The organism is Micromonospora sp. CPCC 206171 (genome assembly GCF_036906755.1).
GTDB classification, from domain to species: domain Bacteria; phylum Actinomycetota; class Actinomycetes; order Mycobacteriales; family Micromonosporaceae; genus Micromonospora; species Micromonospora purpureochromogenes.
In genome coordinates this window covers 1-57,079 of the sequence record NZ_JBAKHT010000014.1, presented here as the reverse complement: position 1 = coordinate 57,079, position 57,079 = coordinate 1, and the positions used below count along the sequence as shown (strand labels likewise).

Below are 57,079 nucleotides of genomic sequence, written 5' to 3'. Positions count from 1 at the left end.
TTCGCCCTGCACGACGCGCGGACCGGCCGTCCGCACCTGGTCGGCACCGTCCGCTGAACGACGGGGGGCGTGCGCGGCGGCGGTCGGCGGTGGCCTGATCCGCAGACTCCGCCCGGGGGCGGTGGTCGAGCCCGGAGCATGAGGGCATGGAGTCCGTGCTCGACCTGCTCCACCACACGGTCACCTCGCCGTGGGTGTACCTGGTGATCCTCGTGGTCACCGCGGTCGACGCGTTCTTCCCGGCGGTGCCCGGCGAGACCGTGGTGATCACCGCCGGGGTCTTCGCCGCCGGCGGTGAGCCGAACATCGTCGCGGTGATCGTGACCGCCGCGCTCGGGGCGCTCGTCGGCGACCACATCTCCTACGGCATCGGTCGGGGTGGCGGCGCCCACCGGCTGGCCCGGCTCCCGGCGGAGAGCCGCCGCCGGACCAGTTCCGAGTGGGCCCGCCGGGCCGTGGACCGGCGCGGCGGGATGATCCTGATGACCTCCCGGTACGTGCCCGGCGGCCGCACCGCGGTCACCCTGACCATGGGCGCGGTCCGCTACCCGCTGCGTTGCTTCCTGCTCTTCGACGCCTTCGCGGCCGGCACCTGGGGGACCTACTGCGCCCTGCTGGGCTACTTCGGCGGCCTGGCCTTCGAGCGCGACCCGATCAAGGCTCTGCTGGCCGGCGTCTGCCTCTCCCTCGCCGTCACCGGGCTGGTCGAGTCGGCCCGTTGGCTGCGCCGCCGCGCCAACCGCCGCGCCCACCGCCGCGCCGTCGCCCGCCGCTGACCGTCGCCCGCCGGCGTGGCCGTCAGGCCGCCGGGGGTCGCCAGGTGGCGCCGCGCAGCAGTTGGCCGGCGCCGAGCCAGGCGACGTTCATCATCCGGGTGGCGGTCTTCTCCGGGTCGGCCTCCGGATGGTCGGCGAGCCAGTCGGCCAGCGACTCGGTCGCGCCGACCAGGGCGTACGCGACGACCTCCAGGTCGGTCTCGCTCACCTCGCGCCCGTCGGCGCGCAGCGCGTGGTCGAGCATCCCGGCGACCACCTCGACCAGCCGGGCGCGCATCGTGGCCAACTCCGCGGCGAACGGCTGCGAGCCCCGGGCCTGCCGGTAGAGCACCGCCCAGCCGTCCCGGTGCGCTCCGACGAAGCCGAAGAAGGCGCGCAGCCCCCGCCAGAGCCGCTCGTCGGCGGGCAGGTCCGGGGCGGCGGCCCCGGCGATCGCCTCCATCATCCGGGTGCCCTCGCGGTGCAGGCAGGCGACGAAGAGCTCCTCCTTGGTGCCGAGGTAGGCGTAGACCATCGGCTTGGAGATGCCGGCGTCCTCGGCGATCTCGTCCATGCTGGCGGCGTGGAAGCCGCGCCGGGAGAAGACCTTGACCGCCGCGTCGAGCATCTGCTGCTCGCGTACGGCCCGCGGTAGGCGCTTGAACGTGGGTGTGCTGGACACTCTTGCGAGCATACCTACTCGTGCGTAAGGTTACGCCCGAGTAACCAAAGTCGGCCCGCCCGAGAGGTGCATTCCCCCATGACTGACTTCGACCCGGCCAACTTCGCCAACGTCGGCCCCAAGGAGTTCGCGCAGCTCGTCAAGTCCACCCCCGACGACAAGATCGCCGAGGTGATGTCCGGCGACCTGCGCGGCAAGATCCTCAGCGAGGTCTTCGGCCGGATGCCGCAGCTGTTCCGCGCCGACCGGGCCGGTTCCACCAACGCGGTCATCCACTGGAACATCACCGGCCGGCCCGACGGTGGCACCGACACCTACGAGGTCGCCATCGCCGACGGCACCTGCACCGTCAACGAGACCCCGCAGCACGACCCGAAGCTCAGCCTCACCATGGGCCCGGTGGAGTTCCTGAAGATCGTCTCCGGTGGCGCCAACCCGGTGATGATGTTCATGACCGGCAAGCTCAAGGCCAAGGGCGACCTGGGCCTGGCGGCCAACATCGCCAACCTGTTCGACATCCCCAAGGCCTGACATGGCCGAGTTCTCGCTCGACCTGAACGAGGAACAGCGGGATCTACGCGACTGGGTGCACGGCTTCGCCGCCGAGGTCGTGCGCCCGGCCGCGGCCGAGTGGGACGCCCGGGAGGAGACTCCCTGGCCGATCATCCAGGAAGCGGCGAAGGTCGGCCTCTACGGCTTCGAGTTCCTCGCCACCTGCTGGGCCGACCCCACCGGCCTCTCCCTGCCGATCGCCAGCGAGGAACTCTTCTGGGGTGACGCGGGCATCGGCCTGAGCATCTTCGGCACCGGCCTCGCGGTCGCCGCCATCTACGGCGCGGGCACCCCCGATCAGATGGTCGAGTGGGTGCCGCAGTGCTTCGGCGACGTCGACCAGCCCGCCGTCGCGGCGTTCTGCACCAGCGAGCCGGAGGCCGGCTCCGACGTCGGCGCGATGCGTACCCGGGCGGTCTACGACGAGGCCACCGACGAGTGGGTGCTGCGCGGGCAGAAGGCGTACGCCACCAACGGCGGGATCGCCGGGGTGCACGTGGTCACCGCCTCGGTCGAGCCGGAGCTGGGCTCGCGCGGGCAGGCCGCGTTCGTCGTACCGCCGGGGAGCGCCGGGCTGAACGCGACCCGCAAGCTGCGCAAGCTGGGGCTGCGCGCGTCGCACACCGCCGACGTCTTCCTGGACGACGTACGCGTGCCCGGGCGTTGCCTGCTCGGTGGCCGGGACGCCCTGCTGGAACGACTCGACCGGGCCCGCTCCGGCCGGAAGGCCTCCGGCCAGGCCGCGATGCGCACCTTCGAGCTGTCCCGGCCCACCGTCGGCGCGCAGGCGCTCGGCGTGGCCCGGGCCGCCTACGAGTACGCCCTGGACTACGCGAAGGAAAGGGTCCAGTTCGGACGGCCGATCATCGAGAACCAGGCGGTCGCGTTCGCGCTGGCCGACATGAAGATGGAGATCGACGCCGCCCGGCTGCTGGTCTGGCGGGCCTCCTGGATGGGCCGCAACAACCGCCCCTTCACCGCCGGCGAGGGCTCGATGTCCAAGCTCAAGGCGGGCGAGGTGGCCGTCGCGGTGACCGACAGGGCGGTGCAGCTGCTCGGCGGCGCGGGCTTCCTGCGCGACCACCCGGTCGAGCGCTGGTACCGGGACGCGAAGATCTACACCATCTTCGAGGGCACCTCGGAGATCCAGCGGCTGGTCATCTCCCGCGCGATCTCCGGCATGCAGATCCGCTGACCCGTCACCGTCGGTGGTGGCGTCCGCCACTGCCGGGTGTCCACCAGTTGGCAACTGCTCGCACCGGTTGGGCTCCGGCAGGGATCCAGTGCATGATCGAAAGGTGACGTCCGGCTGAAGGGCCCCCTGCGGGGGCCCTTCACGCTCACCCCCCGGAGAAGGAGGCCGCCACATGGACCTGCCGTTCGTCGTGGCCACGCTGACCCGGCGGGGGCTGCTCACCCCGGGCCGGCCGATCCGGGTCGCCTCCCAGCTCCAGGCGCTGCGCAAGTGGGGTTGGAGCCTCGCCGGCGAGCTGCGCCAGGCCGCCGCCCGCGACCCGGGCCGGGTCGCCGTCCTCGACGAGCAGGGCACCGAACTGACCTACCAGGAGCTGCTCGACCGGGCCGAACGGCTGGCCCGGGCGATGCGGACCGGGCTCGGCGTACAGGCCGGCGACCGAGTCGGGGTGCTCTGCCGCAACCACCACGGGCTGATCGAGGCGGTCGTCGCCGCCACCGTGCTCGGCGCCGACGCGGTGCTGGTCAACAGTGGCCTCTCCGCCGCCCAACTGGCCACCGTGACCGAGGAACAGCGGCTCCGGGTGCTGGTCCACGACGACGAGTTCGCCGACCGGATCCTCGGCCTCCCCGCCGAGGTGCACCGGGTGGACGAGCGCGGCCTCGAGGAGCTGATCGCCGGCGCGCTCCCCGGCGACCTGCAACCGCCCGAGCGCGACGGCCGGACGATCGTGCTCACCTCCGGCACCACCGGCGCGCCCAAGGGCGCCCGTCGGCCCACTCCCAACGGCTTCGGCCCGCTGGTGTCCATCATCGACCGGATCCCCCTGCACACCCGGGACACCGTGATGATCGCCGCGCCGCTCTTCCACACCTGGGGGTACGCCGCCCTCCAGGTCGCCTTCGCGCTGCGCGCCACGATCGTGCTGCACCGCCGGTTCGAGCCGGCCGCCACGCTGGCCGCCCTGGTGGCCCACCAGTGCCAGGCGCTCTTCGCCGTACCCGTGATGGTGCAGCGACTGCTCGACGTGCCGCCGCCGGACCCGCGGCCGCCGCTGAAGGTGGTCGCGGTCAGCGGCTCGGCGCTGCCCGGCGGGCTGGCGCCGCGGTTCATGGACGTCTACGGCGACGTGGTCTACAACCTGTACGGCTCGACGGAGGTCTCCTGGGCCTCCATCGCCGGCCCCGCCGACCTGCGCGAGGCGCCCACCTCCGCCGGCCGGCCGCCGCACGGCACCCGGCTGGCGATCCTGGACGACGACGGCCAGCCGGTGCCCGACGGGCGGGTCGGGCGGATCTTCGTGGGCAACGAGATGCTCTTCGAGGGCTACACCTCGGGGGCGCGGCGGGAGACCCACGACGGGCTGCTCGACACCGGCGACCTCGGCCGGATCAACGCCGACGGGCTGCTCTTCGTCGACGGTCGCGCCGACGACATGATCGTCTCCGGCGGGGAGAACGTCTTCCCGTCCGAGGTGGAGGATCTGCTGGCCCGCCTCCCCCAGGTCCGGGAGGCCGCCGTGATCGGCGTACCCGACCCGGAGTACGGGCAGCGGCTCGCCGCCTTCCTCGGCCTGCACCCCGGCGAGGTGCTCGACCCCGAGGCGGTCCGCGAGTACGTCCGGCACTACCTGGCCCGGTTCTCCGTACCCCGGGACGTGATCTTCGTGAAGTACCTGCCGCGCAACGCCACCGGCAAGGTGCTGAGCCGGGAACTGCGCCGCTACTACGGCTGACCGGGGTACCCCCCGAGCCACCGTCCCGGGTACGCCGAGGGATTCTCCCCGATGCTCCCGGTCAGTCGGGGACGGCGATCCGGCCCTCGACCGCGGCGGCGGCGATGTCGGTGCGGTGGTGCGAGCCGGCCAGCCCGACGCCGCGTACCAGGGCGTAGGCGGCGTCCCGCGCGGCGGCGAGGTCCGGGCCGGTGGCCGTACCGCAGAGGACCCGGCCCCCGGCGGAGAGCAACGCGCCGTCCGCGGCCCGGCGGGTGCCGGCGTGGATGATCCCGGCGCGGTCCGCGCCGGTGATCACATCACCGGTACGCGGGGAGGCCGGATAACCCTCGGCGGCGACCACGACCGTGACGGCGGCGCCGTCGCGCCAGCGCAGCGGCGGGTGCGCGGCCAGCGTGCCGGTCGCCGCGGCGTGCAGCAGCCCGGCCAGCGGGGTCTCCAGCAGGGCGAGGACCACCTGGGTCTCCGGGTCGCCGAAGCGGGCGTTGAACTCGATCACCCGGGGGCCGGCGGCGGTCAGCGCCAGGCCCACGTAGAGCAGCCCGGCGAACGGGGTGCCTCGGCGGCGCATCTCCGCCAGCGTCGGGTGCACGACGTCGCGCATCACCTCGTCGACCAGGCCCGGCGGCGCCCAGGGCAGCGGCGCGTACGCGCCCATGCCGCCGGTGTTCGGGCCGCTGTCGCCGTCGCCGACCCGCTTGAAGTCCTGCGCCGGGAGCAGCGGCAGCGCCGCCTCGCCGTCGGTGACCACGAAGAGCGAGACCTCGGGCCCGGCGAGGTACTCCTCGACCACGACCCGGCCGCACTCCTGCGCGTGCGTCAGCGCGGCCTCCCGGTCGTCGGTGACGACGACGCCCTTGCCGGCGGCCAGCCCGTCGTTCTTCACCACGTACGGCGCACCGAACTCGTCCAGGGCCCGGGCGGTGCTCGCGGCGTCCGTGCAGGTGTGGGCGCGCGCGGTCGGTACGCCGGCGGCCGTCATGATCTCCTTGGCGAAGGTCTTGGAACCCTCCAGCCGGGCCGCCTCGGCCGACGGTCCGAACGCCGCGATGCCCTTGGCCCGCACCGCGTCCGCGACCCCGGCGACCAGCGGCGCCTCCGGCCCGATCACCACCAGGTCGGCCTGCACCTCGACCGCGAGCGCCGCCACCGCACCCGGATCGGTGGCATCCACCTCCCGCAGCTCGGCGAGACCCGCGATCCCCGGATTCCCCGGCGCCGCGATCACCCCCGCAACGCTCGGGTCACCAACCAGCCCCAGCGCGAGCGCATGCTCCCGCCCCCCACCACCCACAAGAAGAACCCGCACGCCGGCGATCCTACCGACCCCCCTTCCCACCCCGTTGATCATGAAGTTGTTGCCCACCATGTCGGCGTGTCATGACAACAGCTTCATGATCAACGGCGACGACCGGCGGCGGCGATTGCTTGGCGGACGGTCCGGGGGATGTAGTTGGGGTCGAGGGTGTCCTGCCAGGTGAAGCGGAGGATGGACCAGCCGGCGTTGATCAGGCGGTTCTGTCTGCGGCGGTCGGCGAAGACCGCCTCGGGGGTGTCGTGTGCGGCTCGGCCGTCGGCTTCGGCGATCAGCCTGGGACCACGCCAGCCCAGGTCCCCGATGCCGAGCAGGTAGCCGTCGTCGTCCCGCACCGCCAACTGCAGCGCGTCCGGCGGCACCTTGCCGTCGACACAGCGCAGGCGAGCCCGGGTCTCCAACGGCGACTGCGCACGACCGTCCGCCTCCGCCAGATAGCCACGGGCGGCTACGGCGCCTCGCCGACCGCGGATGAGTCGAGGGACATCCAGCAGATCGTCCTCGGTCACGAGCCGGCGATTCAGGGCCGAGTCGAGCAGCGAGACCGCCGGATAGCGGTCTTCTCTCAGGATCAGGTCAGCGACCGTGCGCAACGGGGCGCTGGCCGAGATGCCGTCGATCCGAACCAACTGGCGCTCACCGATTGCCAGTTGATGGACGATCACTTCCGGATGAGCCAGTCGCGCAGGCCGGGCTACCCGGCCCGGGACCGAAAGATGAATCTCCTCGGTCGACCGACAGCCGGCGATACCGTGCGGCTCGGCAGCGGTCCGCAGGACGGCAGCCGCCGAGGGACCGAAGGAGGCGACGGCCGCACGCACCCGCGCCTTCCTCGGCACGCCGTCATGCAGGTCGGCGTCGACCAGGTAACTGGCCCGGGCCACCGCACGCCAACGGCCCGCCCGACACAGTCGCTGCACCTCGTGCACCGTGAGGCCGGCCGCCCGCGCCTGCGTCAACGTGACAATTCCGTCCCGCCGAGCCGCGACCCGCCGCACCACCGCCAACGCATCCACACCAACCGACTGTCCCGGTCAGCAAGGCGCCCCAAAACCCCCTGTGGAAAACCCCGCCCCCCTGTGGACAACCACCCACCACCCGGGCGCGTCGATCATGAAGTTATTGCCCCGACACGCCGAGGCGGGCGGCAATAACTTCATGATCAACGAGGTGGGCCCCAGGGGTTAGGGGAGGAGGGGGTGGCGGACTACGTTTTCTTCGCGGCCGGGGCCTACGCCCACCACGCTGACTCTGGTGCCGGTGATCTCTTCGATTCTGGCGATGTAGCGGCGGGCGTTCTCCGGGAGGTCTTCCTCGGTTCTCGCCTTGGTGATGTCTTCCCACCAGCCGTCGAGCTCTTCGTAGATCGGCTTGGCGTGGTGGAAGTCGGTCTGGGTCATCGGCATGTCGTCGAAGCGCTCGCCGTTGATCTCGTACCCGACGCAGATCGGCACCTTCGCCATGCCGGTGAGCACGTCCAACTTGGTGACCACCAGGTCGGTGACGCCGTTGAGGCGGCAGGCGTACCGGGCGACGACCGCGTCGAACCAGCCGCAGCGGCGCTCCCGGCCGGTCGTGGTGCCGTACTCGTGGCCGATCTTGCGTAGGTGCTGGCCGTTGTCGTCGAACAGCTCGGTCGGGAACGGCCCGGAGCCGACCCGGGTGGTGTACGCCTTGCTCACCGCGATCACCCGGTTGATCGCCGTGGGCGGGATGCCCGCGCCCACGCACGCCCCACCGGCCGTCGGGTTCGACGAGGTCACGAAGGGGTAGGTGCCGTGGTCCATGTCGAGCATGGTGGCCTGGGCGCCCTCCAGCAGCACGGTCTCGCCGCGGTCCAGCGCGTCCCAGAGCATCACCCGGGTCTCCGCGATGTACGGCTTGAGTCGCTCCGCGTACTGCAGGTACTCCTCGATCGTCGCGTCGACGTCGATCGCCTTGCGGTTGTAGATCTTGAACAGCAGCTGGTTCTTCTCGCGCAGCGCGAGTTCCAGCTTCTTGCGCAGGATGCCCGGGTCGAGCAGGTCCTGGAGCCGGATGCCCATCCGGGCGACCTTGTCGCCGTACGCCGGGCCGATGCCCCGGCCGGTGGTGCCGATCCGCGAGCTGCCGAGGTAGCGCTCGACCACCCGGTCCAGCGCCCGGTGGTGCGGCATGATCAGGTGCGCGTCGCCGGAGATGCGCAGCCGGGAGACGTCCACGCCGCGCTCGGCGAGCCCGTCGATCTCGGCGAGCAGCACCTTCGGGTCGACCACCACGCCGTTGCCGATGACGATCATCGCGCTCGGCGAGAGCGCCCCGGACGGCATCAGGTGCAGCGCGTACTTCTGCCCGTCCGGAGTGATCACCGTGTGACCGGCGTTGTTGCCGCCGGAGTAGCGCACGACGTAGTCGACCCGCTCACCCAGCAGGTCGGTAACCTTGCCCTTGCCCTCGTCGCCCCACTGAGCGCCGATGAGCACGATCGCTGGCATCTTCTCCGCCTCCAGAAGGCTCGGGTGCCAGGTGGCGACCGGTTGGCGAGCCCGGGGTGTCAGGCTAACAAGTAGTGACGGCGGGACCGGCAGGGGTCGCGTCGAGAGGCAGGAGGCCCGGAGTGTACGACGTGGTGCTGCTCACCCTCGGCTCGGAGCGGGACGCTCCCGGTGGGGGCTGCGGCAGCGGCGGAGCCTGCTGCGGTGGCGCGACCGAGGCTGCCGGCGCGGAAGCGTCGGAGCCGACCGAGGAGCGCTGCGAGACGCCGCGCGTACCGGTGCTGGCCTGCGCGGACGCGCTGACCGCCCGGGGCGCTCGGGTGGAGACGGTCACCGCCCGCTCGGACGCCGAGATCGACGAGGTGCTGGCCCGGCTCGACGCCCCCGCCCGCCCCGACGGCCTCACCTGGCCCGACCCCGACTCCAAGACCCGGCTGGTCGTCGCCACGGCCAGTGACGCCCAGTTGCGCGCCGTGCTGCGCCGGCTGGTCCGGCGGTACGCCCCACCGCCCAGCCGCCGCCCGGCGGACCTGGCCGGCAACCGTACGGTGCCGGACCTGCCGCCGATCGGCGTACTCCCGCTCGACCCCGCCCGGAGCGGGACGCAGGGTGACCTGGCGGCGCAGCTCGGGCTGCCCCGCGACCCGGCGGCGGTGGCCGTCGCGGTGCTCGACGGCACCGCCCGCCGGCTCGACCTGCTGCGCAATGACGCCGGCTCGGTGACCCTGGACGGCGCGCTGCTCGGCGCGGCCGACGACGCGGGGCGCCCGCTGCACTGGCGCGGCCGGGTCGAGGTGGACGACGCGGTGCTCTCCGACGGCGAGGACCCGATCCTGGCCTGCGCGATCGGCAACGCCGGCGGGTACGCGGCCCTGGACGGGCTGCCGCTGCTGACCGCTCCGGACCCGACCGACGGCCTGGTCGAGGTGGCGGTGGCCGTGCCGGTGGTGACCCGGAAGGCGTTCGGCCGGAAGCGGATCCGGTTCGAGGTCCGCCGGGCCCGGGGCCGGGCGGTCGCGGTCGTACCCCGGGACGAGAAGGTCCCCTTCCTCGACGACGGTGTGGAGGGCGAGTTGAGCCGCAAGCGGTCCTGGTGGACCGAGGCGGGCGCCTGGGCGGTCTGGACGAGCTGACCCGCAACGGCGTTCCACTACGTTCCGTGACCGGAACGGGACGGCCTATCCTCGGCAGGAGGAATGGGGAGGAACCGTGGTGGACGAGAACGCCGACCGGGGCCGGCTGCCCGGCCCGCATGCGGTGCCGGAGCGGGACATCGAACCGCTCTGGCCGCCCGACGCGACCGACACCGCCCCGACCTGGGGCGTCCAGGCCTCGCCGCTCTACCCGTCGCTGACCGCCGAGGTCAACGCCGCCCCCGCCGCCGACGGCTGGGCGGCACCCCCGCCGGACGGCGACTGGGCGTCCCTGCGCGCCGACGAACCGGCCCCACCGCCGATGCCCCCGGGCCGGTACCCGGCCGGTCCCGACGCCTGGCCCGCCACGCCGGCCGACACTGGCGAGGAATACGCCTCCCAGCCCCCCGCCGCCGACACGATCGGCGCGGCGGCCAGCCCGACAACTGCGGCCACGGACGACACAGCCACCGACCCGAGCGCCACCGCCGAGGGTATCTTCGCCGGACCGGGCATCCCGGCCACCAACGGCGCCGCACCCGGCCCGACCATCCACACCACGAGCGGCACTGCCGCCGACCCGGGCCTCCCAGCCGCGAGTGGCACTGCCGCCGGCCCGAGCCTCCCGACGGCCAACGGCAGGACGGCCGAACCCGGAACGGTGGCCGAGGCGGGCGTGCCGGCCGGGCATGCCGTCACGGCCGCCGGAGCCGGCCCGGCGACCGGGGAGGCCGAGCCGCAGGCCCGAATGGTGGCCGAGGCGGGCGTGCCGGTCTGGCCCGCCGTCACGGCCGCCGAAGCGGGCCCGGCGACCGGTGAGGCCCGGCCGCAGGCCGAGCCGGCGGAGGGCGCCCGACGGCCGGCGCACCCCACGCCGGCACCCAGGGTCGGGCAGCCCGCCCCGGTCGACCTCGACCTGCCCTTCACCCTGGACCAGCCGATCACCGCGCCCCCGCCGCACACCGCGCCGGGCACCCCGGTCGTACCCGTGGCGAACATCCCGCAGGCGGCCCGGGAACAGGGCGAATCGCCGTGGGCCCAGCCACCGCAGCGCACCGCCGCCGCCAGCAACGCCGCAACACACGGCGACGCCGCGATGCACGGCGACGGGGCGATACCCGGCGATCGCGGCGGAGCCGCACTCGGGGCCGAGGCGATCGGCAGCGCGGCGGTGCCCGGCCAGCCCGCGGAGCCCCCGCGCCCGGCGCCGAAGCTGGGTCCGTTCCCGCCCTCGCCGGGCACGCCGCTGGCGCCGCCCGGCCCGCACCCGCTGACGGAGTATCCACCGGGGCCCACGCTCGCGGTGCCGCCTGCGCACGCCGGCCCGCCGCAGCCCGGGCCGATGCCCCCCGCGCCGCCGGGGCCGCAGCCGCCCGCCGGGTGGTACCAGCAGTCCTGGCAGGAGGGCACCCCGCCGACCGGGCTGCCCCGGCAGTCGTACCCGGAGCCGCCGGTGCGGGCGGCGCAGGGCGGCTACCCGGACCCGGGCTGGACGCCGGACGACGCACCGGCGCCGACCGCCGAGGACTTCGCCCGCCGCCGGCAGGCCCGCCCCGCCGACCCGGTCGCCACCATGGGGGTACGGGCGGTGGTCAACAAGATCGGCCTGAAGCTGCCGCCGGGGCGGCACGAGCAGGAGATCAAGCGGGACGTCGAGATGGTCCGCCGCAACTTCGGCGGGCTGCGCCAGGTGACCGTGGTGAATCCGAAGGGCGGCGCCGGCAAGACGGTGGCCATCCTGCTGCTCGCGATGACCTTCGGTCAGAAGCGCGGCGGGTACGTGCTGGCCTGGGACAACAACGAGACCCAGGGCACCCTGGGCATGCGCGCCCAGCAGGACTTCCACTCCCGTACGGTCCGGGACATGCTGCGCGACCTCGGGCAGTTCCAGGGCGCGCACGGCCGGATCGGTGACCTGTCGCAGTACGTCCGATCGCAGGGCGAGGGGATGTTCGACGTGCTCGCCTCGGACGAGTCGGCCACCGGCGGCGAGATGCTCACCGCGGCGGCCTTCGCGGAGATCCGTGAGGTGGTCAGCCGGTTCTACAAGCTGATCTTCGTGGACACCGGGAACAACGTCCGGGCGCAGAACTGGCAGGCCGCGATGGACGCCACCGACCAGTTGGTGGTCACCATGTCGGCCCGGAACGACTCGGCCGAGACGGCCGCCCGGATGCTCGACCACCTGGAGCAGAGCGGCCGGCAGCGGCTGGTCCGGCAGGCGGTGACGGTGGTGTCGATGCCGCCGTCCCGCAAGGAGATCGACCTGCCGGCGATCCAGGAGCACTTCGCGGCCCGCACCCGGGCGGTGCTGCTCGCGCCGTACGAGCGGCTCATCGACACCGGGGAGCCGATCCGGTACGGCGCGCTCTCCGCCGCGACCCGGGACGCCTGGCTCAAGATCGCCGCCGCCGTGGCCGAGGGGCTGTAGACGCGACGGCCGGCCCGGTCAGCGCCGGGCCGGCCGTCACGACGGGTCACTCGCTGGCGAGGGCGTCCCCGGCGGCCGGGTCGCAGTCGCGCAGGAACTGCGCGCAGCGGGCCGCCTCGTCCGCCTCGCCGATCTCGCCCGCCGCCCGGGACAGGACGTACAGGCAGCGGAGGAAGCCCTGGTTGGGGCCGTGCGACCAGGGCACCGGCCCGTGGCCCTTCCAGCCGCTGCGGCGCAGCTGGTCCAGGCCCCGGTGGTAGCCGGTGCGGGCGTAGGCGTACGCGGGGATGACCTGGCCGGCGTTGAAGGCCCGGGTCGCCAGCACCGCCCAGGCCGCACTGTAGGTCGGGAAGCGGGCCGCGACCTCGGCGTACGCCTCGTCGGTGCCCTTCTCGGCGGCGGCCGCGAGCGTGGCGTCGGCCTCTTCGTGCGCGGGCAGGAGGGTGGCCGGTGGCTCAGGCAACAGGTTCTGCATCGTCCCATTCAACCGGCTTCGCCCCACCGCGCGCGAGAGGATCGGCCCAGTGCGCTGGCTGAACGGGGGAGGCGTCCGTCACGCCTGCGGCCCATGCCGCCGCGAGATGTTTTCCATTACAACTATTAATCCGGAGCCTCCCCAGGACCCGGTTACGCAGGAGCCCGGCGGTCGAGACCGCCGGGCTCCTGTCGTCCCGGCCCCCCGGACCGGCAGGTTTGGGCCATTGCCCGGCCCGGGCAGGATGGCCTGGTGCCGACCCCACCTCCCGCGGACGTCATCGCGCCGCACGACACCAGCCACGACGAGATCGAGACCCGCGCCGAGTTCGACCGGCGGCTGGCCAGCGGCAGCCTCGCCGGCCTGACCGTGCAGGGGCTCCGCCTCGACCTGGACCCGATCCCCGACCTGACCCGCACCGAGGTCGCCGGCACCCTCTTCGTCGGCTGCCGGTTCGCCTCCCGAGAGGTCGGCGCCGACCTGGTCCGGCGGGGGGCGAACGTGGTGCCGCCCTTCTCCGGCCTGCCGTACCCGACCCAGCCGTCGCACCTCTACACCCCCGAGGAGCTGGCCGCCGGGTTCGCCGAGGGCGGCTTCGCCGGGATGTATGACACCCGGGTGTACGCGCACTTCCGCGAGCACGGCGGCGCGCTGCCGGACGTCCGGGAGGCGCTCGGCCAGCGGCTGCACGACCACGGCGTGGACAACGCGCTGGTCGACGCCACCCGGTCCTGGCTGGCGACGCACGGGCCGCAGTCGGTGGTGGGGGTGATGGGCGGGCACGCCGTGCAGCGCGGCAGCGTGCCGTACCGGATGGCGGCGGTGCTGGGTTGGGAGCTGGCGCGGGCCGACCGGCTGGTGGTGACCGGCGGCGGACCGGGCGTGATGGAGGCGGCCAACCTCGGCGCGTTCCTCGCGGGTTGGCCGGCCGAGGAGCTGACCGCCGCGATCGACCTGCTCGCCGTGGCGCCGGACTTCACCGACCACGACCGCTACACGGCGGCGGCGCTGGCGGTCCGCGAGCGGTACGCGACCGGGCCGGCCATCCCGCAGCAGCGGGTGCCGGAGCTCGACTGGGCCCGCTCCGGCGGGCTGGCGATCCCCACCTGGCTGTACGGGCACGAACCGGCGAACCTCTTCGCCGGGCGGATCGCCAAGTACTTCTCCAACGCCATCCGGGAGGACACGATCCTGCGGCTGGCCCGGGGCGGGATCGTCTTCGCGCCCGGCCGGGCGGGCACCGTGCAGGAGGTGTTCCAGGCGGCGACGAAGACCTACTACGGCACCGACGGGGCGAGCGGAGCGTACGTCTTCCTGGACCGCGCGTACTGGACCCGGGAACTGCCGATCGAGTCGCTGCTGCGGCCGCTGTTCGCGGCGTCCCCGTTCGGTGACCTGTCGACCACGGTGCACCTGACCGACGACGTCCGGGAGGCCGTCCGGGTGCTCACCGCGACCGCCTGAGACGCCGACGGCCGGCTCCCGGGCGGGGAGCCGGCCGTCGCGCTGACCGCTGTTACTTCATCTTGGTGCCGGTCGAGCGCAGGTGCTCGCAGGCCTCGACGACGCGGGCGGCCATGCCCGCCTCGGCGGCCTTGCCCCAGACCCGCGGGTCGTACATCTTCTTGTTGCCGACCTCGCCGTCGACCTTCAGCACGCCGTCGTAGTTGCGGAACATGTGGTCCGCGACCGGCCGGGTGAAGGTGTACTGGGTGTCGGTGTCGATGTTCATCTTGACCACGCCGTAGTCCAGCGCCTCGCGGATCTCCGACAGCAGCGAGCCCGAGCCGCCGTGGAAGACCAGGCTGAGCGGCTTCTCCTTGCCGTACTTGGCGCCGACCGCCATCTGGATGTGGTCGAGAACCTCGGGGCGGAGCTTGACGTTGCCCGGCTTGTAGACGCCGTGCACGTTGCCGAAGGTCAGCGCCGCCATGTAGCGGCCCTTCTCGCCGAGGCCGAGCGCCTCCACCATGGCCAGGCCGTCCTCGACCGTGGTGTAGAGCTTGTCGTTGATGGCGTTCTCGACGCCGTCCTCCTCGCCACCGACCACGCCGACCTCGATCTCGAGGACGATCTTGCCCTTGGCGGCCTCGTCGAGGAGCTGCGCGGCGATCTCCATGTTCTCCGCCACCGGCACGGCCGAGCCGTCCCACATGTGCGACTGGAACAGCGGCTCCTCGCCGCGCTTCACCCGCTCCTGGGAGATCCCCATCAGCGGCCGGACGAACTTGTCCAGCTTGTCCTTCGGGCAGTGGTCGGTGTGCAGCGCGATGTTGACCGGGTAGTTCTTGGCCACCTCGCGGGCGTACGCGGCGAACGCCACCGCGCCGGTGACCATGTCCTTGACCGACGGGCCGGACAGGTACTCGGCACCACCGGTGGAGACCTGGATGATGCCGTCGCTCTCCGCGTCGGCGAAACCCTTCAGCGCCGCGTTCAGCGTCTGCGAGGACGTCACGTTGATCGCCGGGTACGCGAACCGGCCGGACTTGGCCCGGTCCAGCATCTCCGCGTAAGTCTCGGGGGAAGCGATGGGCATGTCGAACGCTCCTTACTTACCGCTCTCGGCCGAGCTGGCCGCTGTCTTCCATCGGGTGCGCCGGACCGCGCTGTCCACCGCCGGCAGTATCCCGTAGAAGGTGGCGGCGGGCACAACCGCCTCCCCTCACCGGTCCTCCAGACTGTCCGGTACGGCGACGCTGATCAGCCAGCTCACCACCGCCATCACGATGGCCCCCCAGAAGGCGGCCCAGAAACCGTCCACCCGGAACGGCAGGTCGAGCCCACGCGCGATCCAGTCCGTCAGCAGGAACAGCAGCGCGTTCACCACCAGCGCGATCAGGCCGAGGGTGAGCAGGTAGAACACGCAGCCGACCACCTTGATGACCGGCTTGAGCACGGCGTTGACCACGCCGAAGATCAGCGCCACCACGATCAGGGTGAACGCCGTCTCGGCGCCGTTGGTGCCGGTCACGTCGACGCCGGGCACGATCAGCGTGGTGACCCACAGCGCGACCGCGGTGATCGCCAGCCGGATCAGGAAGCCCACGCCTCCATCCTGGCACCGCCGGGAGGCCCCGGTGGGACGATCCACCGAGTCCGCTTGCCGCGCCCACCGGGCACCCGCGCCGCGCAGCCCGTACGGTGTGGGGGACAGTCCGCCGGAAGCAGGGAGGGACGATGGGTCAGCCCGACGAGGACTTCGCGCCGAGCGACCACCTCAGCCCGGAGGAGCGCGACCTGGAGGCCGAGCCGGCCGACGCGGTCGAGCAGGCCGCCTCGATCGACCCGGGCGACGCCGAGACCGAGCCGCACCGTGGCCTGGAGGTCGGCGACTGGGACGCGATGGAGCAGGCCCGGGTGGTCACCGGCGACGAGGACGACTACCGCTGAGCCCCCAGGGCGGTCACCCGGTCGGGGTTCGCCGCCGCGAACTCGGCCAGCCGGTCCTGGCGTAGCGCGGTCAGCAGGGCCGGTGCGGCGCGCTCGTCGAGCAGCAGGTTGCCCGGCCGCTTCGGCGAGTCGACGGTCGGCACGGCGAGACCGACCGGGGCCGCCCGGGACGCCTGCACGGTACGCGTGAGAAGGTCCGGCAGCGAGGCGTCGCCGGTGTCGGTGACCAGGTCCGGGCCGAGGGCGGCCAACAGCCGGCTCAGTGCCACCGGATCGTGCAGGGCGTCCCCACTGTCGAGCTGCCGCACCAGCCCCGCCGCGTACCGCTGGGCGTTGCGGTCCCGGTCCTGGCCGCCCCAGGTCATTCCGAAGCGCTGCCGGAGCAGATCGACCGAGGCGGTGCCGTCCAGCCGCTGGCAGCCGGCCGGGAAGACGCGTCGGGTGTGCACCGAGCGGACCTGCTCCGGCAGGCAGACCTCCACCCCGCCGACGCCATCGGTGAGTCGCCGCAGCACCGGGTACGTCAGCACGGCGCCGGCGTCGATGCGTACGCCGATGGTGTCGGCGACCACCCGCCGGGTCAGGTCGTAGCCCCGGCGCAGGTCGGGCCGTGATGCGGTGGCGCCGAACTGGAAGGAACTGTTCAGCTTCTGGGTACCGTGCCCGGGGATCGCCACCATCAGGTCGCGCGGCAGGGACACGAGGTAGAGCCGGCTCCGGTCCGCCGGAACGTGCACCAGCAGCACCGAGTCGGCGCGGGGGACGGCATCGACGCCGCGGACCCGCGGATCGGGGACGCCGTCCACCCCCAGCAGCAGCACGTTCAGCGCGCCACCGGGCGCGACCCGGTCGGCGAGGAACTCCGCGGTGGCGGTGCGCCCGCCGAGCGGCGGGACGACCCGCGGCACCGCGAGGCCCAGCAGCCCCAGCACCGCCAGCGCGCCGGCCCCGGCCTGGAGCCGACGGTGCCGGCGACGACGGCGTACGACGATCCGGTCGACGGCCGCGCGCAGCGGCCCGGCCGGCGGGGTGAGCGACTCGTGCCGCGCGAAGGCGGCCCGCAGCTCCTCCTCGACGGTCATGAGCAGACCTCCAGGTGTTCGGCGCGCAGCGTGGCCAGCGCCCGGGAGATGGACGAGCGGACGGTCCCGACGGCGCAGCCGAGGATCTCGGCGATCTCCGCGTCCGGCAGGTCCTCGTAGTAGCGGAGCACCAGGCTGGCGCGCTGCCGGCGGGGCAACCGGGCCAGCAGGGACCAGACCTGGTCCCGGTCCACGGCGTCCTGCGCGTGGTCGGCGGCCGGCGGCGTGGAGTTGTCCGGCTCGCCACGCAGCAGCACCCGACGCATCCAGGAGCCCCGCCGCCAGTCGACGTACTGGTTGGTCAGCATCCGGCGCACGTAGCGCTCCGGGGAATCCGCCCGGGCCACCCTCCGCCAGTTCAGCTGGACCCGGACCATCGTGTCCTGCACCAGGTCCTGCGCCTGGTGCGGATCGCCGGTCAGCATGACCGCGTACCGCAGCAGCGCGGTCAGCCGCGAGTCGGCGAACTCCTCGTACGTCACTGCACCTCCCGGTGTTCCGACCTTGATGACGGGAGTGGGCGCCCGAAACGTTGCGCCGCCCGCTCGCCGGGCGCGGCAGGCCGGCGGAGAGTGACATCCGTGAGAGGCTGACCACGCTCCGCCACCGATCGGGAGGACAGTCGATGCTCCGGCACTCCATCCGGCGCTGGCTCGCCGCAGCGGCCGTCGCGGGCGCGTTCCTGGCCGCCACCGCCGCTCCCGCGATCGCGGCCGGCGAACTCCGGATCGCCGCCCGGGACCTGCTGGTCGCCCCGGGACACACCGCTCCCGGCGCGGTACGGGTCGACGGCAACCCCGGCCCGGCCGGCAGCCCGGTGACCCTCGACATCGAGCTGTCCGAGTGGGACTCGCTGGGCACCTTCACGGTGACCGACGACGGCGGGTGGGACTGCGTCCGGCGCGCCGACACCCTGCGCTGCCTGGGCGCTTTCGGCAGGTGGAGCCGGACGCCCACTCTCTACTTCCAGCTCGCCGCGCGGGCCGACGCCCCGCTGGACCGGCGGGCCGAGCTGACCGTCCGGGGTTCCTCGGTCGGCGGCACGGCCACCCGGAAGATCACGATCAGCGTGGTCGAGGGGGTCGACCTGGTGACCGAGCCGAAGACCGCGCTCCGCGCCGGGCCCGGCGGCACCGTCGACCTGACCAGCACCGTACGCAACGCCGGCCCGGTGCCGGTGCACGGCGCGGTGCTGACCCTCGACGCCGACATGGACGTCATGTCGGTCGACAACTTCCGCAACTGCCGACGTGCCGAGGCCCGACCCACCATCTGCCGGTTCGACACCGAACTGGTGCCCGGAGTCAGCTACCGGCTGTCGGCACCGCTGCCGCTCACCCTCAAGACGTTCCTGCGCAGCGGCCTCGTGCTGCCCAACCGCCTGCAGTGGTGGACCGTCGACGACTGGGCGCTGGTCGAGCAGGACCCGGACGTGCCGCTCCCGCCGGACACCCCCGGTACCGGCGACGAGTTGCGTCTGGTGGCAGAGCCGACGGGGCGGCAGACCGACACCGCCGCCTGGAACAGCTGGACCGCGGTGAGCATCACCGTCACCGGCGACCGGACCGCGGATGCGGCCGCCGTCGGGGGACGGGTCAGCGCCAAGGTCGGCGACCGGGTGACGGTGACGCCCGGATTCCGCAACCTCGGGCCCACGGCGGTGGAGACCTGGCGGGAGATCCCGCTGGTGCGGTTCCGCGTCCCCGACGGCACCACCGCGGTCGAGGTGCACTGGGGGTGCGCGCCGATCGGCGCCGGCCCCTGGAAACCCGGCGACACGTACGGCCAACCGGGTGCGCGGGAGTACGGCTGCAGCGGCCCGGGCGACATTGCCGGTGTCGGCGAAACGGTCTCGTACTTTGTCACCCTGCGGGTGGACCGGCTGCCGCGGCCGACCGCCGGGCGAGTGACCATCGACGTCGAGGCCGACACCGACCCGGCCAACGACCGGGCGGAGATCATGCTCGTCCCGCCCGGCGGGAGCGGCGGCAACGGCGGTGGCGACGACTCGCTGCCCATCACCGGCGGATCGACCGCGCTGACGATGGCCGTCGGCGGGCTGCTGCTCGCCGCCGGTACGACGGGGGTCCTGCTGGCCCGCCGCCGACGCACCGACTTCGTCGCCTGACCAGCACCGCGTCACGCCCCGTCGCCGCGCTGGCGACGGGGCGTCGCCGGGGCCTGCCCGTTGCGCCGAAGATGCTCAGCCGTTCGGCTCGTTTGCCTGGTCCGGGTGCCATTCGGGGTGACGCGGTGTTTTAAGGAGTCCTTAAGATCCGCAGGCTCCACCTGTCACCCCCACGGGAGGAACCCCCAATGCTCACGCACTCCACCCGGCGCTGGCTCGCCGGGTTGGGCGTCGCAGGCGCGTTCGTCGCCGCCTCCGCCACCCCCGCCCACGCGGCAGACCCCCTGGAGATCGCCGCCTGGGACGTCCTGGTCGCTCCGGGACACAGTACGTACAACTTCATCGCCACGTACATCGCCGGCGAGAAAGAGCTGAAGAGCGCGACCCTGGACCTGGATCTGTCGGAGGTCAACGACGTCGCCACCATCGAGCTGGCCACCTCCGACTGGGAGTGCGTCCCCTCCGGCGACACCCTGCACTGCGAGGCGGAGGCCGAGGATTGGGGCGTGCCCAGCCTCGACTACTACCTGACCGCGAAGGCGGACGCGAAGCCCGGACAGAAGGCCGAGCTGGGCATCAAGGCGGCCGGCGGCGGCAAGACCGCCAGCAGCAGCGTCACGGTCACCATCGCCGAGGGCGTCGACCTCCAGTCCGAGCCGGAGGCCACGGTCGACGGCGATCCGGGCGCCACCGTGGGGCTGCCCGGCGACGTGGTCCGCAACTCGGGCGACAACACGGCGCACGGCGCGGTGCTGCGGCTGCAGACCGACTACCTCAGCTCGTACGTCGGTAACTTCAGCAACTGCGAAGACATCGAGTACCTGGCCGTCATCTGCACCTTCGACACCGACCTGGAGCCGGGCAAGAGCTACCGGCTCTCCGAGAAGCTCCCGGTCACGCTGGACAAGGGCGCCCGTACGGGCAGCGAGCTGGAGAACTACGTCGACTGGTTGACCAAGGACGACTGGGCCCAGATCATCGACGACCCCGACTTCCCGCTGCCACCGGGCACCCCGGGCACCGGCGGCAAGCTCAGCCTGGTCGAGCTGCCCGCCGCCCGGCAGGCGGCCGTACCGCAGACCGACGTGGACCAGACGAACAACTTCACGGTGGTCGACATCAAGGTCGGCGGCAACAACCCGGCCGACCTGGCCGCCGTCGGCAGCACCGCCACCGGCAAGGTCGGCGACAAGGTCACGGTGACCGCCGGCTTCACGAACCTGGGTCCCGCCACGGTGGACGCCTGGCGGCTCACCGAGCCGATCGTGACCGTGGAGATCCCGCCGGGCACCGAGGCGATCAAGGTCTCGGAGGAGTGCGCGCCGTACGACAAGGACAGCGAGGAGCCCTGGAACCCGTGGGATCACGCGGGTGAGCCGGGTGCCGACCTGTACGGCTGCATCTCCGCGGGTGACCCGGAGCCGGGCGTGGGCGGCTCGTACCCGTTCACCCTGCGGATCGACGAGCTGACCGGCCCGACCTCCGGCAAGGTCACCACCCACCTCGACGGCGACCCGAAGGCGGACAACAACGAGGCTGCCGTCGTCATCAAGCCGGGCAACGGCAACCCGGGCTCGGGCGACGGTGGCAACGGTGGCGGCGACGGGGGCTCCCTGCCGATCACCGGTGAGAACACGGGCCTGATCGCCGGCATCGGCGGCCTGCTGCTCGCCGCCGGCGTCGGCGGCTACGTGGTGGCCCGCCGCCGCCGGACCCGCTTCGTCGCCTGATTCACCGCACCATCCGGCGCGCCCGCCGACCAGCCGGTCGGCGGGCGCGCCATCGGGCGCGACCGGTGACACCGGACGCGTCCACCGACTCTTCCGCACCACCTCACGGGAGGAACCCCCATGCTCACGCACTCGACCCGGCGCTGGCTCGCCGGGCTGGGCGTGGCCGGCGCGATCGTCGCCGCCGCTGCCACCCCCGCCTCGGCCGAGGAGTCGGCCGTCGACCTCGGCCTCTACTTTGCCGACACGACCCTGGCCGTCGACTCCGAGGGCAAGATCGACTCGCCCATCCTGTACAGCTCCGAGCCGGTCGTCCTGCACGGCCTGAGCGTGCGCTACGACTACCGCGACCTCGCCGGCACGGTGACGGTCAAGCCCGAGGGCATGCCGAGCGGGGACTGCACCTCGCCGGAGGAGAACGTCCTGGTCTGCACCGACCCGTTCGAGGTCGGTCTGGACGACTGGGGCATCGGCGGCTACTTCAGCGTGGTGCTCGCACCGACCGGCGATGCCAAGGACGGCGACACCGGCGAGCTGAAGGTGACCGTCGGCGCGGAGGGCGCCACCTCGGCCACCCACACCGCCACGGTGCGGGTCGGCGAAGGCGTGGACCTGGCCGGCCGCACCGAGGTGAAGCGGTCAGCGGCGCCGGGCGGCACCTTCACCGCGCCGCTGACGGTCCGCAACGTGGGAACGACCACCGCCAAGGGTGCCGTGGTCATCTTCGACCACGATCGGGCCGTCCGCCCGAGCGAGAAGTTCAACAACTGCACCTACGAGGGCGACGAGCTGCGTACCTGCCGCTTCGACAGCCTCATTGCGGCGCCGGGCGAGAACTGGACCTCGGCGGTGAACTACACCCTGGGCAAGGACGCCTACGCCCCGGGCAAGGAGTACGGCTACCACAACTGGATGACCGTGGCCGAGTTCGAGGACTTCGCCGCGTACCTCGACAACCTGGGCATCTCGGTCGGCAAGCCGGGTAACGGGGGCAACCTCACCCTGACCAAGGCGGGTGCCCTCAGCGGTTTCCAGGCCGACACCAACCCGGACAACAACTGGTCCGGCATGGAGGTCTCGGTCACCGGCAAGAACGGCGTGGACCTGGCCGCCATCGGCGACTCGGTCACCGGCAAGGCCGGCGAGGTCGTGAACGCCACCGTCGGCGTTCGGAACAACGGCCCGGCATCGCTGGACTTCAACCGTTCCGGCAGCCCGGTCACGAAGATCGACGTCACCGTGCCGACCGGCACGACCGCGGTCGAGGTGCCGGAGGTCTGCGTGCCGTTCGACGGCGAGCAGGGCGACTGGGACAACGCCGGCAAGCCGGGCGAGAAGACGTACCGGTGCTGGCCGGACGTCTACATCGCCGCGGGCGAGGAGCAGACCGTCGAGTTCGGCCTGCGGATCGACAAGGTCGTGCCGAACGCCACCGGCACCGTGACGATCAACGCCAAGTGCGAGTGCGAGGGCTTCACCGAGGACATCAAGCCGGCCAACGACACCGCGAAGCTGCTGGTGAACGCGACCGGCGGCAACGGCGGCGGCAACGGCGACGGCGACGGCGACGGCGGCACCCTGCCGATCACGGGTGAGAACACCGCCCTCGTGGCCGGCATCGGCGGCCTGCTGCTCGCCGCCGGCGTCGGCGGCTACGTGGTGGCCCGCCGTCGCCGGACCCGCTTCGTCGCCTGACCCACCCCGCACCACCCGCACCACCCGGCGCCCCGTCGACCCCTAGGTCGGCGGGGCGCCGCCGTCCCCCGCCAAGGCGAACCACCGTCGCACGCCGCTCAACCCGAGGTCGGGTTTCCGGGGGAGCCCCACCCGCGCAGGGATCAAGCCTGACCGCCCGGAGCGGGTGGGGCTCCCCCGGAAACCCCACCCACATAAACAGGGCGACGCAAGATCGAAACCCCTGAGACCATGAACGGCGTGCTGCTCACCCTGACCACCACCCACCGGCCGGCGACCGACCTCGGGTACCTGCTGGTCAAGCACCCTGACCGGGTCCAGTCCTTCGAACTGCCCGCGGGCACCGCGCACGTCTTCTACCCCGAGGCGGACGAGGACCGCTGCACCGCCGCCCTGCTGGTCGACATCGACCCGCAGCGGCTCGGCGTGGGGCGGCGTGGCGGCCGGAAGCAGGCCAGCACCCCGGAGAGCTTCACCCTCGGGCAGTACGTCAACGACCGGGCGTACGCCGCGTCCAGCCTGCTCGCCTCGGCACTGTCCACGGTGTTCCGGTCGGCCCTGCGCGGCGAGTCCCGGGACCGCCCGGAACTGGCCGGCACCGCGATCCCGCTGGAGGTACGGGTGCCGGTGCTGCGCTGCCGCGGTGGCGCCGACGTGGCCGGGCGACTCTTCGCCCCGCTGGGCTGGACGGTCACCGCCACCCCGATTCCGCTGGACGAGCAGCACCCCGACTGGGGTGACAGCCGGTACGTCGACCTCGTCCTGACCGGCACCCTCCGGGTCGCGGACGCCCTCAACCACCTGTACGTCCTGCTGCCCGTGCTGGACGACGCGAAGCACTACTGGGTGGCGCCGGACGAGATCGACAAACTGCTCCGCGCCGGCGCGGGCTGGCTGGCCGACCACCCGGAGCGGGCCCTGATCACCCGTCGCTACCTGGCCCACCGCCGGGCGCTGGCCGGGCAGGCGCTGGCCCGGCTGACCGAGCTGCGCCTCGCCGACGAGCCCGTGCCCGACGACAGCATCGACGAGCCCCCGGCCGACCCGGGACCCGTGGCCGGCGTACCCGGATCCGACACCGGCACCGCGCAGAGCGATGCCGGGGCAGCGGGACAGGTGGGCGGAGCAGCCGGGACGGCGGACGTGGCCGGACCGGGGCGGGCGTCGCTGGCGGTACGGCGGCGCGAGGCGGTGCTCGCCGCGCTCGCGGCCAGCGGGGCGACCCGAGTGCTCGACCTGGGCTGCGGTGGTGGCGCGCTGCTCACCGCCCTGGTTGCCGACCGGCGCTACACGGAGGTTGTCGGCACCGACGTCTCCACCCACGCGTTGACGCTGGCCGCCCGTCGGCTGCGCCTGGACCGGCTGCCGGAGCGGCAGCGCGACCGGATCCGACTCTGGCAGTCCGCCCTCACCTACCGGGACGACCGGCTGCGCGGCTACGACGCGGCGGTGCTGATGGAGGTGATCGAGCATCTCGACCCGCCCCGGCTGCCGGCGCTGGAGGACGCGGTGCTGGGCCACGCCCGGCCGGGCATCGTGGTGGTGACCACGCCGAACGTCGAGTACAACGCCCGCTACGAGGGGCTGCCGGCGGGGCGGTTCCGGCACGCCGACCACCGCTTCGAGTGGAACCGTGCCGAGTTCGCCGCCTGGGTCGAGCGGGTGGCCGCGACGTACGGCTACACCGCCACGATCGGCGGCGTCGGGGAGGAGGACCCGGAGGTGGGCACCCCCACCCAGTTGGCCGTCCTCACCGCGGCGGAAAAGGTAAACACCACGACCGACCGGAAGGAGGAGCGCCGATGACCACCCTCGACATCCCCGAGCTGGCCCTGGTGGCGCTGGTCGGCGTCTCCGGATCGGGCAAGTCGACCTTCGCCCGCCGGCACTTCCTGCCCAGCCAGGTGCTCTCCTCGGACATGTTCCGGGCGATGGTCGCCGACGACGAGAACGACCAGTCCGCCTCCGCTGACGCGTTCGAGGCGCTGCACCACATCGCCGCCACCCGGCTGCGTCGGGGCCGGCTGACGGTGGTCGACGCGACCAACCTCCAGTCGCACGCCCGGGCCGCGCTGGTCCGGGTGGCCCGCGAGCACGACGTGCTGCCGGTGGCGATCGTGCTGGACGTGCCGGAGGCGCTGGCCTGGGAGCGGACCCAGGGGCGCGCCGACCGGACCTTCGGCCGGCAGGTGCTGACCCGGATGCAGCGGGACCTGCGCCGGACGTACGGGCTGCTGGCCCGGGAGGGCTTCCGCAAGGTGCACGTGCTGCGCGGGGTCGAGGAGATCGAGACCGCGGAGATCCGGTACGAGAAGCTCTTCAACGACCGGCGCGAGCTGACCGGGCCGTTCGACATCGTCGGTGACGTGCACGGTTGCCGCGAGGAGCTGGAGGCGCTGCTGCTCCGGCTCGGCTGGTCGCTGCGCCGCGACGACGCGGGCCGCCCGGTGGACGCGGTGCACCCGGCTGGTCGTACCGCCGTCTTCGTGGGTGACCTGGTGGACCGCGGCCCGGACTCCCCCGGCGTGCTCCGCCTGGTGATGGGGATGGTGGCGGCCGGGCACGCGATCTGCGTGCCGGGCAACCACGAGCAGAAGCTGCTGCGCAAGCTGCGTGGCCGGGACGTGCGGCTCACCCACGGCCTGGCCGAGACGATGGCCCAGCTCGACACAGAGGACCCGGCGTTCGTCGCGGAGGTCGCCGCCTTCGTCGACGGCCTGGTCAGCCACTTCGTGCTGGACGGCGGTCGGCTGGTGGTCGCGCACGCCGGCCTGAAGGAGGCCTACCAGGGCCGCGCGTCCGGCCGGGTCCGCGCGTTCGCGCTCTTCGGGGAGACCACCGGGGAGACCGACGAGTACGGCCTGCCGGTGCGCTACCCGTGGGCCCGCGACTACCGGGGCTCGGCCATGGTCGTGTACGGCCACACGCCCACCCCGGAGCCGGAGTGGGTGAACAACACCATCTGCATCGACACCGGCTGCGTCTTCGGCGGCCGGCTCACCGCCCTGCGCTACCCGGAGAAGGAACTGGTCGCCGTACCGGCGGTCAAGGAGTGGTACGCCCCGGTCCGCCCGCTGGTCAGTGCCCCGGCCCGACCGGACACGGTGCTGGACCTGACGGACGTCACCGGCCGCCGGCACCTCGTGCACGCGTACGGGACGCTGACCGTGCCGGCGGAGAACGCCGCCGCGGCGCTGGAGGTGATGAGCCGGTTCGCGGTCGACCCGGGCCGGCTGGTCTGGCTGCCGCCGACCATGGCGCCCTGCTCGACCTCCACGGTCCAGGGCTTCCTGGAGCACCCGGCGCAGGCGTTCGAGGACTACCGGGCGGCGGGCGTGGACCGGGTGGTCTGCGAGGAGAAGCACATGGGCTCGCGGGCGGTGGTGCTGGTGGAGCGGGAACCCACCGGTGGGCCGTTCGGCGGCGGCGTGGTGCACACCCGCACCGGCCGGCCGTTCTTCGGCGCGCCGCTCGACGAGGAGCTGCTGGCCCGGGTACGCGCGGCGGTGACCGCCGCCGGCCTCTGGGCCGAGCTGGGCACCGACGCGCTGCTGCTCGACTGCGAGCTGCTGCCCTGGTCGGCGAAGGCGGGCGGGCTGATCCGCGAGCAGTACGCCAGCGTCGGCGCGGCCGGCCGGGCGGCGCTGCCGGCGGTGCTCGCCACGCTGGACGCCGCCGCGACCCGGGGGCTGCCGGTGGACGGGCTGCGGGAGCGGATGGCCGGCCGCCACGCCGAGGTCGACGGCTACTCGGCGGCCTACCGGGCGTACGTGGCGCCGACCGACGGGCTGCGTGGGGTGACCCTGGCGCCGTTCGCGGTGCTGGCGGGGGCCGGCGTGAGTTTCGCCGACCGGGACCACGGCTGGCACCTCGACCTGGCCGACCGGCTCTGCGCGGCCGACCCCGAGTTCTTCACCCCGACCCGGCGGCAGGTGGTCGACCTGGCGGACGCCGCGGCGGTGGGGGCGGCCACCAACTGGTGGCTGGAGCTGACGTCGGCCGGGGGCGAGGGCATGGTGGTCAAGCCGTACGCGGGGCTGGCCGCCCGGTCTTCGCGTGGCTCGCTGCTCCAGCCGGGGATCAAGTGCCGGGGTCGGGAGTACCTGCGGATCATCTACGGCCCGGGTTACACCGCCCCCGACCAGCTCGCCGCGCTACGCCGCCGTTCGTTGGGCCGCAAGCGGGGCCTGGCCCTGCGCGAGCACGCCCTCGGCCTCGCCGTTCTCGACGCGTTCGCCGACAACGCCCCCCTCTGGCGCCGCCACGAACTCGTCTTCGCCATCCTGGCCTGCGAATCCGAACCCGTCGACCCCCGCCTCTGACCCGCCCCCATCCTCAAGATCCGCGCACTTTCAGAGAAAGCGTGGCCATTTCGCGCTCCATGGCCACGCTTTCCGTGAAAGTGCCGGCACGGGAGGGGGCGGGAGGGGTGAGGCGGGGTGGGGGGAGGGGCGGGTAGCCTGTGTGGCCGTGGACACAGGTGAGAAGAGTCGGGTGGTCGTCGAGACCGTTGCGTTGAATCCGCTCGACCCCAAGGAACTGTTGCAGACCTTCGGGCTGATCGGCGTCTGGGTGATCCTCTTCGCCGAGACCGGCCTGCTGGTGGGCTTCTTCTTCCCGGGCGACTCGCTGCTGTTCCTGGCGGGCGTCGCGGCGTCACCGGTGGCGGACGCGATCTTCGGCAACGGCACCCGGCTCTCCCTGGTCGGGCTGCTGATCGGCGGGCCGATCTGCGCGATCGTCGGCGCCCAGCTCGGCCACTGGCTGGGCTCCAAGTACGGCCGGCGGATGTTCGACCGCCCCAACTCCCGCCTCTTCAAGCGGGAGTACGTGGAGAAGGCGGAGTTCTACTTCCAGAAGTTCGGCCCGGCGAAGGCCGTGGTGCTGGCCCGGTTCATCCCGATCGTGCGGACGTTCCTCAACCCGGTGGCGGGCACGCTCGGCATGCCGGCCAAGCAGTTCTTCCTCTGGAACGTGGTCGGCGCGATCCTCTGGGTCGACGGCATCCTGCTGATCGGCTACCTGCTCGCCGAGCAGATCTACAGCGCGATCGGCGACAAGATCGACCGGTACATCCTGCCGGTGGTCGCGTTGATCATCCTGATCTCGGTGCTGCCGATCTTCTTCGAGTTCCTGCGCGACCGGAAGGCCCGCAAGCGCGGCGAGGCCGTCGCGGTGGTGGCGGCGGCCAGCGCGGCCGGCGCCGTCGACGCGGTCCGCGACACCATCGAGCACCACCTGCACCACGACCAGCAGCAGCACCCGTACCGGCAGCAGCCGCCGCAGGGCGAGCGGCGCTACCCGGACCACGGCCAGGGCCGCTGACCCTCGCCCACGACGAACGGCCGGCCCCGGAAGGGACCGGCCGTTCGTGCCACCGTCAGGAGCCGGTGGGACGGATCAGCGAGCTGGCTGGTGACAGGCAGGAGTCACCACCCGATGACGCCACCCCTGGTACGTCACCGGACGTCGCCCCGGTCGGGGACGACGCGCGGACACCGGGTCAGCGGGCCTTCTTGGTGGCCCGCTTGCGCGGCGGGGTCAGCAGATCCGCGATCGTGGCGATCGCGGACGGCACCAGCCGGTAGTAGGCCCACACACCGCGCTTCTCCCGCTCCAGCAAGCCGGCCTCGGTGAGGATACGCAGGTGGTGGCTGACCGTCGGCTGCGAGAGGCCGAGCGGCGCCGTCAGGTCACAGACGCACGCCTCGCCCTCGGGGGCCGACTGGATCAGGCTGAGCAGCCGGAGCCGGGCGGGGTCGGCAAGGGCCTTGAGGACCCCCGCCAGCCGCTCGGCATCGGCACGTTCGATCGGCTCGCCGGCAAGCGGCGAGATCTGAGGCATGGTCATTTCAGCCAACGCAGTTCCCACGTATTCCATCCTTCCACCAGCAGCATCGATCCGCCTGCATATCAGCAGATCCGAATCGGCAAATTTTTACGCCACAAGGCCGAGGTCAGCCAACGTATAGGCCGCCCGATACGGCAGTCCGGCGGCCCGTACGGCGTCCCCGGCTCCTCGATCAACAATAACCGCCACACCAACGACCTCCGCCCCGGCCTCGCGCAGCGCCTCGACGGCGGTCAACACGCTGCCGCCCGTCGTCGAGGTGTCCTCCACGGCAAGTACCCGCCGACCGGCCACTTCAGGCCCCTCGATCCGCCGTTGCAGACCGTGCGCCTTTCCCGCCTTGCGAACCACGAACGCGTCCACCGGTCGGCCGCTCTCCGCCGCGGCGTGCAGCATCGAGATCGCGATCGGATCCGCGCCGAGGGTCAGCCCGCCGACAGCTTCATAGTCCCAGTCCGCGGTCAGCTCGCGCATCACCCGACCGACCAGCGGTGCAGCCTGGTGATGCAGCGTGACGCGGCGCAGATCGACGTACCAGTCCGCTTCGCGGCCCGAGGAGAGCACCACCCGGCCGTGGACCACAGCCAGGTCGGAAATGAATTTACGCAGGTCGTCGCGGTGCCCCATGGCGATAGAGGGTACTGCGCGAGTCTGTGCGCCGGATGTGGGGTCCACCCGGGTCAGCCTCGTGGGCGACCGATGGGTGGCGATGGACGGCTACGCTGTGCGACCACGCTGGAATCCCGTACCCTGCCGGCGCCGCCGTCACGGCACCGGCCGGGGCGGCGCGGGTCAGCCGTCGGTCGACTCGACCCGTCCCCGGCGGTCCCGGTAGGCCATCCGCAGCAACCGTCGCGGCGCGTGCCGCAGGCCGGCCACGGCGAGCTTGTACTTCCAGTCCGGAACGCTGATCTGCTTGCCTTTACGCAGGTCACGCAGGGCGCCGTCGACCACGTCGTCGGCCCGCAGCCACATCCAGCGGGGCGTGCCGGACATGTCGATGCCGTTGCGCTCGTGGTAGCCGGTGGCGGTGTAACCGGGGCAGAGCGCCATCACCCGTACGCCGAGCGGGCGCACCGACAGGTCGACGGATTCGCTGAAGCTCGTGACCCACGCCTTGCTCGCCGGGTACGTCGAGCCGGGCATCACCGGACCGAAACCGGCGACCGAAGAGACATTTATCACTATCCCGCTTCGTCGATCCGTCATCGCACCGAGGGCGGCGAGGGTGAGTCGCATGACGGCGTGCACGTTGAGCCGCAGCAACCGCGTCTCGTCGGCGACGGTGGATCGTACGAACGGCCGGTTGAGGCTGAGCCCGGCGTTGTTGACGAGCAGCCCGATGGGGGCGGTGACGTCGGTGAGCCGCCGTTCCACCGCCGCGCATCCGTCGTCGGTGGACAGGTCGGCGGGGAGCGTCTCCACCCGGTGACCGTGCCGGGCGGTCAGGTCGGCGGCCACCTCGGCGAGCCGGGTGGCGTCCCGAGCGACCAGCACCAGCTGCCACCCGTCGGCGGCGAGCCGGCGGGCGAACGCCTCGCCGATGCCGGCGGTGGCGCCGGTGACCAGCGCCCGTCGCTCGGTGGCCGGGGTTTCGGACGTCACGGGCGCTCCTCAGCGGGACGGCGGCGGAGCCTGCGGCGGCGGGTACGGGCCGTACGGCAGCGGCGCCGGGGGCGGCGTCGGCCGGGCGCGGCCGAACCAGCCGTTCGCCGCGGGCAGCGCCAGCAGCACGGCCACCACAAGGTAGCCGAGCACCTGGCCCACGGAAAGGGCCGCGTTCAGCGGGAGCCACCAGGACGGGTAGGCGTCGCCGAGCAGGCCCAGCAGCTCGGCGGTGCTCTGCTCGTCGGTGCGCACCGGACCGGCCCGCTGACCGACCAGCGCGGCCAGGCCGCAGCAGCCGCAGAGCAGCCCCAGCCCGGCGACCACCCAGGTCGCCACCCGGGCGCCCCGCCGGCCGGCGAGCAGCCCGGCGGCGAGACCGACCAGCAGCAGGCCGACCAGGACGGTGAGCACCGCCGAGAGGATCGTGGTGACCCGCAGCAGGGTGACCACGCCGTCGACGTCGTCGGGGTCCGCGCTCGTACCGGCGGCGGCCGACCGGAGCCGGTCCACCGTGCCGCCGAGGGCGAGCAGCGCCGCGACGGCGTACGCCCCGGCGGCGAGGGCCATCAGCCCGAGCACCGCCGCGGCCAGCGTGACGGCGGCGGGCCGACGCGCCGGGGCCTGATCCGGGTACGACACGACGATTCCCTCCGGTAGGCGTCGGCTTGCAACCTACTCGGAGGGAATCGTCGGCGTCGCTCGTACTCGCCCGTCAGCTGCCGGTCGGGCGGGTCGGGTCGGACGGTGGCACGTCCCCGCCCGGCCGGTCCTGCCCCTGCGCCGGTCCACCCTGCTCCGGCTGACCGGCCGGCGGCGCGGCGGGCGCGTCCGACGAGGGCGAGGACGGGGCCGACGGCGGCTGCCACGGCGAGGCGGCCGGTGGCTGGTCCGGCGCGGCCGGGTAGCCGGGGGCCGGCGGGTACCCGGGCTGGCCGGGGGCCGAGGGCTGGCCCGGCTGCGCGGGCGGGTAGCCCGCCTGCGGGTAGCCCGGGGTGGCCGGGTAGCCGGGGGTCGCCGGGTAGCTCGGCTGGCCGGGGTAGGCGGCGCCGGGGACCGGCGGCTCCCACACCTGCTGCGGCTTGCGGAAGAACTCGTTCGCCTTGGGGAGCGCGAGCAGGATCAGCGCGGTCAGCAGGGCGAGCAGGGCGATCACCGCGAGCAGCGTGGTCACCGGGCCGTACCAGGACGGCAGGGCGTCCTGCAGCCGGCGCTGCACCTCCTCCGCGCTCGGGACGTCACCGTCGGTCGGCGCGCCGCTGCCGGCGAGGCCCCCGGCGGCGTTGCTGGCCGTGCCGAGGCCGCAGCAGCAGAACATCAGGCCGCCGAGCACCCAGGTGGTGATCCGGGTGCCGTTCACGCCCCGGTTGTTGAACCGGCCGAGCACGGCGAGCACGATGGCCAGCAGCAGCCCCACGATGGCGCCGCCCAGGCTGAACGCGACGGCGAAGTCCGCCACCCCCTGCACCCCGTTGGCGGAGGTGCCGCGGTAGGCCTCGTCCATCACCTCGCGGATGGTGCCGATGGTGGTGAGCGCGATGATCAGGTTGATCACCTGGATGAGCGCGAACAGAATCAGCAGATAGCTGGAAATCGTCACCACGGCCGGCCGGACGCGGGCCGGTGTGTGCTGGGAATCGACCACGATTCTCCTTCCCCTAGATCGCGCCCACACCGTATCCACTGCGGCCCAGCGGCGCGCGCACCAAATACCCGGCGGCCGGCGACGGGGTCAGTAGCCGCGCCACTCCGCGCGGGCGTACTCCAGCACCCTGGGCTGGAGCAACGTCGACGCGGGGACGTCGAGGCGGGCCCGGTCGGCGGGGAAGGCGGCCGCCGCCCGCAGCACCGACGGGTCGAGGAACCGCAGCGGCGGCGCGTCCGCCGGCAGCTCCAGCGCGGGCAGGGCGGCCCCGGGGGTGGCGAGCAGGAAACCCCAGTCGCCGAAGGAGGGCACGTCCACGTGGTACGGCACGGTGGCGAAGCCGGCCTCGCGTATCGATGCCTCGATCGACCAGTACGACCGGGGCGCGAAGTACGGCGACCCGGACTGCACCACCAGCCGCCCGCCCTCGGCGAGCGCCGACCGGATCAGCGCGTAGAACTCGACGGTGTAGAGCTTCGCCGTGGCGGTCTCGTCCGGGTCGGGCAGGTCGGCCACCACCACGTCGAACCGTTCCGTGGCGGTGCGCAGCCAGCCGAACGCGTCGGTGTTGACCACCCGGACCCGGGGGTCGGCGAACGCGTCACCGTTGAGCCGGCGCAGCTGCGGCTCGGCGCGGGCCAGCGCCACCACCGCCGGGTCCAGGTCGACCACGGTCACCCGGCGGACGTCCGGGTAGCGCAGGATCTCCCGGACGGCGAGCCCGTCGCCGGCCCCGAGCATCAGCACCTCGCCGCGCGGGCCGCCCATGGCGGGATGCACCAGGGCCTCGTGGTAGCGGTACTCGTCGACCGAGCTGAACTGGAGGTCGCCGTTGAGGTAGAGGCGCAGGTCGGTGTCGGCGTGCCCGACCTCCCGCACCGACCGGGTGAGCACGATCTCCTGGTAGCGGCTGCGCTCGGCGTGCACCACCGGGTCCCGGTAGAGCTGCTGCCGGGCGGTCAGCTCGAAGTCGGCGGCGGTGATCCAGGCGTACGAGAGGCCGAGGGCGACCACGACGGAGCCGGCGGCGAGCACGACCCGCGCCCGGCGGCTCAGCTCCGCCCGGAACACCGTGCAGACCAGCGCGAGGCCGGCCACCGCGTTCACCGCGCCGACCACCAGCGCGCCTTTGAGCTGGCCGAAGAGCGGCATCAGCAGGAACGGGAAGGCCAGCCCGCCGAGCAGCGCCCCGACGTAGTCGGCGGCGAACAGGTCGGCCACGGCGCTGCCGGCGGACTGCTCGCGGATGCGTTGCAGCATGACCATCAGCAGCGGGATCTCCGCGCCGATCAGCAGGCCGAGCATGAACGCGGTGCCGACCAGCGCCGGGCCGTAGAGGTCCAGCCAGGCGAAAGCGGCGTAGAGGCCGAGCACGGAGAGCCCGCCGAGCAGCGCCAGGGTCAGCTCGACCACGGCGAACGCGGCGGCGGCCCGGGACTGCAACGGCTTCGCGGCGAGGGCGCCGACGCCCATCGCGAAGACCATCACGCCGAGCACGATCGAGGCCTGCCCGACCGCGTCGCCGATCAGGTAGCTGCCGAGCGCGACCAGCGCCAGCTCGTAGACCAGACCGCAGGCCGCGCAGACGAAGACCGCGAGCAGGACGCCCGCCCGGGCCGCCCGCCGGCGCGCTGCGGCGGCCGGCACGTCGGTGGTCACGCCCGCTCCGGGGTACGCGTCACCGCCGTCGCCGCCCCGGCGCGCTGCGCGGGCCCGACTCCCCGGCGCTTGCGACCACTCCGGCTCGGCGCGTCTGGCGCCGCGCCGCGACCCGGAGCAGTCGTCCGGCGACGCTGCACCAGCCCGACGATGACCAGCAGTGCGGTGACCAGCAGCAGCCCGGCGGCGGCGAGCAGGTAGCCCCAGCGGTCCCGCCACAGGTCACTGCCGGACTCGGGCAGCGGCGACGGCTCCGTCGCGGCCGGGGCCGGGGTGGCGGCCGGCTCGACCGCCCCCGCCTCGACGGCGAGCAGTGGCAGCATCACGGCGGCCCGGGTGACGGCCCAGCCCGGATCGTCGATGAAGACCTTCTCGGTGATCCCGAGCCGCTCCAGGCCGTTCGCGATGCGCAGCAGTTCCGCCGTGGAGAAGTCGCCAGAGCCGTTGACGTCGACGTAGGCGTTGTCGTCGCTGTCGCTGCTCTCCGACGGGTAGTAGATCCGGACACTCACCTGCAGCCAGCGCGGGCAGGCCGGGTTGTCCTCGACCGCCACCCCGTCGCCCAGGTTGGAGCCGACGCTGACCGGGTCGCCGTAGCCGAAGTGGTCCTTCAGCTCCCAGCCGTAGCAGACGCCCTGGCTGGCCGAGGAGCGCGCCAGGATCGCCACGCTGTCGTCACGCTCCTGTGCGGCCGGCGGCGGCACCGTGTCGGACCCGTCGTCGCCGTTGACGATCGCCCCGGCGGTGCAGGCGGCGACGGTGCCCAGCAGGCCCACCCAGATCAGGGCCTGCTTCCACACCGGAATCTCCGCGCTCTTCGCCGGGCTCTTCGCGCCGGTGGTCGCCGAGCGCCCGGCGGCGCCCGGCCGCTTCGCGGCGGTCATCAGCTGATCGCGGCGGCGATGATCGCGCCGGTGGCGAGGTGGACGACGGCGGAGACCCAGACCGCGGGGTGCGGCTCCGGGTCGACCAGGATCTCGCCGAGCCGGCCCGGCGTCGCCGCGTCGAGCAGCAGGAACGCCGCGGCCATGATGACCAGGCCCAGGATTCCGTACGCGGCGGCGCCGACCAGCCCGAGGACGAAGTCCTCGGCGCTGGCGGCGATCGCGGCAACCACGATGACGCCCACGCCGGCGAGGTTCGAGGCGAGCAGCAGCGCGGCGTTGCGGTTGCGCTCGGTCCAGATCAGCTCGTGGAGTTTGCCGGGAGTGGCCACGTCGACGAGGACGTAGCCGACGGCCATCAGGACGACGCCGACCACGCCGTAGGCGAGCGTGACCAGCAGGTCGGTGACCAGGGTCTGCACAGGGAGCTCCAGGGGTGTCGTTCGGGTCGGCTACTTGCCGCTGCCGGGGCCGCCACCCCGGACGGTGCTGCCCCGGCCCCAGCCCCAGTGGTTGCCCACCGTGGAGTGGTAGCGCGGGTAGGCGGTGCGGAGGCTTTCGAGGAGGATCACCGAGCCGGTGGCGATCGGCAGGATCACCACGGAGTCTTCGTCGTAGCGCAGGTAGACGCCGCTGCCGTCGACGTACTGGTCGGCCGGCTGCCAGGCGTTCGTCACGTCCTGCGCCACCTGGCTCGGGGTCTTGTTCGAGGTGTACGCGATCGCCTCGCCGCCGATGTCCCGGCTGGTCGCCCGGGTGTAGCGGTCCTCGACGTAACCGCGGGGCGAGAAGTTGCCGTAGAAGACTGCGAAGGCGGCGACCAGTGCGCCGATGACCGCGAAGGCCACTCCCACCACGAACCAGCGCCGGTACGTCATCGCAGTGCCACCACCGTCTCGGTCAGGACCAGCTCGTTGGTCTGGGGATACGCGTGCCAGGTGCGCCAGCCGACCGACCCGTCCGGCCGATCGGGCCGGACGGCCAGCGCGGTGACCGCGTCCGGGTCGCCGGGGAAGACCCCGACCAGCGCGTACGGGTCGTCGGCCAGCTCGGCGCGGAGCGCGGCGACGCGGGCCCGCAGCTCACCGGCGGGCGGCCGGAGCACCGTGGCGGTGAACCGGTAGCCGTTGGGCTCGTCGTGCAGCGTGCCGGGCAGGTGCGGCGGCCGCCCTGGCAGGCAGGCCACCGTCTCGGTGAGCCCACCGCTCGGGGTGGGCAGGACGACCTGGTGCGAGGCGCCGAGCAGGCGCAGCCGCAGCCGGACGCCGCCGGGCAGGTCCACCTCACGGACGGCCAGGGCCGGCAGCTCGGGGTCGCCGAGGGCCAGCCCGAGGTCCGCGGCGCTGGTGTCGACGTACGGGGTGTCGATGCGGACCAGCACGCCCTCAGTCCACCTTGTCCGGGCCGGCCTGCGGGTAGACCATCACCTCGGAGCGGTGCAGCGGCTCACCGAGGGCCACCTCCCAGCCGGCCTCCCCGTACGCCTCGAAGGCCAGTCGGGCCCCGCCCTGCGCCCGGTAGTCGTGGTAGCGGACGGTGCCCGTCGGGTCGAGGCCGGTGGTGCCGGTGGCTGAGTAGCGGGCCTGCCCGGACTCCTCCCAGGAGTAGCGGCGGCCGGCGAAGTCCAGCGTGGGCGCGCCGGGCGTGACGGTGGCGCCCGGTTCGGCCTTCCAGAGCACCAGCTCCAGGTCCGGGTCCTCCTCGACGGAGAGCCACCGCTTGGCCCCACCGGCGTCGTCCAGCAGGTGCTCGGCCCAGCTCCAGGCGCCCTCGACCAGGTGCACCGAGCCACGGATCGCGTACGACACCTGCCGGATCTCGACGATGTCGCCGGGCTTGAGCTTGCGCGGGTCCCCCCGGAGCGCGTCCGCGTCGGTGTCCCGGAACGGGTCGCCCGGTGCCGCCGGCCCGGTCCGCTTCCGCTGCCGGGCGAGGGCGATCAGGGCGATCACCACCCCGGCGACCCCGACCAGACACCCCACCGCCGCCACCAGGTACGCCACCGAACCGTCCACCCCGACCGCCTCCCCACGCGTCGGCGGAGACGGTAACAACCCCGCGCACCTGGGGAAACACGTCCATCTTGAGTGAGCGGCCAGTCACTCAGCGTCCGGCGTGGCGGAGGGGTGGCCCCGCCGCCCAGGTCAGCTCCCCGGCTTCGGTCCGGCGTCCGGGGCGTCCGGTGCCGGCGGTGCGTCCGGTGCGGCCTGCGGCGGGGTGGCGGGAGCGGGCTGGGCGGGCGCGGCCGGCATGGGCTGGGGCGACATCGGCTGCGTGGCGGGTTGAGTCGGCGCGGCCGGCATGGGCTGGGACGCGGCCGGCGTCGGCTGCGTGGCGGGTTGGGCCGGAGCGGCCGGCATGGACGCGGCCGGTGTCAGCTGCGGCGGCAGGCCGTGGGCGCGCGGGTCGGGGCAGAGCATGTAGCCGGGCGGCAGCAGGAAGGCGGGCGGGTAGGTCGGGTCGAGCGGTGCCCGGCGGGCCTGCTCGGCGGCGCGGGGCACGAACCAGCGGTGCACCGACGGCAGCGCCAACAGCACCACCGCGGTGAGGGTGAGCCCGAGGACCAGCAGCGTCCCCAGGCTGCCGGCGCCGAAGAGGATGTCGCCCGCCGGATCGGACCCGTCGCCGTAGAGCTCCCGCATGAACCCCGACTCCTCCGGCATGAACTCGGCCGGCATGTCGGAGTCCCAGTCCTCCTCGGGGCCGCCGAGGGCGAAGAGGAAGGGGATGAACAGGACCGACAATCCGCCCTGCGCGCAGGCGACCAGCAGTTGCAGGCCGCCGGCCACGAAGACCAGGATCCGGGCGACGTTGCTGCCCCGACGTACGCCGCGCGCGGTGGCGAGGAGTCCGGCGGCGAACAGCAGCGTGGGCACCCCGAGCACACACGACATGACGATGTTGCCGACCCGTTCGCCGGAGACCTCGTCCGGATCGGCGTCGGGCACCAGCCGCGCCGCCCGGTCGATCTCGCCGTTCCACTCGATCGCCTGCCAGAGCACCAGGCCGAGCAGGGCCAGCAGCACGACGGCGGCGGCGATCTGCATCCAGGAGGCGACGGTGACGGCGGTGGGGCGCGGTGGGCGGGCCGGCGCGCCGGCGTCCTGAGTCATGCGGGGAAGCTACGGGGCGCCGATCGATCGCCGCAGCCCCGTTCGGCCGGACTCCGGCCTACCTTCCGGCCAGCCTTTCGGTGGCGTACCCGCGCAGGCTGGCGTTGCCCATCACGCAGCCGGAGAAGGTGGTGAACTCGCCCCTGTCGTCGCGCAGCGACGCCCAGGCCTCCCGGGCCGCCGCCGGGTCGACCCGCTCCAGCAGGGTCGCCGCGTACGCCTTCCCGGCCGGCGAGCCGTGCCGGAGCAGCCAGTCGACCTTGTCCCGCGCCTCGTCCGGGTCCGCGTGGAGGGCCTCCTCGACCCGCCGGTACGCCTCCGTCACCGGCAGCAGTGTGCCCGCGATGCCCACCCCGCCGAAGGCGAGCGTGTCCGCTCCGGCGAGCTCCTTGACGGCCGCGTCCAGCTCCCGGTCCCTGCTCTTCCCGATCCCGAACATGCCCCCATCCTTTCCCAGTCCCGCCAACCCCCACCCTCCTGATCAAGAGGTTCGCGTCGGCAGGAGCGGTGACGCCGACGCACACTTCTTGATCACGGGGGGGGGGAAGGTGGGGGCTGGTCGATGTGCGGACGGGCCCGCCGGGAGGGCGGGCCCGTCGCGGGTGGGTCAGGCCGGGGTGACCGTGAGGGCGTCCTTGGTGTCGCCGAGGTCGACCCGGACGGTGTCGCCGTCGCGGATCTGCCCGGCCAGCAGGGCCTTGGCGAGCTGGTCGCCGATGGCGGTCTGGACCAGGCGGCGCAGTGGGCGCGCCCCGTAGATCGGGTCGTAGCCGTGCTCGGCGAGCCACCCCCGGGCGGTGTCGGTGATGTCCAGTGCCAACCGACGGTCGGCGAGCCGCTTTCGCATCCGGTCGAGCTGGATGTCGACGATGGAGCGCAGGTCGTCGCCGCGCAGCGCGGCGAAGACCACGATGTCGTCGAGGCGGTTGAGGAACTCCGGCTTGAAGTGCGAGCGGACCACGGCGAGGACCCCCTCGCGGCGCTGCTCCTCGGCCAGCGTCAGGTCGCTGATCACCGACGACCCGAGGTTGGAGGTGAGGATCAGGATCGCGTTGCGGAAGTCCACCGTGCGGCCCTGGCCGTCGGTGAGCCGGCCGTCGTCGAGCACCTGGAGCAGGATGTCGAAGACGTCCGGGTGGGCCTTCTCCACCTCGTCGAGCAGGATCACCGAGTACGGCCGGCGGCGCACCGCCTCGGTGAGCTGGCCGCCCTCCTCGTAGCCGACGTACCCGGGCGGGGCGCCGACCAGGCGGGCGACGGAGTGCTTCTCGCCGTACTCGCTCATGTCGATGCGGACCATGGCCCGCTCGTCGTCGAAGAGGAACTCGGCGAGCGCCTTGGCCAGCTCGGTCTTGCCGACACCGGTCGGGCCGAGGAAGAGGAAGCTGCCGGTCGGGCGGTCGGGGTCGGCGACGCCGGCCCGGGCCCGGCGGACGGCGTCGGAGACCGCGCCCACCGCCTCGGCCTGGCCGACCACCCGGGAGCCCAGCGACTCCTCCATCCGGAGCAGCTTGGCGGTCTCCCCCTCCAGCAGCCGGCCGGCGGGGATGCCGGTCCAGGAGGCGACCACCGCCGCGATGTCGTCCGCGCCGACCTCCTCCTTGAGCATGGCGCCGTCGGCCTGGAGCCGGGCCAGCTCCTCCTCGGCCTGCTTCAGCTCGGTCTTGAGCGCCGGGATACGGCCGTAGCGCAGCTCGGCGGCGCGTTCCAGCTCGCCGTCGCGTTCGGCCCGCTCGGCCTCGCCGCCGAGCCGCTCCAGCTCCTCCTTGGCCGTGGAGAGCTTGGTGATGTGGCTCTTCTCCGTCTGCCAGCGCTCGGACAGCGCGGTGAGCTGCTCACGCTTGTCGGCCAGCTCCTTGCGCAGCCGCTCCAGTCGCTCGGCGGAGGCGGCGTCGGGCTCCTTGGCCAGCGCCATCTCCTCGATCTCCAGCCGGCGTACGGCCCGCTCGATCTCGTCGACCTCCACCGGGCGGGAGTCGATCTCCATGCGGAGCCGGGAGGCCGACTCGTCGACCAGGTCGATCGCCTTGTCCGGCAGGAACCGGTCGGTGATGTAGCGGTCGGAGAGGGCGGCGGCGGCGACCAGCGCGGCGTCGGTGATCCGTACGCCGTGGTGCACCTCGTAGCGCTCCTTGAGGCCGCGCAGGATGCCGATGGTGTCCTCGATGGTCGGCTCGCCGACCAGCACCGGCTGGAAGCGGCGCTCCAGCGCCGGGTCCTTCTCGATGTGCTCGCGGTACTCGTCCAGCGTGGTCGCGCCGACCATCCGCAGCTCGCCCCGGGCCAGCATCGGCTTGAGCATGTTGCCGGCGTCCATCGAGCCCTCGCCCTTGCCGGCGCCGACGACGGTGTGCAGCTCGTCGAGGAAGGTGATGACCTGGCCGTTCGAGTTCTTGATCTCCTCGAGGACGGACTTCAGCCGCTCCTCGAACTGGCCCCGGTACTGCGCTCCGGCGACCATCGCGCCCAGGTCGAGCGAGACCAGCTTCTTGTCGCGCAGCGACTCGGGCACGTCGCCGGCGACGATCCGCTGGGCCAGCCCCTCGACGATCGCCGTCTTGCCGACGCCCGGCTCACCGATGAGCACCGGATTGTTCTTGGTCCGGCGGGACAGCACCTGGATCACCCGGCGGATCTCCGAGTCCCGGCCGATCACCGGGTCGATCTTGCCGTCCCGGGCGCTCGCGGTCAGGTCGACGCCGTACTTGGCGAGGGCCTGGTAGGTCTGCTCGGGGTCGGCGGTGGTGACCCGACGGTCGCCGCCCCGCACGGTCGGGAAGGCGGCCACCAGGTTCTCCTCGGTGGCCCCGACTGACTTCAGCGCGCCGGAGACCGCGCCACCGACCCGGGCCAGGCCGGCGAGCAGGTGTTCGGTCGAGGTGTACTCGTCGCCGAGCGGCCGCGCGATCTGCTCGGCGGCGCCGATGGCGTTGACGAACTCGCGGGCCAGCGTGGGCTCGGCGATGCTGGAACCCCGGGCGGCGGGCAGCGCGTCGACCGAGCGCTGGGCGACCCGGCGCAGCTCGGCGGGGTCGGCCCCGACGGCGCGCAGCAGGCCGGCGGCGGTCGAGCCGTCGGTGTCGAGCAGGGCCAGCAGCAGGTGCCAGGGCTCCACGGTGGCGTGACCGCGCTGGTTCGCCAGCGCGACGGCACCGGTGATGGTCTCGCGGCTCTTGGTGGTGAGGCGTTCCGTGTTCATGGGCTCCCCTGGATCGGCGTGTCCACCAGTAAGGACGAAACCAGAGTTGAGCCTATTCCGCTCAACTCCGGGCGTGTGACCCGGGTCACTCGGCTCGCCGCCACCGCCAGTCGAACTCACCGGCGGCGGGCGGCGGCCCCGGCAGCGGGGGTTCGGTGACGGCGAGGCCGGCCAGCAGCACCGCGAGCTGCCGCCGGCGCAGCTGCCGGGTCCGCTCCGGATCGGGTACGCGGATCGCCGCGCACCCCTCCAACAGCAGCCCGACGTCCTGCACCACCACGTCGGGGCGGAGCCGCCCGGCACCCCGCGCCCGCTCCACCAGCGCCGCGGTGAGCTCGTTGGCCCGCGCCGCGTCCCGACCCATCTCGGGCGTCGGGGTGAAGGTACCGGCCAGGTGGACGGTCAGCGAGTGCACGTCGGCATCGACGACGCGCTCCAGGAAGCCGGCGAAGGCGGACCAGTCGTCCGGGTCGCCGGCCGCCTCCTCGGCCGCCTCGATGAACCGCCGCAGGCCGTCGTGGCAGAGCGTGCGCAGCAGGTCCTCCTTGCCGGCGTACCGCCGGTAGAGGGCGCTGATCCCCACGCCGGCGCGCTCGGCGACCGCGGCGATCGGGGCCTTCGGATCGGCGAGGAAGACCGCGCGGGCCGCCGCCAGGATCACCGCGTCGTTGCGCGCGGCCTGCGCGCGCCGCCCGGCGAGCGGCGGGGTGTCGGTCGGATTCGGCATGACCCGAGGATAGCAGTGGAACGGATCGTTCCACTCTGCTATGGTAGAACGGAACGAAACATTCCGTTCTGAGGAGCAGCGCATGGCCGGCACCGCGATCCGCCCGTTCCGCGTCGACATCCCGCAGACCGCCCTCGACGACCTCGCCGACCGGCTCCGCCGGGCCGTCTGGCCCGGGGAGCTCCCGGGCGTCGGCGACGCGTACGGCACCACCACCGACCGGGTCCGCGAGCTGGTGACGTACTGGCTGGAGAAGTTCGACTGGCGGGCCGTGGAGGCGCGGCTGAACGCCCACCCGCAGTTCGTCACCGAGATCGACGGCGAGGACATCCACTTCCTGCACGTCCGGTCGTCCCGCACCGACGCCACCCCGCTCGTGCTCACCCACGGCTGGCCCGGCTCGGTGGTGGAGTACCTGGACGTGATCGCCCCACTCACCGAGCCCACCGACCCCACCGCGCCGGCGTTCCACCTGGTCATCCCGTCGCTGCCGGGCTTCGGCTTCTCCGGGCCGACCCGCAGCCCCGGCTGGAACCGGTACCGCACCGCCCGGGCGTGGGCGGAGCTGATGACCCGGCTCGGTTACGACCGGTACGGCGCGGTCGGCAACGACGCCGGCTCGATGATCTCGCCGGAGATCGGCCGCATCGACCCCGAGCACGTGCTCGGCGTCCACGTCACCCAGCTCTTCTCGTTCCCCTCCGGGGACCCGGGCGATTTCCAGGGGCTCTCCGAGGCAGACCAGGCGGCGCTCGCCCACCTCCAGTGGTTCTTCGAGAACAAGTTCTCCTTCAACCAGGTGCAGAGCCAGCAGCCGCAGACCCTGGCGTTCGCGCTGGCCGATTCCCCGGTCGGCCTGCTCGCCTGGAACGGCCAGCTCTTCGACCGGAGCCTGGACCCCGACTTCGTCCTCGCCAACGTGGCGATCTACTGGCTCACCGGCACGGCGGCCTCGTCGATGCGGTTCTACTGGGAGGACGCGCACACCACCGAGCACCCGACCGGGCCGACGACGAGCCCGACCGGGCTGGCGATGTTCCCCGGCGACTTCCAGTCGATCCGCCGCTTCGCCGAGCGGGACCACGGGAACATCGTCCGCTGGACGGCGTACCAGGCCGACGTGGCGGGGCGCGGCGACGTGGGCGGGCACTACGCCGCGCACGAGGCGACCGACGTGCTGGTCGCCGACCTCCGGGAGTTCTTCGCCGCACTCCGCTGAGCCGGCGGCAGGCGGGCGCCCGGTCGGGGAGCCCCGGCCGGGCACGCCGTCCGCTCCCCGGGCCGACCCGGTGCGCGACGCTCGCCCGTCAGTCGCCCGCGACGGTCACCCGCACCCACCGCCGGTCCGTGCCGACGCCGGCGCCCAGCACCACGTCCGTCGACCCACGGGCGAAGACGGTGCCGTCACCGAGGACGGTCAGGTAGTGCTCCGAGCCGACCGGCCAGGCGACCGGGGTGTACCGGCCGTCGATCACCGCGCCGGCGCCGTACGGGCCGGTCACCGCGACCCGTCCGGCGCCGATCGGGGCGACCGACACGATCCGGGAGGGGTAGGACTGTGCCGGGACGGACTCCCACCGCCCCTGCCACCGCCAGAGCGCCGGGAAGTCCATCCGGTCCGGCCGCTCGCCCAGCAGCCACACCTGGCTGTCCGGGGCGACCACCACCCGGAGCATGGACACCTCGCCGTCGGGCGTCGGCACCGGGGTCCGCTGCCAGCTCCGGCCGCGGTCCGTCGAGATCGCCGCGGACAGCCCCTCGTCGTCCTCGCCCGCCGCCACCAGTAGCTGGTCGGCGAGGCCGACACCGGTCAGCGCGGGCACCGGTGGCTGGGCGGCGAGCGGGCGCAGCGCCCGGCCGTCCCACTCGCCCATTCGGCCGGTCGCCTCGATCACCTGGAACCGCCCCTGCGCGGCCCGCCAGGCGGGCGGCTCCCCGTCGGTCCGCACGAAGCTCGCGCCGCCGTCGGTCGAGGTGTACCAGCCGTGCGGCTCGGCCAGCAGGGTCACCAGTCCCGGCGCGGTGTAGAGCTGCTGGTTGTCGGCGACCGGGCGCGGGTGGCGCACCCGCAGCCACGAGCGGCCACCGTCCAGCGTGGAGAAGAGCAGCGCCGGGCAGTTCCGGTCCGGCGGGCGGCCGTCGCAGCTGGCAAAGAGCGCCCAGCCGTGCGCGGCGTCGGAGAACTCCACGAACGGGTCGTCGTACCGCTGGGCGACGGCGACCCGGCCGGCGCGTACCTCGTCGAAGCCGGCGGACGGCGGCGGTGCCGGCACGGGCGCGGCCGTCGGTGCGGCGGACCGGGACGGCGGATCGCGGCGGATGTCCCCGATCGCCGAGCACGCCACCAGCGCCGGGACGGCCAGCAGGGCGACCACCGGACGGAGCACTCGACAGATCATGGGCGCCTCCTCGGCAGGGTAGCCTTGCCCGGGTGCGAGTACGTGTCGAACAGACTGCCCTACCGGGAATCGGCGTGCGTCACGACCTGGTGACGGAATCCGGCCGCCGGCTGGGGGTCGTCTCCCACCGCAACGGCCGCCGTGACCTCGTCCTGTACGACCCGGACGATCCCGACGCCTGCCAGGCGGACATCCCGCTCACCGACGACGAGGCGGAGGCGCTCGCCGACATCCTCGGCGCGTCGCTGATGCTCGGCCAGCTCTCCGGTCTGCGCGAGCAGGCGGCCGGGCTGCTCACCGAGCAGATCGCCATCCCGGCGGGCTCGAAGTACGTCAACAAGCGGCTGGGCGACACCAAGGCACGCACCCGCACCGGCGCCTCGATCGTGGCGGTGCTCCGCCAGGGCGAGGTGAACGTCTCACCCGATCCCACCTTCCGCTTCGCGGCCGGTGACGTGGTGGTCGTGGTCGGTACCCGCCAGGGTCTCGACGGAGTGACCGCCATCCTCGCCGACAGTGACCCGGACGGCTGAGGCGGATGCACGAAACCACCACACTGCTCGTCGAGGTCGGCGCGCTGCTGCTGCTCCTCGGACTCCTGGGCCGGCTCAGCCGGCGGTTCGGGGTCTCCCCGATCCCCCTCTACCTCCTCGCCGGCCTGGGCTTCGGCCACGGCGGCCTGCTGCCGCTCAACGCCAGCGAGGAGTTCTTCGCCGTCGGCGCGGAGATCGGCGTCATCCTGCTGCTGGTCATGCTCGGCCTGGAGTACAGCGCCAACGAACTGGTCGGCAACCTGCGCTCGGCCGCGCCGGCCGGGTTGATCGACGCGGTGCTCAACGCGCTGCCCGGCTTCGCGTTCGCGCTGCTGCTCGGCTGGGGCTGGGTGGCCGCCGTGGTGCTCGGCGGCATCACCTGGATCTCGTCCTCCGGCGTGATCGCCAAGGTCCTCGGCGACCTGGGCCGGGTCGGTAACCGGGAGACCCCGGTGATCCTCTCCGTGCTGGTCATCGAGGACCTGGCCATGGCGCTCTACCTGCCGCTGGTGACCGCGCTGCTGGCCGGCGTCGGGCTGGCCAAGGGCGGCATCGCCCTCGGCATCGCGGTGCTCACCGTGGTCGTCGTCCTGGTGGTCGCCATCCGGTACGGCCACCTCATCTCCTCTGCGCTGTCCGCCAAGGACCCGGAGGCGCTGCTGCTCGGCGTACTCGGGCTGACCCTGCTGGTCGCCGGTGTCGCGGCCAAGCTCCAGGTGTCGGCGGCGGTGGGCGCGTTCCTGGTCGGCATCGCGCTCTCCGGGCCGGTGGCGCACCACGCGACCCAGCTGCTCTCCCCGCTGCGGGACCTCTTCGCGGCGGTCTTCTTCGTCTTCTTCGGCCTGGTCACCGACCCCCGGGACATGCCGCCGGTGCTGCTGCCGGCGCTGGCCCTGGCCGTGGTCACCATGGGGACGAAGCTGCTCACCGGCTATCTGGCGGCCCGGCGGGCGGGCATCGCCGAGCCTGGTCGCTGGCGGGCCGGCTTCGCGCTGATGCCGCGCGGTGAGTTCTCCATCGTCATCGCCGGGCTGGCCGTCGCCGCCGGCACCGTCGAGCCTCGGCTGGCGGCGCTCGCCACGGCGTACGTGCTGATCACGGTGGTGACCGGGCCGATGTTGGCGCGGCTGCCCGACATGGGCTGGTTCAAGGTCTGGCTGCGGCGGCGGGCCACGATCCGCCGGCCCGAACCGGTGCCGACCACCGACTGAGCGTGCCCCGGCCGGGTCGGCCGTACGGCTGACCCGGCCGGTCCGCCCGTTGTCGAATTGCTCCCGACAAGCTCTTCCGCCAGCCCACCGGCGACGGTTACCGTTCTGCCCCAACGAGCCAGGGGTCCGCGGGTGGCCGGTGCGCCCCGCGGGCGTAAGCGGAAGGTTGCCGGTGAGCGTGCAGGATCCGACGTTTCACGGCTTCGCCAACCCCGTCGACCCGTCGCCGACGGAGTTGCGGGCGTGGGCCTACCACCCGGACTCGGTGCCGCTGGCCTCGATGCCGCCCGACTGGGACCTGCTGGTCGCCGGCGACCACCTGGTGCTCACACTCTTCGACCTGGCGATGGATCCGGCCTGCCCGGCCCGCCGGTTCGCCCTGCACTGCCTCTACATCTACGCGGCGGACGGCATCCGGACGAACTTCCGCGCCCACCCGAAGCGCCGCTTCCGCAAGCTGGTCGAGCAGGCCGAGCGGGAGGGCGACGAGCTGATGCGCAACTGGGCGCACAACAGCCGGGTGCTGCTGGCCCGGCAGGACCTCTTCGTCTACCACGACTGGTGCGAGGGCGGCCTGGTCCGGGAGAACCGCCGGATCGGCTGACGCCGTGGCCGGCGCGACGCCGGCCCCTGCCCACTCTTCCCCGGCGAGGCGAACGGGCCGGGACCCCCCGTGGGTCCCGGCCCGCACGTCGGCGGATCGTCAGCGTTCCGATCCACCCTGCTTCCGGCGTCTGGCTTCGACGCGCCCCTGGTCGATGCCGTGGTCGACCTGGTCGCTGAACCGGCCGTTCTTGATCTCGTCGCTGAAGCGACCCCTGGTCACCCGGTCGAACCCCTGCCGGACGTTCTCGGCCACCTTGTCGAGCCGGCCCTCCGTCTGCTGGGCAACCTTCTTCGCCGATTCCGCCATGGCTCCCCCTGCCATCGGAGTCCGGATTGCGCTGGTTGGACCTGGTTCTGAGGCTAACCCAACCGGTCCGACCGTCGCCGGAGAAACGCGAACCGGAGCCCCCGGAACACCCGGCGCCGCTCACCGGGCCCGCGAGTCGGCCTCGGGGTCGCGGCGAGGGACCGACCGGGGCGTGGCCGGCCCCGCCCCGCCATTCGGCCGGGCGGGGCCGGAGGTTCAGCGGTCCGGGGTACGGCGGGGACGCCAGACGACCAGCGCCGTCGAGGTGCGGTTGGTGGGCACCAGGTCGCCGCGCGGGAAACCACCCAGCGACTCCAGCTCGGCGATCCGCCGGTACGCGGCATCCAACTCGGCCTCCAGCCGGGCCACCCGCTGCTGCGCCTGCTCCAGCAGCCGCTCCAGGCCGATGATCCGCTTCACGCCGGCCAGGTTGATGCCGTCGTCCTGGCTGAGCCGCTGCACCTCGCGCAGCAGCACCACGTCACGCACGCTGTAGCGACGCCCACCGCCGGCCGCCCGGCCGGCCTGCACCAGGCCCAGCCGGTCGTACTGGCGCAGGGTCTGGGGGTGCATCCCCGCCATCCGCGCCGCGACCGAGATCATCAGCACCTTGGCCTCGTAGGCAGGGTCACCCGAACCGACGAAATCGCTCGACATCCCGCTCACCTCCGCACCCGATCCACCGGTCAACCGACCCGACGCACCCGCGCGTCGAGATGTTCCCGAGCCGCCGGCGGAGTCTGCTCGGCGAACGACTCCAGCGTCGCCCGCGCCTCGTCCGACACCACCGCCGGCACCACCACGTCCAGCGTGACCAGCAGGTCACCGGCCCGACCGTCGCGCCGCACCACGCCCTTGCCCCGGGCGCGCAGCACCCGCCCGGACGGCGTACCCGGCGGCACCCGCAGGGTCACCGCGCCGTCGAGGGTGGGCACCCGCAGGTCGGTGCCGAGCACCGCCTCGGCGAAGGTGATCGGCACGGTCAGGGTGAGATCGTCCCCGGTGCGCCCGAACAGCTCGTCCGGGCGGACCTTGACCTGCACGAAGAGGTCACCGGCCGGGCCGCCGCGCTCACCGGGCTCGCCGCGCCCGGCCAGCCTGATCCGCTGGCCGTCGGCCACCCCGGCGGGGAAGCGGACGTTCAGCGTGCGGGTCTTGGTCACCCCGCCGGTGCCCTGGCACTCCGGGCACTTCTCCTCGACGACGGTGCCCACGCCCTGACAGGTGCGGCACGGCTCGGAGAAGCTGAACGAGCCCTGGTTGCGGGTGGTCACGCCGGCGCCGTGGCAGACCGGGCAGGCCTTCGGCCGGGTGCCCGGCTTCGCGCCGTCGCCGTGGCAGGTGTCGCAGACCCCCGGCGCGCGCAGCGTCAACGGGACGGTCACCCCGCGTACCGCGTCGTCGAAGTCGAGCGCCACCTCGGTCTCCACGTCCCGGCCGCGGGCCGGGCCGCGGGGACGCGCCGGGCCACCGGCCCCGCCACCGCCGGAGAAGATCGAGCTGAACAGGTCGGTGAAGCCACCCCCGCCGAACCGGGTGTCGGCACCACCGGCACCACCGCCGCCGAAGAGGTCGGAGACGTCGAACGGCACCCCGCCGGGCTGCCCGGCGCCCCGGGCGCCGCGCCGGAACGCGCCCGAGCCGAACAGCGAGCGCATCTCGTCGTACTCGCGGCGCTTGGCCTCGTCGCCGAGCACCGCGTACGCCTCGGAGACGGTCTTGAACCGCTCCTCGGCCTTCGGGTCACCCGGGTTGTGGTCCGGGTGCGACTCCCGGGCCAGCTTCCGGTACGCCTTCTTGATCTCGTCCGAGGAGGCGGACTTCTGCACGCCGAGCGCGGCGTAGTAGTCCTTCTCGATCCAGTCCTTGGAACTCACCGGTCCACCCCCTTCCGCCTGATGTGGCCCGGTCGCCCCGCCCGCCGTCGGACGGCGGGCGGGGCGACCGGATGGTTCCGCACTATTCCGGGTCGGCGACCGCGACCAGCGCGGGCCGCAGCAGCCGCTCCCCGAGCTGGTAGCCCCGACGCATCACCTGGACGCAGGTCGGCTCGTCCACGTCGGCCGAGGTCTGGTGCGCGACCGCCTCGTGCCGGGTCGGGTCGAACGGGTCGCCCTGCTCGCCGAACGGGGTCAGCCCGAACTTGCCCAGCGCGGTGGTGAGCTGCTCGGCCACCGTGCCGAACGGCCCGACCAGGTCGCCGTGCTCGCGGGCCCGGTCCAGGTCGTCCAGGATCGGCAGCAGCGCGGCGAGCACCGAGCCGGTCGCCTGCTCCTGGACCAGACCGCGGTCGCGGTCCACCCGCTTGCGGTAGTTGGCGTACTCCGCCGACACCCGCTGCAGGTCCCGGGTCCGCTCGTCGAGCTCGGCCCGGAGGGCCTCCAGCTCGGCGCCGAGCGGGGCCACCGCGCCGCCGTCGACCGGCTGCGCGGGGGCGTCCACCACGGGCGGACCGGCCGGGACCCGACCCTCGACCGTCTCGACCTCGATCTCGTCGACGACGACCTCGGTCTCCTCCACCAGGCCCTCGGCCGGGGCGTCCGTCCCGGCGTCGGCGGCGGCGGGCGCCTCCTCGGTCTTGCCGATCTTGCGGTTGTTGCGGATGACGACCCGCGGCCCGTCGCCGGCGGCCGGCTCGGCGGGCGCGGAGCCACCCGGCACCGACCCGGTGGCTCCCGGGTCGGCGGCTCGTGGCTTCTCCGTCATGCGACTACCTCGTTCTCTCTACCGTGAGTCCGGACCGGGGACGGACCGTCACTTCTTGTCCTCGTCCACGATCTCCGCGTCGACCACGTCGTCGGCGCCACCGGCCTGCGGACCGCCGGCGGCACCGGCACCCGCGCCCGGGCCGGCCGCGCCCGGCTGCTCACCCTGCTCGGCCTGCTGCGAGTAGAGCAGCGAGCCGGCCTGCTGGGAGACCTGCGCCAGCCGCTCGTGCGCCGCCTTGATCTTCTCGATGTCCTGGCCGCCGAGCGCACCGCGCAGCTCGCCGAGGGCCTCGTTGATCTGGTCGCGGTTCTCGCTGGGCAGCTTGTCGCCGCTCTCGGCGAGGAACTTCTCGGTCTGCCACTGCAGCGCCTCGGCCAGGTTGCGGGTCTCCGCCTCCTCGCGCCGACGCTTGTCGTCCTCGGCGTGCTCCTCGGCGTCCCGGCGCATCCGCTCGATGTCGTCCTTCGGCAGCGAGGAGCCGCCGGTGATCGTCATCTTCTGCTCCTTGCCGGTGCCCAGGTCCTTGGCGTGCACGTTCACGATGCCGTTGGCGTCGATGTCGAACGTGACCTCGATCTGCGGCACGCCGCGCGGCGCCGGCGGGAGGCCGGTCAGCTCGAAGGTGCCGAGCTTCTTGTTGTAGGCCGCGATCTCCCGCTCACCCTGGAACACCTGGATCAGCACCGACGGCTGGTTGTCGTCCGCCGTGGTGAAGACCTCGGAGCGCTTGGTCGGGATGGTGGTGTTGCGCTCGATCAGCTTGGTGAAGATGCCGCCCTTGGTCTCGATGCCCAGGCTCAGCGGGGTCACGTCGAGCAGCAGGACGTCCTTGACCTCACCCTTGAGCACACCGGCCTGCAGGGCGGCGCCGACGGCGACGACCTCGTCCGGGTTGACGCCCTTGTTGGGCTCCTTGCCGGTGAGCTGCTTGACCAGGTCGGTCACGGCCGGCATCCGGGTCGAACCGCCGACCAGGATGACGTGGTCGACGTCGGCGACCTTGATCCCGGCGTCCTTCACGGCCTGCTCGAACGGGCCCTTGCAGCGGTCCAGCAGGTCCTGCGTCATCCGCTGGAACTCGGCGCGGCTGAGCGTCACGTCCAGGTGCAGCGGGCCGGCGGCGCCGGCGGTGATGTACGGCAGGTTGATGTTGGTGGTGGTGGCGGCGGAGAGCTCGATCTTGGCCTTCTCGGCGGCCTCACGGAGCCGCTGCAGGGCCATCTTGTCCTGGCCCAGGTCGATGCCGTGCTCGCCACGGAAGGTCTTCACCAGGTGGTCGATGATGCGCTGGTCCCAGTCGTCGCCACCGAGGTGGTTGTCACCGCTGGTCGACTTGACCTCGATGACGCCCTCGGCCAGCTCCAGCAGCGACACGTCGAAGGTGCCGCCACCGAGGTCGAAGACCAGGACGGTCTGCTCCTTGGAACCCTTGTCCAGCCCGTACGCCAGGGCGGCCGCGGTCGGCTCGTTGACGATCCGCAGCACGTTGAAGCCGGCGATCTCACCGGCCTCCTTGGTGGCCTGGCGCTGACCGTCGTTGAAGTAGGCGGGGACGGTGATCACCGCGTCGGTGATCTGCTCGCCCAGGTACGCCTCGGCGTCCCGCTTGAGCTTCATCAGCGTCCGCGCCGAGATCTCCTGTGGGGTGTACTTCTTGCCGTCGATGTCGACGGACCAGTTGGTGCCGATCTCCCGCTTGACCGACCGGATGGTCCGGTCGGGGTTGGTCACCGCCTGGCGCTTCGCGACCTCACCGACGAGCACCTCGCCGTTGCGGGCGAACGCGACGATCGACGGGGTCGTCCGCGAGCCCTCAGCGTTGGCGATGACGGTGGGCTCACCGCCCTCGAGAACGCTGACGCAGGAGTTCGTCGTGCCGAGGTCGATACCGACCGCACGTGCCATCTTCGCTTCCTCGCTTCGTAACGTTGAGGCAGGTCACGGGCCTGCCCGGCGGGCCACCCGCAGTGACCGCACCACAAGTTGAGTGAACTTGACTCAATAGTGCCACGCCGCCGGCAATCCGCAAGTCGGGGTTGAGCCGACCCGACGCAACCCGACCGTTATTACCGTCCGGTTGTCTTCTCTTGCATCGGTCGGGCACGCTTTAGCGGTGACGACGAAAGGCGATCCCGCCACCCGGTCCGGCGCGCCCCCCGTCGCCGCCCGCACCGGGTCGCCGGACGCCGCCGAGGCTGCCCCCGGCACCACCGCCGACGGCCTCCCGGCCGCGCTGACCGGGCTGCGGGCCGCGATCGACGCCGCCCGCTTCCCGCTGACCCTGCCGTCGGCCGAGCCGGCCCGGCGTACCGCCTCGGCCCTGGCCGACCAGCTCGACGACTACCTGCTGCCCCGGCTGGCCCGGCTCGACGCGCCCCTGCTGGTGGTGGTCGGCGGCTCCACCGGCGCCGGCAAGTCGACCCTGGTCAACAGCCTGGTGCAGGCCCGGGTGAGCGCCGCCGGGGTGCTCCGTCCGACCACCCGCTCCCCGGTGCTGGTCTGCAACCCGGCCGACTCCGCCTGGTTCCGCCAGGGCGAGCTGCTGCCCGGCCTCACCCGCACCACCCAGCCGAGCGAGGACCCGCGCACCCTGCACCTGGTCACCGCGCCCGCGCTCCCCGCCGGGCTCGCCTTCCTCGACGCCCCCGACATCGACTCGGTGGTCGACGCCAACCGGGCCCTCGCCGGCCAACTGCTGGCCGCCGCCGACCTCTGGCTCTTCGTCACCACCGCCGCCCGGTACGCCGACGCCGTCCCCTGGGAGCTGCTGCGCAGCGCCCGGGCCCGGGGCGCGGCCATCGCCATGGTGCTCGACCGGGTGCCGCCGGAGGCCGCCGACGAGATCGCCGCCCACCTGTCGGAGATGCTCGCTGCGCAGGATCTCGGCGCCGCGCCGCTGTTCGTTCTGCCCGAGACCTGGGTCGACGGCCAGGGCCTGCTGCCGGACAAGGTCACCGCGCCGCTGAGCGCCTGGTTCTCCCGGCTGGCCGCCGATGCCGAGGCCCGGGCCGCGGTGGTCCGGCAGACGCTGGACGGCGCACTCGCCTCGCTGTACCCGACCGTCGAGGCGCTGGCCGAGGCGGCCGACGAGCAGGTCGCCGCCGCCGACGCGCTCGACGAGCGGGTCCGGGCCGCGTACCGGGGTGCGCAGCGCAGCGTGGAGGAGGGGCTCAAGGACGGCCGGCTGCTCCGCGGCGAGGTGCTGGCCCGGTGGCAGGAGTTCGTCGGCACCGGCGAGTTCTTCCGGACGCTGGAGGCGCGGATCGGCCGGGTGCGCGACCGGGTGGTCGCCGCGATGACCGGACGTCCCGCCACGCCCGCCACCGAGCTGCGCAACGCCATCGAGTCCCAGCTGGTCACCCTGCTGCGCGGGGTCTCCTCCGAGGCGGCCGAGCACGCGTACACCGCCTGGAAGGCGCACCCGGCCGGGGCGGCGCTGCTCGAACCGGGGCTGGCCCACCCCTCCGACGACCTCTCCGAGCGGGCCGAGCGCCTGGTCCGGGACTGGCAGCGCGGGGTGCTGGAGCTGGTGAAGGCCGAGGGGGGCGACCGGCGCTTCGTGGCCCGCACCGCCGCGTACGCGGTCAACGCCACCGGCCTCGCCGTCATGATCGCCGTCTTCGCCTCGACCGCGTTCATCCCGACCGGCCTGGAGGTGGCGACCGGTGCCGGCACCACCGTCGCCGCGCAGGCCGTGCTCCAGGCGATCTTCGGCGACCAGGCCGTGCGTACCCTCGCCAACAAGGCCCGGGCCGACCTGCTGGACCGGGTCCGGGCGCTGCTGGACGAGGAGGCGGCGCGCTACCTGACGCGCACCGACGAGGCCCGGCCCGGCACGGACGCCGGGGCCGAGCTGCACCGGGCCGCGTCCCGGGTCGAGGTGGCCCGGCACCGCAGCGGCCTGGCCGACGGCGAGGGCCGCGGCCTGCCCGCTCCGAGCGGTGACCGCCGATGACGGGCATCGTCGGCCGGATGCGCGAGGCGTTCCGGGGCGAGCAGCGGGTGGACGCCGACGACCTGGTGGCCCGCCTCGACGCGGTACGCCGCTTCCTCGCCGCCGTGGACGGCCAGGTGCCGGACTCCCGCCTGGTCACCGCGCACACCCTGGTCGAACGGGCCGGCACCCGGCTGGCGCTCTCCCGCGACCACACCGTGGTGGCGCTCGCCGGCGCCACCGGCAGCGGCAAGTCCAGCCTGTTCAACGCACTGGCCCGACTCGACCTCTCCCCGGTCGGCGTGCGCCGCCCGACCACCGGCGTGGCGCACGCCTGCGTCTGGGGCCCGCTCGACGGTGCCAGCCGGCTGCTCGACTGGGTCGGCGTGCTGCCCCGGCACCGGTTCGTCCGGGAGAGCGCGCTGGACGCCGACGACGAGACCGGCCTGCACGGGCTGGTCCTGCTCGATCTGCCCGACTTCGACTCGGTGCAGCGGTCCCACCGGCTGGAGGTGGACCGGCTGCTCGGCCTGGTCGACCTGGTGGTCTGGGTGGTCGACCCGCAGAAGTACGCCGACCGGGTGATCCACACCAGCTACCTGCGCGAGTTCCACCGGCACCGGGACGTGACCCTGGTCGTGCTCAACCAGGCCGACCGGCTGTCGGCGACCGAGCTGCCCCGGGTCCTCGACGACCTGCGCCGGCTGCTCGACGCCGACGGGCTGGACGGCGTGCCGCTGCTGGCCACCACGGCGGTCCACGAAGGCGGCTTGACGGGGCTACGGGAGGCGCTCGAGCGGGCGGTCGCCGAGCGTCAGGCGTCGCTGCGCCGGCTCTCGGGCGACATGGACGCCGTCGTGGCGGGGTTGGGCGAGCTGGTGGTCACGGACGTCCCCCGTGACGCCCCGGACGAGGACACGGTCCGCTCGCTGGACCGGGCCCTGGCCGCCGCGGCCGGGGTGCCGGCGGTGGCCGACGCCGTCCAGGGGGCGTACCGGCACCGGGCCGGCGGCACGACCGGCTGGCCGGTCGTCCGGGGCTGGCGCCGGCTGCGACCGGATCCGCTGCGCCGGCTGCACCTGCCCGGCCCGGCCGCCGGGGCCGACCAGCCGGCGGAGAGCCTGGTCGCCGCGACCTCGGTGCCCGACCCGACCGCCGCCCAGCGGTCCGCCCTCGGGCTGGCCATCCGCGCGGTCGCCGACCGCTCCGGGGCCGACCTGCCCGCACCCTGGCCGGACGCGGTCACCACGGCCGCCCGGTCCCGCCTCGACGACCTGCCGGACGCGCTGGACCGGGCGATCGCCGGCACCGACCTCGGCATGGACCGTCGGCCGCTCTGGTGGCGGCTGGTCGGTGGCGTCCAGTGGCTGGTCACCCTCGCCGCGCTGGCCGGGCTCGGCTGGCTGCTGCTCGGCTACGCGCTGCGCGCGCTCGGGTTGCCCGCCCTGGAGTACCCGCGGGTCGGTGAGGTGCCGCTGCCGACCCTGCTGCTGCTCGGCGGCCTGCTCGCCGGGTTGCTGGTGGCCGCGGTGACCCGGCCGGTGATCCGCTGGGCGGCCCGACGGGCCCGGCAGCGGGCCGAGAAGCGCCTCACCGTCGCGGTGGCCGGGGTCGGCGACACGTACGTCCTCAGCCCGGTACGGGCTGTCCTCGACCGGTACGGGCAGGCCCGGGACGCGCTGCGCGACGCGGCCCGGTGAGACGAGCCCTCCGCACGGGTGTCCCGGCGACCGTCGCGGCGTAGGGTCGGACCATGGCCACGCCACAGACCCCCTACGACGCGGTGCTGCACGCCGCCCGCGACGTGACGAGGCTGGACACCGCCCTCGACGCCGAGATGCTCGGCGCCGCCCTGCTGGGCAGCGTCTACGCGATCGCCGAAACCGACCGGGAGCGGGCGGTACGGGAGTTCGTCTCCGGCTTCCTGGCCGCCACCTCGCGCCGCCGGACCGCCGCCGCGACCACCATCCGGTCGGTCTTCGCCGCGCTGGTGCCGGACGCGGAGGGCGCGGCGAAGGTCCGCCCCGGCACCCAGGCCCCAGCCTGGTCCGGCCAGCTCGGCCGGGTACACCTCACCGGCGCCTGGTCGTACGGCGACGTGTACGGCGACCAGACCTCCTACCTCGCCACCTTCGCCTACGACGACGCGACGGGCGGTCCGGAGCACGCGCTGGTGGCGCTCGTCGACCACAACATCGGGATCACCAAGGACGTCTTCGTGGGCGGCCCCGCCGAGCGGATTCTCGAACAGGTCCGGCAGATGTGCGCCACGGACGACCTGACCTGGTTCCGCGAGGAGGACCCGGCCCGGATGCACGGCGAGGTGAGCCGGCACCTGACGGTCACCGACGACCTCGGCGACCTGCCCGGCGAGGGTTCGCTCGCCACCGACCGCGCCCTGGTCGGCGCCCGGCTGGCGGTGCTGCCCGGCGCGCCCGCGGACACGCTGACCTGGGACGCCGAGCCGCTCACCGGCGAGGAACGCACCGAGCTGGTGCGGGCCTTCCTGGCGTCGCCGGCGGCGGCCCGCGCCGGCCTGCACACCCTGGACGGCGACGCGGAGCTGGCCTCACTGCACTTCTGTCTGGGCCTGCTCTTCGACCACGCGGCGAGCTTCCCGGACGCCGACCCGCTGCGCTGGAGCCCGGCGGTGGCGGGGTTGTTCCTGCTGGACTGGGTGCACCGCCGGGCCGTGCTGGACATGGACGACGCGGCGATGCTGCCCCGGGTGCTGCGCGCCTGGACGGCGTTCGCCGGACATCGGCGCGGACTGCCGGAGCAGGCCGTCACCCGGACCGACGAGGCGATCGAGGAGCTGGTGCCGGAGTTCGCCCGGCTCTACAGCACGGGTGAGCGGCGCAGCCCGGCCACCGCCGCAGTGGCGCAGCTGATGGCGGACGGGGTGGACCCGGACGACCCGGCCGCGCTGGACGCCTGGATCGAGGCCAACCGCCAGCGCCTCGGCGACGACTCCCCCTGACCGGTCACGCCGCGCTCAGCGCAGCGCGGCGTAGACCAGGCCGGCGACCAGACCGCCGACCACACCCCCGACGACCACCTGTGCGACGGTGTGGTCGCGCAGCCGTACCCGGGACCAGCCGGCCAGGGCCGGCAGCGGCGCGGCGGCGAGCATCCGGGGGCCGAAGGTCAGCGCCAGCACGACCACCGCGCCGGCGGCCACCGCGGTGTGGATCGACATCTTCCACCAGTGGCTGACGGTCACCGCCACCACCAGGCCGACCACCCCGGCGGCGACCAGGGCGAGCACCGGCCGGGGGGCGCCGAGCGCCGCGAGCAGCGCCAGGCCGGCGGTGGCCGAGGCCAGCCCGAAGAGCAGGGGTACGCGCCGCTGGTCGCGGACGCCCACGTGATGGTCGGTCAGGCGACCGCGCCGCACCCCGCCGAGGATGTACGCGAACGGGATGCCGCTGGCGAAGACCGAGGCGAGCAGTGCCCAACCGAGCCCGTGCGCGCCACCGGCGCCGTGCCAGCCGACCGCCACGGTCAGCAGGGTGACCAGCACGGCGGGGGCGGTCACCTCGGTCACCACCCGGGCCAGCCGGGTCAGCGCTCCGGGCGGTACGACGACCGGGCGGAGCCCACCGTCGTCACCGCCCCCGTCGACCCCGCTCAGCTCCCCGTCCCCGATCCGTCCCGTCCGGCCTCGCCGCGAGCCGGTTGCGCCGGCGGCGGGCGTACGGCCCGGTCAGCTGGCGTCGCCCGTCACCGTACCGTCCGGGTCGGGGGCGTCGTGGCTGGTCGGCGCGGGCACCGCCGGGCGCTGCGGGGCCGGGCTCGGGGTGGCGGCCGGGAACTTCGGCGGACGGGCGCTGGGCGACGGCGGTCGGACCGGCGGGCGGGCGGCCGGACGCCGGCGCGGGCCGCCGGTGGCGGCGGTGGCGACGGGGCGCGGCCCGGCGGC

The 57,079-nt window shown here is 73.5% G+C and carries 53 protein-coding genes and 1 pseudogene (1 of these 54 cut by a window edge); 22 read left to right on the top strand and 32 right to left on the bottom strand.

Going from position 1 to position 57,079, the window contains the following annotated elements; genetic code table 11:
• Together V6U89_RS17495 and V6U89_RS17490 are read left to right on the top strand one after the other, a co-directional pair.
• Window positions 1–57 carry the end of a MaoC/PaaZ C-terminal domain-containing protein gene (locus tag V6U89_RS17495; RefSeq protein WP_334572387.1) on the top strand. It extends 771 nt beyond the left edge of the window, so the window shows 57 of its 828 coding nt (coding positions 772–828); its start codon lies off the left edge, out of view; it ends in the stop codon at window positions 55–57.
• 89 nt (window positions 58–146) lie between these two features.
• Window positions 147–776 carry a DedA family protein gene (locus V6U89_RS17490; RefSeq protein WP_334572283.1) on the top strand — a complete coding sequence of 210 codons (630 nt, stop codon included), beginning with the start codon at window positions 147–149 and terminating at the stop codon, window positions 774–776.
• A gap of 22 nt (window positions 777–798) precedes the next feature.
• Here V6U89_RS17490 and V6U89_RS17485 read toward each other — a convergent pair whose 3' ends face one another.
• Window positions 799–1,437: a TetR/AcrR family transcriptional regulator gene (locus V6U89_RS17485; protein WP_334572281.1), complete on the bottom strand. Its 639-nt coding sequence runs from the start codon at window positions 1,435–1,437 to the stop codon at window positions 799–801.
• 78 nt (window positions 1,438–1,515) lie between these two features.
• Here V6U89_RS17485 and V6U89_RS17480 point away from each other — a divergent pair, with 78 nt between their 5' ends.
• The 3 genes from V6U89_RS17480 (at window position 1,516) to V6U89_RS17470 (ending at window position 4,919) form a co-directional block, all read left to right on the top strand.
• Entirely contained in the window at window positions 1,516–1,968 is a 453-nt protein-coding gene (locus V6U89_RS17480) for an SCP2 sterol-binding domain-containing protein (RefSeq protein WP_154940700.1), read from the top strand.
• 1 nt (window position 1,969) lies between these two features.
• A complete protein-coding gene (locus tag V6U89_RS17475; RefSeq protein WP_334572279.1) occupies window positions 1,970–3,184 on the top strand; it encodes an acyl-CoA dehydrogenase family protein in 1,215 nt (404 codons plus the stop codon).
• A gap of 172 nt (window positions 3,185–3,356) precedes the next feature.
• Complete coding sequence (locus V6U89_RS17470; protein ID WP_334572277.1) at window positions 3,357–4,919, top strand: AMP-binding protein; 1,563 nt, start codon at window positions 3,357–3,359, stop codon at window positions 4,917–4,919.
• A 61-nt stretch (window positions 4,920–4,980) separates the two neighbouring features.
• Here the strand turns inward: V6U89_RS17470 and purD are convergent, their stop codons facing one another.
• The 3 genes from purD to V6U89_RS17455 all read right to left on the bottom strand — a co-directional run bounded on the left by purD (window position 4,981) and on the right by V6U89_RS17455 (window position 8,708).
• Window positions 4,981–6,228 (bottom strand): phosphoribosylamine--glycine ligase, encoded by a 1,248-nt coding sequence (purD, locus tag V6U89_RS17465; RefSeq protein ID WP_334572275.1) that lies wholly within the window; start codon window positions 6,226–6,228, stop codon window positions 4,981–4,983.
• 89 nt (window positions 6,229–6,317) lie between these two features.
• Window positions 6,318–7,250: a hypothetical protein gene (locus V6U89_RS17460; protein ID WP_334572273.1), complete on the bottom strand. Its 933-nt coding sequence runs from the start codon at window positions 7,248–7,250 to the stop codon at window positions 6,318–6,320.
• Window positions 7,251–7,418: 168 nt separating this feature from the next.
• On the bottom strand, window positions 7,419–8,708 hold the full coding sequence (locus V6U89_RS17455) for an adenylosuccinate synthase (protein ID WP_334572272.1): 1,290 nt from the start codon (window positions 8,706–8,708) through the stop codon (window positions 7,419–7,421).
• Between the two features lie 122 nt (window positions 8,709–8,830).
• Between V6U89_RS17455 and V6U89_RS17450 the strand changes: the two genes are divergently transcribed.
• Together V6U89_RS17450 and V6U89_RS17445 are read left to right on the top strand one after the other, a co-directional pair.
• On the top strand, window positions 8,831–9,841 hold the full coding sequence (locus V6U89_RS17450; protein WP_334572271.1) for a hypothetical protein: 1,011 nt from the start codon (window positions 8,831–8,833) through the stop codon (window positions 9,839–9,841).
• 76 nt (window positions 9,842–9,917) lie between these two features.
• Window positions 9,918–12,272, top strand: coding sequence for a chromosome partitioning protein (locus tag V6U89_RS17445; RefSeq protein ID WP_442933940.1), 2,355 nt, complete (start codon window positions 9,918–9,920; stop codon window positions 12,270–12,272).
• Window positions 12,273–12,318: 46 nt separating this feature from the next.
• Here V6U89_RS17445 and V6U89_RS17440 read toward each other — a convergent pair whose 3' ends face one another.
• On the bottom strand, window positions 12,319–12,747 hold the full coding sequence (locus V6U89_RS17440; RefSeq protein ID WP_088959499.1) for a DUF3151 domain-containing protein: 429 nt from the start codon (window positions 12,745–12,747) through the stop codon (window positions 12,319–12,321).
• A 252-nt stretch (window positions 12,748–12,999) separates the two neighbouring features.
• Here V6U89_RS17440 and V6U89_RS17435 point away from each other — a divergent pair, with 252 nt between their 5' ends.
• Window positions 13,000–14,211, top strand: a complete 1,212-nt coding sequence (locus tag V6U89_RS17435; protein ID WP_334572270.1) for an LOG family protein — start codon at window positions 13,000–13,002, stop codon at window positions 14,209–14,211.
• A 52-nt stretch (window positions 14,212–14,263) separates the two neighbouring features.
• On the opposite strand, the gene fbaA is transcribed toward V6U89_RS17435, so the two are convergent.
• Both fbaA and V6U89_RS17425 read right to left on the bottom strand, forming a co-directional pair.
• The gene (gene fbaA, locus V6U89_RS17430; RefSeq protein WP_154940719.1) at window positions 14,264–15,286 is read right to left on the bottom strand and encodes a class II fructose-bisphosphate aldolase; all 1,023 of its coding nucleotides are present in this window, start codon (window positions 15,284–15,286) and stop codon (window positions 14,264–14,266) included.
• A 126-nt stretch (window positions 15,287–15,412) separates the two neighbouring features.
• Window positions 15,413–15,796, bottom strand: a complete 384-nt coding sequence (locus V6U89_RS17425) for a phage holin family protein (protein WP_334572269.1) — start codon at window positions 15,794–15,796, stop codon at window positions 15,413–15,415.
• A 131-nt stretch (window positions 15,797–15,927) separates the two neighbouring features.
• On the opposite strand from V6U89_RS17425, the gene V6U89_RS17420 reads away from it, so the two are divergent.
• Window positions 15,928–16,140: a hypothetical protein gene (locus V6U89_RS17420; RefSeq protein ID WP_334572268.1), complete on the top strand. Its 213-nt coding sequence runs from the start codon at window positions 15,928–15,930 to the stop codon at window positions 16,138–16,140.
• Here V6U89_RS17420 and V6U89_RS17415 read toward each other — a convergent pair.
• A complete protein-coding gene (locus tag V6U89_RS17415; protein ID WP_334572267.1) occupies window positions 16,131–17,222 on the bottom strand; it encodes an LCP family protein in 1,092 nt (363 codons plus the stop codon). The genes V6U89_RS17420 and V6U89_RS17415 overlap by 10 nt on opposite strands.
• Window positions 17,219–17,704, bottom strand: coding sequence for a SigE family RNA polymerase sigma factor (locus V6U89_RS17410; RefSeq protein WP_334572266.1), 486 nt, complete (start codon window positions 17,702–17,704; stop codon window positions 17,219–17,221). Before V6U89_RS17410 ends, V6U89_RS17415 begins: the two co-directional genes overlap by 4 nt.
• 143 nt (window positions 17,705–17,847) lie before the next feature.
• Here V6U89_RS17410 and V6U89_RS17405 point away from each other — a divergent pair, with 143 nt between their 5' ends.
• From V6U89_RS17405 to V6U89_RS17380, 6 genes are all read left to right on the top strand, one after another.
• Complete coding sequence (locus tag V6U89_RS17405; protein ID WP_334572265.1) at window positions 17,848–19,350, top strand: LPXTG cell wall anchor domain-containing protein; 1,503 nt, start codon at window positions 17,848–17,850, stop codon at window positions 19,348–19,350.
• Between the two features lie 188 nt (window positions 19,351–19,538).
• Entirely contained in the window at window positions 19,539–21,080 is a 1,542-nt protein-coding gene (locus tag V6U89_RS17400; protein WP_334572264.1) for an LPXTG cell wall anchor domain-containing protein, read from the top strand.
• 120 nt (window positions 21,081–21,200) lie between these two features.
• Window positions 21,201–22,775, top strand: coding sequence for an LPXTG cell wall anchor domain-containing protein (locus tag V6U89_RS17395; RefSeq protein WP_334572263.1), 1,575 nt, complete (start codon window positions 21,201–21,203; stop codon window positions 22,773–22,775).
• A gap of 240 nt (window positions 22,776–23,015) precedes the next feature.
• Complete coding sequence (locus V6U89_RS17390) at window positions 23,016–24,581, top strand: 3' terminal RNA ribose 2'-O-methyltransferase Hen1 (protein WP_334572262.1); 1,566 nt, start codon at window positions 23,016–23,018, stop codon at window positions 24,579–24,581.
• Window positions 24,578–27,097: a polynucleotide kinase-phosphatase gene (locus V6U89_RS17385; protein WP_334572261.1), complete on the top strand. Its 2,520-nt coding sequence runs from the start codon at window positions 24,578–24,580 to the stop codon at window positions 27,095–27,097. Before V6U89_RS17390 ends, V6U89_RS17385 begins: the two co-directional genes overlap by 4 nt.
• 142 nt (window positions 27,098–27,239) lie before the next feature.
• A complete protein-coding gene (locus V6U89_RS17380; RefSeq protein ID WP_334572260.1) occupies window positions 27,240–28,100 on the top strand; it encodes a DedA family protein in 861 nt (286 codons plus the stop codon).
• A 178-nt stretch (window positions 28,101–28,278) separates the two neighbouring features.
• Here V6U89_RS17380 and V6U89_RS17375 read toward each other — a convergent pair whose 3' ends face one another.
• From V6U89_RS17375 to V6U89_RS17305, 15 genes are all read right to left on the bottom strand, one after another.
• Window positions 28,279–28,656: an ArsR/SmtB family transcription factor gene (locus V6U89_RS17375; RefSeq protein WP_007454255.1), complete on the bottom strand. Its 378-nt coding sequence runs from the start codon at window positions 28,654–28,656 to the stop codon at window positions 28,279–28,281.
• Between the two features lie 57 nt (window positions 28,657–28,713).
• Window positions 28,714–29,253 carry an orotate phosphoribosyltransferase gene (gene pyrE / locus V6U89_RS17370; RefSeq protein WP_334572259.1) on the bottom strand — a complete coding sequence of 180 codons (540 nt, stop codon included), beginning with the start codon at window positions 29,251–29,253 and terminating at the stop codon, window positions 28,714–28,716.
• Window positions 29,254–29,418: 165 nt separating this feature from the next.
• Window positions 29,419–30,231, bottom strand: coding sequence for an SDR family NAD(P)-dependent oxidoreductase (locus V6U89_RS17365; protein ID WP_334572258.1), 813 nt, complete (start codon window positions 30,229–30,231; stop codon window positions 29,419–29,421).
• Between the two features lie 9 nt (window positions 30,232–30,240).
• Window positions 30,241–30,873 carry a hypothetical protein gene (locus V6U89_RS17360; protein WP_334572257.1) on the bottom strand — a complete coding sequence of 211 codons (633 nt, stop codon included), beginning with the start codon at window positions 30,871–30,873 and terminating at the stop codon, window positions 30,241–30,243.
• 73 nt (window positions 30,874–30,946) lie between these two features.
• Window positions 30,947–31,876 (bottom strand): hypothetical protein, encoded by a 930-nt coding sequence (locus V6U89_RS17355; protein ID WP_334572254.1) that lies wholly within the window; start codon window positions 31,874–31,876, stop codon window positions 30,947–30,949.
• Between the two features lie 87 nt (window positions 31,877–31,963).
• Window positions 31,964–33,535 (bottom strand): polyamine aminopropyltransferase, encoded by a 1,572-nt coding sequence (locus V6U89_RS17350; RefSeq protein WP_334572253.1) that lies wholly within the window; start codon window positions 33,533–33,535, stop codon window positions 31,964–31,966.
• On the bottom strand, window positions 33,532–34,317 hold the full coding sequence (locus tag V6U89_RS17345) for a hypothetical protein (RefSeq protein ID WP_442933943.1): 786 nt from the start codon (window positions 34,315–34,317) through the stop codon (window positions 33,532–33,534). The genes V6U89_RS17350 and V6U89_RS17345 overlap by 4 nt, the downstream gene beginning before the upstream one ends.
• A 101-nt stretch (window positions 34,318–34,418) precedes the next feature.
• Window positions 34,419–34,841: a DUF350 domain-containing protein gene (locus V6U89_RS17340; RefSeq protein ID WP_334572251.1), complete on the bottom strand. Its 423-nt coding sequence runs from the start codon at window positions 34,839–34,841 to the stop codon at window positions 34,419–34,421.
• Between the two features lie 30 nt (window positions 34,842–34,871).
• Window positions 34,872–35,297, bottom strand: a complete 426-nt coding sequence (locus tag V6U89_RS17335; RefSeq protein ID WP_334572249.1) for a DUF4247 domain-containing protein — start codon at window positions 35,295–35,297, stop codon at window positions 34,872–34,874.
• The gene (locus tag V6U89_RS17330; RefSeq protein WP_334572248.1) at window positions 35,294–35,800 is read right to left on the bottom strand and encodes a DUF2617 family protein; all 507 of its coding nucleotides are present in this window, start codon (window positions 35,798–35,800) and stop codon (window positions 35,294–35,296) included. The genes V6U89_RS17335 and V6U89_RS17330 overlap by 4 nt, the downstream gene beginning before the upstream one ends.
• 4 nt (window positions 35,801–35,804) lie before the next feature.
• Window positions 35,805–36,434 (bottom strand): DUF4178 domain-containing protein, encoded by a 630-nt coding sequence (locus V6U89_RS17325; RefSeq protein WP_334572247.1) that lies wholly within the window; start codon window positions 36,432–36,434, stop codon window positions 35,805–35,807.
• A gap of 129 nt (window positions 36,435–36,563) precedes the next feature.
• Entirely contained in the window at window positions 36,564–37,532 is a 969-nt protein-coding gene (locus V6U89_RS17320) for a hypothetical protein (RefSeq protein ID WP_334572245.1), read from the bottom strand.
• Between the two features lie 58 nt (window positions 37,533–37,590).
• Window positions 37,591–37,971 (bottom strand): hypothetical protein, encoded by a 381-nt coding sequence (locus tag V6U89_RS17315; protein WP_334572244.1) that lies wholly within the window; start codon window positions 37,969–37,971, stop codon window positions 37,591–37,593.
• Window positions 37,972–38,139: 168 nt separating this feature from the next.
• On the bottom strand, window positions 38,140–40,731 hold the full coding sequence (gene clpB, locus V6U89_RS17310) for an ATP-dependent chaperone ClpB (RefSeq protein WP_334572242.1): 2,592 nt from the start codon (window positions 40,729–40,731) through the stop codon (window positions 38,140–38,142).
• 85 nt (window positions 40,732–40,816) lie between these two features.
• A complete protein-coding gene (locus V6U89_RS17305; RefSeq protein ID WP_334572240.1) occupies window positions 40,817–41,458 on the bottom strand; it encodes a TetR/AcrR family transcriptional regulator in 642 nt (213 codons plus the stop codon).
• Window positions 41,459–41,540: 82 nt separating this feature from the next.
• Here V6U89_RS17305 and V6U89_RS17300 point away from each other — a divergent pair, with 82 nt between their 5' ends.
• Window positions 41,541–42,677 carry an epoxide hydrolase family protein gene (locus tag V6U89_RS17300; protein WP_334572238.1) on the top strand — a complete coding sequence of 379 codons (1,137 nt, stop codon included), beginning with the start codon at window positions 41,541–41,543 and terminating at the stop codon, window positions 42,675–42,677.
• Between the two features lie 88 nt (window positions 42,678–42,765).
• Here V6U89_RS17300 and V6U89_RS17295 read toward each other — a convergent pair whose 3' ends face one another.
• Window positions 42,766–43,857, bottom strand: coding sequence for a hypothetical protein (locus V6U89_RS17295; RefSeq protein ID WP_334572237.1), 1,092 nt, complete (start codon window positions 43,855–43,857; stop codon window positions 42,766–42,768).
• A gap of 32 nt (window positions 43,858–43,889) precedes the next feature.
• Here V6U89_RS17295 and V6U89_RS17290 point away from each other — a divergent pair, with 32 nt between their 5' ends.
• From V6U89_RS17290 to V6U89_RS17280, 3 genes are all read left to right on the top strand, one after another.
• On the top strand, window positions 43,890–44,390 hold the full coding sequence (locus tag V6U89_RS17290) for a cation:proton antiporter regulatory subunit (RefSeq protein ID WP_154940767.1): 501 nt from the start codon (window positions 43,890–43,892) through the stop codon (window positions 44,388–44,390).
• 5 nt (window positions 44,391–44,395) lie between these two features.
• Window positions 44,396–45,601, top strand: coding sequence for a cation:proton antiporter (locus V6U89_RS17285; RefSeq protein WP_334572236.1), 1,206 nt, complete (start codon window positions 44,396–44,398; stop codon window positions 45,599–45,601).
• Window positions 45,602–45,773: 172 nt separating this feature from the next.
• Entirely contained in the window at window positions 45,774–46,205 is a 432-nt protein-coding gene (locus V6U89_RS17280) for a hypothetical protein (protein WP_210777139.1), read from the top strand.
• Window positions 46,206–46,304: 99 nt separating this feature from the next.
• Here the strand turns inward: V6U89_RS17280 and V6U89_RS17275 are convergent, their stop codons facing one another.
• The 5 genes from V6U89_RS17275 to dnaK form a co-directional block, all read right to left on the bottom strand.
• Complete coding sequence (locus tag V6U89_RS17275) at window positions 46,305–46,514, bottom strand: hypothetical protein (RefSeq protein WP_334572235.1); 210 nt, start codon at window positions 46,512–46,514, stop codon at window positions 46,305–46,307.
• A 216-nt stretch (window positions 46,515–46,730) separates the two neighbouring features.
• On the bottom strand, window positions 46,731–47,171 hold the full coding sequence (locus V6U89_RS17270; protein WP_334572234.1) for a heat shock protein transcriptional repressor HspR: 441 nt from the start codon (window positions 47,169–47,171) through the stop codon (window positions 46,731–46,733).
• A 29-nt stretch (window positions 47,172–47,200) separates the two neighbouring features.
• On the bottom strand, window positions 47,201–48,391 hold the full coding sequence (gene dnaJ, locus V6U89_RS17265; protein WP_334572233.1) for a molecular chaperone DnaJ: 1,191 nt from the start codon (window positions 48,389–48,391) through the stop codon (window positions 47,201–47,203).
• Window positions 48,392–48,473: 82 nt separating this feature from the next.
• A complete protein-coding gene (gene grpE, locus V6U89_RS17260) occupies window positions 48,474–49,220 on the bottom strand; it encodes a nucleotide exchange factor GrpE (RefSeq protein ID WP_334572232.1) in 747 nt (248 codons plus the stop codon).
• Between the two features lie 48 nt (window positions 49,221–49,268).
• Window positions 49,269–51,128, bottom strand: a complete 1,860-nt coding sequence (gene dnaK / locus V6U89_RS17255; protein WP_334572231.1) for a molecular chaperone DnaK — start codon at window positions 51,126–51,128, stop codon at window positions 49,269–49,271.
• A 208-nt stretch (window positions 51,129–51,336) separates the two neighbouring features.
• Between dnaK and V6U89_RS17250 the strand changes: the two genes are divergently transcribed.
• From V6U89_RS17250 to V6U89_RS17240, 3 genes are read left to right on the top strand one after another with little or no spacing between them, the layout of a single operon-like run.
• On the top strand, window positions 51,337–53,178 hold the full coding sequence (locus V6U89_RS17250; RefSeq protein WP_334572230.1) for an ABC transporter: 1,842 nt from the start codon (window positions 51,337–51,339) through the stop codon (window positions 53,176–53,178).
• Complete coding sequence (locus V6U89_RS17245) at window positions 53,175–54,857, top strand: GTPase (protein WP_334572229.1); 1,683 nt, start codon at window positions 53,175–53,177, stop codon at window positions 54,855–54,857. The genes V6U89_RS17250 and V6U89_RS17245 overlap by 4 nt, the downstream gene beginning before the upstream one ends.
• A gap of 53 nt (window positions 54,858–54,910) precedes the next feature.
• Window positions 54,911–56,137, top strand: a complete 1,227-nt coding sequence (locus tag V6U89_RS17240; protein WP_334572228.1) for a hypothetical protein — start codon at window positions 54,911–54,913, stop codon at window positions 56,135–56,137.
• A gap of 15 nt (window positions 56,138–56,152) precedes the next feature.
• Here V6U89_RS17240 and V6U89_RS17235 read toward each other — a convergent pair whose 3' ends face one another.
• Window positions 56,153–56,695 (bottom strand): phosphatase PAP2 family protein, encoded by a 543-nt coding sequence (locus tag V6U89_RS17235; RefSeq protein WP_231925230.1) that lies wholly within the window; start codon window positions 56,693–56,695, stop codon window positions 56,153–56,155.
• 168 nt (window positions 56,696–56,863) lie between these two features.
• Window positions 56,864–57,079, bottom strand: a pseudogene (locus V6U89_RS17230) (hypothetical protein); the annotation flags it as partial.

Bases quoted from the DNA above. Each gene is read 5' to 3' on its own strand.
- V6U89_RS17295 (WP_334572237.1), bottom strand. From the start codon at position 43,857: ATGATCTGTCGAGTGCTCCGTCCGGTGGTCGCCCTGCTGGCCGTCCCG.
- V6U89_RS17300 (WP_334572238.1), top strand. From the start codon at position 41,541: ATGGCCGGCACCGCGATCCGCCCGTTCCGCGTCGACATCCCGCAGACC.
- V6U89_RS17245 (WP_334572229.1), top strand. From the start codon at position 53,175: ATGACGGGCATCGTCGGCCGGATGCGCGAGGCGTTCCGGGGCGAGCAG.
- V6U89_RS17470 (WP_334572277.1), top strand. From the start codon at position 3,357: ATGGACCTGCCGTTCGTCGTGGCCACGCTGACCCGGCGGGGGCTGCTC.
- pyrE (WP_334572259.1), bottom strand. From the start codon at position 29,253: ATGGGGCACCGCGACGACCTGCGTAAATTCATTTCCGACCTGGCTGTG.
- V6U89_RS17440 (WP_088959499.1), bottom strand. From the start codon at position 12,747: ATGCAGAACCTGTTGCCTGAGCCACCGGCCACCCTCCTGCCCGCGCAC.
- V6U89_RS17335 (WP_334572249.1), bottom strand. From the start codon at position 35,297: ATGACGTACCGGCGCTGGTTCGTGGTGGGAGTGGCCTTCGCGGTCATC.
- V6U89_RS17275 (WP_334572235.1), bottom strand. From the start codon at position 46,514: ATGGCGGAATCGGCGAAGAAGGTTGCCCAGCAGACGGAGGGCCGGCTC.
- V6U89_RS17270 (WP_334572234.1), bottom strand. From the start codon at position 47,171: ATGTCGAGCGATTTCGTCGGTTCGGGTGACCCTGCCTACGAGGCCAAG.
- V6U89_RS17315 (WP_334572244.1), bottom strand. From the start codon at position 37,971: ATGTTCGGGATCGGGAAGAGCAGGGACCGGGAGCTGGACGCGGCCGTC.
- V6U89_RS17415 (WP_334572267.1), bottom strand. From the start codon at position 17,222: ATGACCGTCGAGGAGGAGCTGCGGGCCGCCTTCGCGCGGCACGAGTCG.
- V6U89_RS17480 (WP_154940700.1), top strand. From the start codon at position 1,516: ATGACTGACTTCGACCCGGCCAACTTCGCCAACGTCGGCCCCAAGGAG.
- V6U89_RS17375 (WP_007454255.1), bottom strand. From the start codon at position 28,656: ATGGAATACGTGGGAACTGCGTTGGCTGAAATGACCATGCCTCAGATC.
- V6U89_RS17475 (WP_334572279.1), top strand. From the start codon at position 1,970: ATGGCCGAGTTCTCGCTCGACCTGAACGAGGAACAGCGGGATCTACGC.
- V6U89_RS17240 (WP_334572228.1), top strand. From the start codon at position 54,911: ATGGCCACGCCACAGACCCCCTACGACGCGGTGCTGCACGCCGCCCGC.
- V6U89_RS17400 (WP_334572264.1), top strand. From the start codon at position 19,539: ATGCTCACGCACTCCACCCGGCGCTGGCTCGCCGGGTTGGGCGTCGCA.
- V6U89_RS17305 (WP_334572240.1), bottom strand. From the start codon at position 41,458: ATGCCGAATCCGACCGACACCCCGCCGCTCGCCGGGCGGCGCGCGCAG.
- V6U89_RS17395 (WP_334572263.1), top strand. From the start codon at position 21,201: ATGCTCACGCACTCGACCCGGCGCTGGCTCGCCGGGCTGGGCGTGGCC.
- V6U89_RS17455 (WP_334572272.1), bottom strand. From the start codon at position 8,708: ATGCCAGCGATCGTGCTCATCGGCGCTCAGTGGGGCGACGAGGGCAAG.
- dnaK (WP_334572231.1), bottom strand. From the start codon at position 51,128: ATGGCACGTGCGGTCGGTATCGACCTCGGCACGACGAACTCCTGCGTC.
- V6U89_RS17420 (WP_334572268.1), top strand. From the start codon at position 15,928: ATGGGTCAGCCCGACGAGGACTTCGCGCCGAGCGACCACCTCAGCCCG.
- V6U89_RS17490 (WP_334572283.1), top strand. From the start codon at position 147: ATGGAGTCCGTGCTCGACCTGCTCCACCACACGGTCACCTCGCCGTGG.
- fbaA (WP_154940719.1), bottom strand. From the start codon at position 15,286: ATGCCCATCGCTTCCCCCGAGACTTACGCGGAGATGCTGGACCGGGCC.
- V6U89_RS17320 (WP_334572245.1), bottom strand. From the start codon at position 37,532: ATGACTCAGGACGCCGGCGCGCCGGCCCGCCCACCGCGCCCCACCGCC.
- clpB (WP_334572242.1), bottom strand. From the start codon at position 40,731: ATGAACACGGAACGCCTCACCACCAAGAGCCGCGAGACCATCACCGGT.
- V6U89_RS17285 (WP_334572236.1), top strand. From the start codon at position 44,396: ATGCACGAAACCACCACACTGCTCGTCGAGGTCGGCGCGCTGCTGCTG.
- grpE (WP_334572232.1), bottom strand. From the start codon at position 49,220: ATGACGGAGAAGCCACGAGCCGCCGACCCGGGAGCCACCGGGTCGGTG.
- V6U89_RS17385 (WP_334572261.1), top strand. From the start codon at position 24,578: ATGACCACCCTCGACATCCCCGAGCTGGCCCTGGTGGCGCTGGTCGGC.
- V6U89_RS17405 (WP_334572265.1), top strand. From the start codon at position 17,848: ATGCTCCGGCACTCCATCCGGCGCTGGCTCGCCGCAGCGGCCGTCGCG.